A 57,671-nucleotide genomic window follows, 5' to 3' on the forward strand; every position below is an offset into this window, starting at 1 on the left:
CTAATATGCTTTTGAAGAATCAAGAACATACTATATATTTATATTTCAAAAAACTTCAGAAGCAAGGCGAGTATGTTCCAGTACCAACTGCTATCTCCCACTACCACTTTTTAGATGAATCTTTCCATACAACGACATCTTTATTCCTAGCTCGAGATTTACATAAGAACTTCCCAGCGCCAACTGCTTACGAAAAATTTCTGGTTAATTGGGCAGTTTATGTCATTCAAAAGACTAACCTTAGCCATATATCGGGAGTAATCAAGAATCGCTTTTTTGGAGATGATTTATCGGGTATGTTCTATATTTATAAGGTGTTTAGGAGCTCTTTATTTAATCTGTCTCACGAAGAAGCCGTTCAATGGGTTGAGAAATGTTTCTGTCAAGAACACGAAGGTTTTCATCAGTCAGTTAAATGCCACCAGCGTCTTCATTTAGAAATACGTAAACTTTGTGAGAATCTCGACTATCTATGGCCAATTAACCGCGAAATGCGTCTCATGGCTTCAGGAGGAACGGTTGGCAGAGCTATTAGAAATAATATCAAGACATTCAAACAGTTCTCTAAGTTAGTTGCTTCAGCTGAGTGATAGAATCACCAATCAGTGGGATAGCATCTTTGCAGTCCGTAGAAATATACTTAGCCTTTGAAGCAGTTGCAGGTACGTAAATTATCGTAGGTCTGAAATGGAAGCTATAGCGATTATAGGCATTGGCTGTCGTTTTCCGGGTGCTAACCACCCAGAAGCCTTCTGGCATCTACTAAGAAACGGTGTGGACGCCATTACTGAGGTGCCATCAGAGCGATGGGATATTGATACCTTATACGATCCAAAACCGGTTACACCGGGAAAAATGAATACCCGCTTTGGCAGTTTTCTAGAGCAGGTAGATCTGTTTGCTCCTAGATTCTTTAGGATTTCCCCCCGTGAGGCAGAGCGAATGGATCCGCAGCAAAGGCTAATTTTAGAGGTAGCCTGGGAAGCTTTAGAAAATGCTGGACTAGCACCAGACAAACTAGCTCAGAGCCAGACGGGGGTTTTCATGGGCATCAGCAGCTATGACTATGGCGTTTTGCAAGTCAAGGATTTAGAAAGTATAAATGCTTATAGTGGCACGGGAAACGCTTTTAGTATTGCTGCCAATCGTCTGTCGTACTTGCTGGATCTGCATGGACCAAGTGTGACAATAGATACTGCTTGCTCTTCTTCATTGGTTTCACTACATTACGCTTGTCAGAGTTTGCAGATTGGAGAGTCTGAGCTTTGCTTGGTTGGAGGTGTGAACCTGATTTTATCTCCAAGTCTAAATATTGTTTTCTCGCAGGCAGGTATGATGTCAGCAGATGGGCGTTGTAAAACTTTTGACGCTAATGCTGATGGTTATGTCAGAGGCGAAGGCTGTGGTGTACTTGTCCTCAAACGTCTTTGGGAAGCTCAAAGAGATCAAGACAATATTCTGGCAATTATCAAAGGTTCAGCAGTTAACCAAGATGGTCTTACCAATGGACTTACAGCTCCTAATGGTCTTTCTCAACAAAGAGTTATCCGTCAAGCCTTAAAAAATGCTGGAGTAACACCAGCGCAGATTAGTTATGTTGAAACCCACGGCACTGGTACCCCTTTGGGAGATCCCATTGAGATTAGAGCTCTAAAAGCTGTGCTAATGGAGGGTCGTTCTTTAGAGCAGCCTTGTTATATTGGTTCAGTTAAAACTAATATTGGTCATTTAGAAGCTGCTGCGGGAATTGCTGGACTGATCAAGGCGGTACTTTCACTACAACATAAAGAGATTACACCGCACTTGCACTTGCAGCAACTGAATCCATATATTTCTTTTGAAGGAACTCCGTTTTCGATTCCAACTAAACGCCAACCTTGGATTGCTGGTACAGAAAAACGTTTAGCAGGGGTAAGCTCCTTTGGCTTTGGTGGTACCAATTGCCATGTGATTCTTGAAGAAGCGCCTGCTGTGACTTTCTCCCCTAACGATCTTGAACGCAAAATGCACCTGTTGACACTTTCGACAAAAAGTGAGGACGCGCTACAGGAATTGGCACAGAGTTATGTAGATTTTGTCAGGTTTCATCCTAAAGCATCACTGGCAGACATTTGCTTCACTGCTAATGTCGGGCGATCGCACTTCAACCACCGCTTGGCAATTGTCACTGAATCTACTACACAGTTGATCGAGCAACTAACTGCTTTTACTACTGGCAAACAAGCATCTGGAGTTATTAATAGAACTGTAGAGATTGCGAATCGCCCTAAGATAGTATTTCTCTTCACAGGGCAAGGCTCTCAGTATCATGCGATGGGACGCAAGCTCTATGAAACTCAACCCACTTTCAGGAAAATATTGCAGCAATGCGATCAACTCCTGAAACCCTATTTAGACCAGTCATTGCTTGAAATACTGTACGGTACGACTGAGACAGCTCATTTGTTAAATGAAACTGCCTATACCCAACCAGCTCTGTTTGCTCTAGAATATGCTCTTGCTGAATTGTGGCGTTCTTGGGGAATTGTACCAGATGCTGTCATAGGTCACAGTGTAGGTGAGTATGTTGCTGCATGTGTAGCTGGGGTATTCAGTCTGGAAGATGGACTTATGCTCGTTGCAGAACGCGGTCGGTTAATGCAGTCTTTGCCACATAATGGTGAAATGGCTGTGGTCTTTGCCGAACAAGAGAAAGTAGTTAACATTCTTACTCAGTATGAAAAAGAGCCGTCAGGAGTATCAAGGGAAATTAGTATATCCATTTCTGCTGTTAACGGACCAAACAACATCGTTATTTCGGGTTTAAAAGAATACGTGCAGTCGGCTGTTGAGCAGTTTCAGTCCCAAGGGATTACCGTAAAGCCTTTGCAAGTTTCTCATGCTTTCCACTCACCACTGATGGAGCCGATTCTTGATAAATTTGAGTCTAAAGCAGCAACAGTAAACTTTCAAGCCCCACAAATTGCTTTAATTTCTAACCTGACAGGTGAAATTTTTAAGTCAGGAGAAATCCCAGATGCAAGTTATTGGCGTCGCCACCTGAGAGAACCAGTGCAATTTGCGGCGGGAATGAACGCCCTAGCAGAACAAGGTAATAAAGTATTTCTCGAAATTGGTCCTCGCCCTACTTTATCAGGTATGGGTAAACGATGCTTACCGAAGGTAAAAAGTATTTGGCTACCTTCATTACAGTATGGGCAAGATGATTGGCAGGTTTTATTGAACAGCTTGGGGATATTAGACACTCAAGGAGTAGAAGTCAATTGGGTGGGATATGACCGCGACTACCAACAACATAAAATTTCTTTGCCCACTTATCCTTTTCAGCGTAAACGTTATTGGTTTGAGTCGGACGAAGAGAGAAACATCAATTTTATGGATTTGAAAAACTCAGATACACAACTAGTGAAACCACAGCTTAATACTGTGCAAAAAAGCATATATAAAGATAAAATAATATCAAAATTATGTACTCTTGTAGCTGGTTTACTCCAAACAGACTCGTCAGAAATTAATGTCTATATGCCTTTTTTAGAAATGGGTGCAGATTCAATAGTTCTGATTGAAGCTGTTAGAACTATTGAAAATACCTTTGGAATCAAGGTGACTATTCGCCAGATGTTTGAAGAGTTAAAAAATATTGACAGTCTTGCAAGTTATATAGATAAAAATCAGCCCAAAGTTGCGATCAAGGAAAAATCAACAGAGCCTGAAATTATCGCTCAAAATCAGCCCAACCAAACTATTCAGGAAAATGCCCTAGAACCTGAAATTGCAATTGGCACATTACCTCAACTCTCACAACCAGCTCCTCCGACTGTAGCTGAGAAGTCTACATCTGTGCTTGAGAGCAGGTTAGTAAATAAAACATCAGTAGTTGAAACAGGACTTGAGCGAATTATGGCTCAACAACTACAACTTACGTCTCAAGTCATATCTCAACAATTGCAGTTATTACAAAACAATCGTGTTGTATCATCAACAAATGAGTCACAAGTAAGATTCATCACAACCCCAAAGCCAGCAAGTCCAGCAAACAATGCGGTTAAAGGAACAGGAACTCAAGAACCTTTAAATTTGGAAAGAATCACAGCGAAAGGAGCGGAAGGGCTAAATTCTAAACAACAGCAACATCTAAAAGCATTGGTTGCACGTTATACCAAGCGCACACAAGGGTCAAAACGAGCAAAGCAATCTTATCACCATGTTCTAGCTGACAGCAGAGCTTCGGCTGGATTTCGTCCTTCCATCAAGGAAATGGTTTACCCTATTGTTTGCGATCGCTCTCAAGGCTCTAAGTTTTGGGACGTGGATGGTAACGAGTATGTAGACATCACAATGGGGTTTGGTGTGCATCTGTTTGGTCACAATCCGCCCTTTGTCATAGAAGCTTTACAGGAGCAGATAAAACTTGGTACACAATTAGGTCCCCAATCCAGTCTAGCGGGCGAAGTGGCAAAGTTGTTGTGCGAACTGACTGGTCTAGAACGCGTCACCTTTTGTCAGTCAGGTACAGAAGCCGTAATGACATCACTGCGTTTAGCACGAACGGCAACAGGACGCACGAAGATTGTCCTATTTTCAGGTTCTTATCATGGGCATTTTGATGGGGTTTTAGCTAGAGCACAAGCATCAGATGACAAGCAGGTTTCTGTCCCGATGGCTCCTGGTATATCGCCACACATAGTTGAAGATGTTGTGGTACTCGATTATGGCGATCCTAGTGCATTAGAGTATATTGAAGCTCATGCTCATGAATTAGCTGCGGTTTTAGTTGAACCCGTACAGAGTCGGCGACCCGATTTACAACCCAAAGAGTTCTTGCAGCACTTGAGGCAAGTCACCGCAAAAGCAGGTACAGCCTTGATTTTCGATGAAATCATCACTGGCTTTCGCATTCATCCAGGCGGCGCACAGGCACACTTTGGTGTGAAAGCAGACTTGGCAACTTACGGTAAAATTTCTGGTGGAGGTCTGCCGTTTGCAGCAGTAGCTGGTAAGGCTACTTTGATGAATGGCATTGATGGTGGGCAATGGAACTATGGTGATGATTCGTATCCTGATGCAGAAAGGACATTTTTTGCAGGTACTTTTAACAAATATTCTCTGGCTTTGGCGACCGCAAGAGCGGTACTTAAGCATCTTAAAAACCAGGGAGCAAGTCTTCAAGAGCAATTAAATCAACGCACAGCACAGTTAACAAAGACACTCAATGCCTTCTTTGAACAAGAGCGTGTGCCTATTCAAGTGGTTTATTTTGGCTCGCTGTTCCGCTTTAGCTTTAAGAAGAACTTAGATTTGTTTTTCTACCACTTAATTGAGAAAGGTATCTACGTTTGGGAAGGGCGCACCTGTTTTCTGTCCACAGCGCATACAGATGCTGATATTCAGTATGTGATTCAGGCTGTGAAAGAGAGCATAGTCGAGATGCAAGCAGGAGGTTTTTTACCTAAACGCTCACCCAACTTGAATGGATCTGCAAGCAATTCGCCGAATTCATTCTTAACTAAGAGTTCTACTCCTGAAGCTGCTATTTTTCCACAAACGACTACAATGGCTGCTGGGGGTATCGTAGAACCTGTAAATGTTCCTCAAACATTCACATCATTAACAACAGTCCCTGATTCTGATGAAGTAGTATCTGATGCTGCAATTACAGTCTCCTTAACAGAAGCACAAAAACAACTCTGGGTTTTAGCGCAAATTTCAGAAGAAGCATCGAGTGCTCATAACGTCTCTATAAATCTGCAATTACGTGGTTCGTTGAATTTAACAGTACTACATCAAGCAGTACAGAAAGTTGTAGAGCGTCACGAGGGTTTGCGAACGACTATCGATAGCCAAGGGGATTTTCAGCAGATATTGCCATTCTTGAAAGTTGATATTCCTTGCATTAACTTCTCAAATGTTGATAGTTGTGAGCGTGAGTCTAAAGTCGCTGATTGGTTTAAACAAGAAAGCCTAAAACCTTTTGACCTAACTCAAGCACCTCTGTTCCGTTGTTATGTTCTTAAATTAGAAGAACAGCTACATCTACTAGTTATGACAGCTCATCACATTGTCGTCGATGGCTGGTCAATAAACGTTATTCTGCAAGAATTAGGTGCATTGTATTCACAACAGTGTCAAGGTGAAGTTGATCAACTCAAGCCACCGATGCAATTTAGAGAATACATTAATTGGCAGGAGCAGCAAAGTCAAACTGAGGGAATGGCAGCCCATGAATCCTACTGGTTGGAAAAATTTACTAGTTCGACTCCTGTTTTAAACCTGCCAACAGATCGTCCTCGTCCTCCAATAAAAACCTATAGAGGTAGTAGGCAAACGCTGCGGCTGAATGCAAGTCTTTATCGTGAAGTGAAACAGTTCAGCACCAAAAAGGGTTGCACCCCGTTTATGACTCTCCTTTCTGTATATACAGCTTTTCTTCACCGATTGACAAACCAAGAGGATATTGTAGTAAGTACCGCTTCTTCTGGGCGCTCTTCCGCGGGTAGTGAAAAGCTTGTTGGGTACTGTTCTCACCTACTGCCCATCAGAAGTTGTGTTGCTGAAAATGTGACATTTACCGAATATCTTGGCAAAATGAAAGGAGTCTTGTTAGAAGCTTACGAACATCAAGATTATCCTTTCGCTTGGTTGCTTAAACAGCTAAAATTAGGTCGGGAAGCAAGCCACTCCCCTTTAATTGCAACCATATTTAACTTGGAGCGACCTGTAGCTGTGCCAAAAATGTTTGGAATGGAAACAGAGATTTTCGCTCCACCTATCAGTTTTACTGGATTCGATATCAGCTTTAATGTTATTGAGATTGGCGATGAGCTGATATTGAATTGTGAGTACAACACAGACTTATTTGACGCTGTGACAATTAGCCGGATACTAGGGCATTTCCAGACCTTGATAGAAGGGATTATCTCTCATCCCGAACAACGCCTTTTTGAATTGCCTCTGCTGAGTGAATCTGAGCAACATCAGTTACTTGTGGAGTGGAACAACACTCAAACAGATTATCCCCAGGATAAGTGTATTCATCAGTTGTTTGAAGTCCAAACGGAACGAACTCCAGAGGCAGTAGCCGTGATTTTTGAAGACCAGCAATTGAACTACCGGGAGTTGAACGCGCGGGCCAATCAGCTAGCGCACCACCTACAAGCGCTGAAGGTAGGACCAGAAGTGCTCGTGGGGATTTGTGTAGAACGTTCGATTGAGATGGTGGTGGGATTATTAGGCATTCTCAAGGCGGGTGGTGCTTATGTACCCCTTGATCCCAGCTATCCCCTTGAACGGTTGAGTTATATGTTAGCGGATTCGGGTGTGGAGGTGTTGCTTACTCACTCTAAGTTGTTGTCATCTTTGCCATCACATACTGCACGGGTGGTTTGTTTAGATAGTGATCGTTCCGCAATTGAGCAACACCAGAAGAAAAATCTTGATGTTGGTGTAGGTGCGGATAATTTGGCTTATGTCATCTACACTTCTGGTTCTACAGGACTACCGAAGGGAGTTCAAATATGCCACCACAGTGTGGTCAACTTCTTAAATTCTATGAGTCATTTTCCGGGATTAACTCAGGAAGATACTTTCAATGCAGTTACCACCATTTCCTTTGATATTGCAGCCCTTGAACTTTATCTGCCATTAATGGTAGGAGCAAAAGTTATTGTGGTTCCCCGTGAAATAGCTACTGATGCGGATTTACTGTTGTCTAAATTATTCGAGTCGAAGACAACCGCTATGCAAGCCACACCAGCTACTTGGCAAATGCTATTAGCTGGTGGTTGGTCTTCTAATTATCCCTTGAAAGTATTTTGCGGTGGTGAAGCATTATCTGCTCAACTAGCCCATCAAATTCTAGAAACTGGTAGCGAATTATGGAATTTGTATGGTCCAACAGAAGCCACTATCTGGTCTGCAATTTACCAAGTAGGAGCAAACAAAACAGTAGCAAGAAACGAAAATGCCCCTTATGCCATTGGTCGTCCTATAAGTAACACCCAAATATACATTTTAGACTCACACCTCCAACCAGTATCCATAGGCGTACCCGGAGAACTCTACATTGGTGGTGATGGTTTAGCGAGAGGCTACCTCAACCGTCCAGAACTCACCCAAGAAAAATTCATCGCCAACCCCTTTAGCCAGAAAGAAGGGGCACGACTTTACAAAACTGGAGATTTAGCTCGCTATTTAGATGATGGTAACATCGAGTATCTTGGTCGAATTGATAACCAAGTGAAGATTCGCGGCTTCCGTATAGAGTTGGGAGAAATTGAAGCAGTGTTGACCAAACATCCTCAAGTGCAGGAGGCGGTGGTTATTGCCCGCGAAGACACTCCCGGTGACAAACGTCTAGTGGCATATGTCGTCTCCAACCCGGAGCAAGTCCCTATCACTAGTGAACTGCGCGGCTTCCTCAAGGGAAAACTGCCCGACTACATGGTGCCGTCAGTTTTTGTCATGCAGTCGGTTTTACCTCTAACACCTAATGGTAAATTAGACCGTAAGGTTTTACCTACACCAGATTTATCTACAAGTAATTTGGAAGAAGACTTTGTTGCACCTAGTACTCCTACAGAGCAGATATTAGCAAAGATTTGGATGGAAATTTTGGGTCGACAACAAGTAGGCATCTATGACAACTTTTTTGATATTGGTGGTCAATCACTCCTTCTCATTCAAGTTGGAAATAAAGTGCGAGAAATATTCAGCAGTCATATCTTAGTCACTGACTTGTTTAAGTATCCAACTATAAGTTCTTTGGCTAAATATTTAAGCCAAGAAAATAATGTAGAACAAACTGCGCTTGCCCCAATTAATGAGTTAGCCAAAAAGCAAAAAGAGGCTATCAAAAGACAAAAGCAACTCATAAAGCAGAAGAGGAAAGCAAATGTATAATTTGGAAACTCAGGACTCTTTAGAACCTATAGCCATAATTGGCATGACTGGTCGTTTTCCAGGAGCTAACAACGTTGATAAATTTTGGCAAAATTTAGTCAACGGTGTAGAGTCAATTACATTCTTCACGGATGAAGAACTCATCGCTTCAGGTGTAGACCCGGCTTTACTAAATTCTCCTAACTATGTCAAAGCCAAAGGAGTGTTGGAAGACATCGAAATGTTTGACGCTCTATTCTTTGGCTTTACAGCCAAGGAAGCTGAATTGATGGATCCCCAGCACCGCCTTTTCCTAGAGTGTGCTTGGGAAGCTCTTGAAAATGCTGGTTATGACTCTGAAGTATACGACGGTCGAATTGGTGTTTACGCTGGTGCTGGTTTGAATATTTACCTGGCAAGAAACTTAATTTCAAACCACGACCTCATCGAATCAGCAGGCAATTTACAAGTTTCAATTGGCAATGATAAAGATTATGTGCCTACACGGGTTTCTTATAAATTGAACCTGACAGGACCCAGTATTAACGTTAACACTGCCTGTTCTACTTCGTTGGTTACTGTTCATTTGGCGTGCCAAAGCTTGCTAAATTATCAATGCGATATGGCACTGGCAGGTGGTGTTTCCATCTACACTCCACAAAAAGAAGGTTATGTTTACCAAAACGGCGGTATTGCCTCTCCTGACGGACACTGCCGAGCTTTTGATGCTCGTGCTCAGGGAACTGTCGATGGCAATGGTGTAGGCATTGTGGTGCTGAAGAGGTTAGAGGATGCTTTGGCAAATGGTGACTACATTTATGCAGTTATCAAAGGCTCTGCTATTAATAACGACGGTTCGTTAAAAGTTGGCTACACGGCTCCAAGCGAGTCCGGTCAGGCGGCAGTAATTTCAGAGGCTCTAGCAGTAGCAGGGATTGAGGCTGAGGACATTTCGTATATAGAAACGCACGGAACTGGAACAACTCTTGGAGATCCGATTGAAATTGCAGCACTGACCCAAGCTTTTCAAACTAGTACTCAGAAAAAGGGCTTCTGTGCTATCGGTTCAGTAAAAACCAATATCGGACATCTTGATGCAGCCGCTGGAGTGGCGGGTCTAATCAAAACTACCTTAGCGCTGAAGCATAAGTTGCTGCTTCCTAGCCTGAACTTTGAAAAACCATCACCCAATATTGATTTTGCCAATAGTCGATTTTACGTCAATACAACGCTGTCCAAATGGACAACAGACGGGACACCCTGCCGTGCTGGGGTCAGTTCTTTTGGCATCGGGGGTACTAATGCCCATATTGTCTTAGAAGAAGCACCTGTTGACCAGACGCAAGATGTGGCGTTTCAACATTCTAGACCTTGGCAAGTACTATCGCTGTCTGCTAAAACCAGTTCTGCACTGGATGAAATGACTGCAAACTTAGCTGCGTACTTAAAACAGCATCCCGATCTTAACTTTGCTGATGTAGCTTATACGCTTGCTGTTGGCCGTAGAGCTTTCGAGCACCGACGGATTGTAGTTTGCCAAAAGCTTAATGAAGCTGGAAACGCATTGGAGTTAGTCGATCCGCAACGAGTTTTTACAAGCTTTCAGGAACTCAAAGAGCGGTCTGTGGTATTTATGTTTTCAGGGCAGGGTTCTCAGTATGTGAATATGGGGCGCGAACTCTACCAGACTGAACCGACATTTCGCAAGCACATCGATCTGTGTTTAGAAATCCTCAAGCCTCATTTAGGATTTGACCTGCAATCTGTATTGTATCCTCAAGAGGAATTAGCACAAGAAGCAGCACAACAACTTAAACAGACAGCTATTGCACAGCCAGCTTTGTTTGCGATCGCGTACTCTCTAGCTCAACTCTGGATGTCTTGGGGCGTGCATCCAAAAGCAATGATTGGTCACAGTATCGGTGAATATGTAGCAGCAACTCTAGCTGGTGTTCTATCTTTAAAAGATGCCTTAGCCTTAGTAGCTTCACGAGGGCAGCTGATGCAACAACTGCCAACAGGGGGAATGCTTGCTATCCATCTTCCAGAAAAAGAGGTGCAAGCGCTTCTAAATGTAGAGATATTGCATACAACGTCTCTACAAATTGCTGCCATTAACGGACAATGCCTTTGTGTGGTTTCAGGCTGCACGGATGATGTGGAGACATTGCAGAACCAGCTTGCAGAAAAAAGCGTAAACTACCGACGTCTGCATACCTCCCATGCTTTCCATTCTGAGATGATGGATACTATTTTGGAACCTTTCACTTTTGCAGTCAAAAAAGTAACTCTCAATCCCCCACAAATTCCCTACTTGTCCAATGTCACTGGCACCTGGATTGCAGCTTCCCAGGCAACAGATCCAAATTATTGGGCAAAGCATTTGCGCTCTTGTGTGCGCTTTTCAGAAGGACTGCAACAGTTGTTGAAAGAACCTGAGCAAATCCTGCTAGAGGTTGGTCCTGGAAGAACGTTAAGTACATTAGCCACACAGCATTCAGATAAGACAGCGAAGCAAGTTGTGCTAAATTCGTTACGTCATCCGCAAGACCGTCAATCTGATGTAGGGTTTTTACTCACTATATTAGGCAAGCTATGGCTTTTTGGCGTAAAGGTAAATTGGTCTGGATTTTATAGCCACCAAAAACGTCTTCGCGTTCCCTTACCTACATATCCTTTTGAACGTCAGCGTTATTGGATTGAACCTCAAAAACAGTTAGATCATAACCGTGAATCTCAGGTATCACTGGGCAAAAAACCAGATGTCGCTGACTGGTTTTACTTACCTTATTGGAAAGCATCTATACCACCAGTGTCTCTTGCAGATGAAGAGTTAGTGGAAAGGAAATCATCCTGGTTAGTGTTTATTGATGATTGCGGTTTGGGTTCTCAAATTGTAGAACGATTAGAACGCGATGATTGTGATGTTATTAGTGTTAAAGTTGCAGCAGAGTTTACTCAGCAGAGCGATCGCACATATACTCTGAACCCTCAACAAGCTGATGACTACAATACTTTAGTCAGACAAATTTCAGCGCAAAGAGAATTCCCAAACACAATTGTTCATTTGTGGAGTGTCACAAAGAACAGCCAAACAATATCAATACTTGAAGGAGTTGACAAAGCTCAAGATTTAGGGCTGCACAGTCTTATCTTTTTAGCGCAGGCACTTGGGAAACACAATGTTATACATGAGATTCAACTGACTGCTATTTCAAATAATGTACAGCCAGTAACTACAGAAGAGGAACTGTGTCCGGAGAAAGCGACCATTTTGGGAGCAATTAAGATCATTCCGCAAGAATACTCCTCAATTAGCTGTCGTAGCATTGATATTGTCCTTCCCAAATCAGGAACTAGAAATGAATGCAAGCTCATAGACCAGCTACTCAATGAACTACAAGCAAAATCCTCCGACCTGTTTATTGCCTACCGTGGTCTTCACCGTTGGGTACAAACTTTTGAACCAGTTCGATTGAATAAGCCAAGTGAAACAAAGCTCAGGTTAAGGGAACAAGGAGTCTACTTAATTACAGGTGGTCTTGGAGGTGTTGGATTTACACTGGGGGAACATCTGGCGAAGAGTTTACAAGCCAAATTAATTCTGTTAGGTCGTTCAGCTTTTCCGGCACCAGAGAAATGGGCTGAATGGCTTGCTACTCAAGGTGAAGATAATGATATCAGCCGCAAGATTCGGAAAATTCAAGAACTCGAACAATTAGGGGCAGAGATTTTAGTTGTCAGCGCCGATGTAGCTAATGAAGAACAAATGCAAGCAGTGATCGCCAAGGCTCAACAGCGGTTTGGTTCAATAAATGGTGTTATACATACTGCTGCGGTTGTTGATTATGCAGGTGTTATTCAAAGAAGAGTAAAAGAAATGACAGAAAGTGTTCTAGCACCCAAAGTGAGGGGTACATTGGTACTCAGTAAGCTATTAGAACATGTTGAAATAGATTTTTTGATTCTTTGTTCATCTGTGGGTGTTGTATTATATAAAACAAAATTTGGTGAGGTTAGCTATGTTGCTGCCAACGAATTTCTTGATGTTTTTTCTTATTACAACACTTGTAAAAATGGAACTTTCACAGTTAGTATTAACTGGGATGATTGGCAAGAGGTTGGAATGTCAGTAGAGGCAGTTAAAAACGCTGTCAAAAGAAATTTCAATATTATTGAAGAAAAATACCTCCAGAATGCACTACTTCCTTCAGAGGGAGCCGATGTTTTTATGCGTATTTTGAATAGTTCATTCCCCCAGGTTACAGTATCAACTGAAGATTTAACGACTAGAATTAAGCTAAATGATTCCTTTTCAAAAATCTCTTTTGAAAGCTTAGAAAAAGTTACTATATCCAAAACCGCACACCCACGACCTGAACTTAGTAATGTTTATGTTGCTCCCCACAATGAACTTGAGCAAACTATTAGCGAAATCTGGCAACAACAACTTGGTATTGAAAAAGTGGGTATCTACGATAACTTTTTCGAACTAGGAGGACATTCATTACTAGCTACTCAAGTTATTTCTCGGATTCGTGAAGCCGTTCAAATAGAACTTTCCTTAAATAACCTGTTTGAAGAACCTACAGTAGCTGGCATATCTGCTATAGTAGAGAAAAAACTTTTAACAACCCAAAAACAACAGATAACAAATAGTGATATTGTGGGTGAGCGAGAGGAGATAAAGCTATGAAAAGTACAAAAAGTTTTTGTTATATTTTAACAACGTAGACATCATTATCCTGGCAAGATATTTTTCAGAGCACTGCGGATTCTGGGGAAAAAAGGGATTGTAGTGGGCATAGCATCTCGCTATTATTTAAATAGTTTTTGAACAAGTAATTTTTAGAAACTAAAATTATGAAACCCATAGAAGAATTTCTGTCGTATTTAGATGACTTAGATATTAGACTTTGGATTGATGAAGTTAACGGCTCTCCTGCACAAGATGTTCACCTGCACTGTAATGCCCCTAAAGGAGCACTAATACCAGACATACGTGCTGAGTTAGCTGAACGTAAAGATGAAATTATCGCGTTTCTGCAAAAGACCAGTCTCGTCTCAACTTTCACTCTTGAACTTATTCAACCCATTTCAAGGAACGGAACTATCCCTTTGTCGTTGAATCAGCAAAGATTGTGGTTTCTACACCAAATTGAGGGAGGAAGTACTACCTATAACGAGTTTTTTGCCGTAAGCATTAAGGGTTTGCTTCAGATTAGTCATTTAGAGCAGAGCTTGCAAGAAATTATACAGCGCCATGAAGTTCTACGCACCACTTTTCCCAATCAGGATGGCTATCCTATTCAGGCGATCGCTCCTAGTTTGGCAATAACCTTACCAATTGTAAACTTGCAAGCATTGCCAAAAGTTGAGCAGTCTGCTCTCATACAACAGTTATCTAAACAAGTTCAACGACCCTTTGACCTAGCCAATGGTCCGTTGTTGCGATTTACTTTGGTGCAACTAGAGAGAGAGTTTTATGTATTCCTACTTTGTATACACCACATTGTTTATGATGCTTGGTCAATAGGGGTATTCATTCAAGAACTATCTAGTTTATATAAAGCGAGTTGTGCTGGAGTTCCATCCTCTTTACCAAAATTACTTATCCAGTATGCCGACTTTGCAGTTTGGCAGAGACAATGGTTGAGTGGAGAAGTCCTAAAAACTCAACTAAGTTACTGGCTTTCTCAATTGCATGATGCTCCATCCCAATTACAATTACCTACTGACCGTCCTCGTCCAAGTGTGCAAACTTACCAGGGTACTACCCAAAATTTTAGTTTAAATACTGAACTAACACAGAAGTTGCAAAGCCTGTCTCGGGAATCGGGTACAACCTTATTTATGACCCTGCTGGCAGCGTTTGCCACTTTACTATATCGTTACAGTGGTGAATCAGATATTTTAATTGGTTCACCAATTGCTAATCGTAACCGCAGTGAAATAGAGTCACTGATTGGCTTTTTGTGAATACCTTGGTGTTGAGAACCAGTTTTGAAGATAATCCCAGTTTTCAGAACTTACTAGCACAAGTCAGGGAACTACACTCAAAGCTTATGAACATCAAGATGTACCTTTTGAACAGGTAGGTTGAGGCATTGCATCCACAACGCTCCTTAAGTCATTCTCCCCTGTTCCAGGGGATGTTTGTATTGCAAGAATGCACCAATGAGCGAATTAGAATTACCTGGTTTTGGGTATTAATGGTTCCTTCCATCTCCCAGTAATGCAAGTTTACATCCAATAATGTCTTTCATGGATAAATAGTATGGAGTATCTGGCATCTTGATGTAATATCCTGAATGGTGTGTGTAGGATTATGCTCGTCCTGATGGGGTCACAGTGGCAGGAGATTCTGTTTGCAATTGTGGAAAATCCACAAGCAACTGTGGATGAATTACCCTTCTTGAATGCAGCCGAACGTAATCAGTTGTTAACCGAGTGGAATAATACTGCAACGGAATATCCCACTGATAAATGTATTCATCAGTTATTCGAGCAGCAGGTAGAGAGAACACCCTCAGCGGTGGCAGTGGTGTTTGAGAATCAGCAGTTGACCTACGAGCAATTAAATCAAACAGCCAACCAACTAGCACATCACCTGCAAACCCTTGGTGTGGGATCAGAAGTGCTCGTGGGGATTTGTGTAGAACGTTCGATTGAGATGGTGGTTGGACTGTTGGGGATACTTAAGGCCGGTGGTGCTTATGTACCCCTTGACCCTAGCTATCCTCAAGAACGGTTGAGTTATATGTTGGCGGATTCGGGTGTGGAGGTGTTGCTTACTCACTCTGAGTTGTTGTCATCTTTGCCATCACATACTGCACGGGTGGTTTGTTTGGATAGTGATTGTTCTGCAATTGAGCAACACAGTCAGGAGAATCTTGATGTTAGGGTAGGTGCGGATAATTTGGCTTATGTCATCTACACTTCTGGTTCTACTGGACTACCGAAGGGAGCAATGAATACCCACCAGGGAATTCGCAATCGTTTACTATGGATGCAAGACGCTTATCAATTAACGAGTAGCGATCGCGTTTTGCAAAAAACTCCTTTCAGCTTTGATGTTTCAGTGTGGGAGTTTTTCTGGCCCTTACTAACTGGAGCAAGGATTGTAATCGCTAAACCAGAAGGACATAAAGATAGTACTTATTTAGTCAACCTAATTTCTACTCAGCAAATTACGACGATACATTTTGTACCATCCATGCTTCAAGTTTTTCTGCAAGAACCCAACTGTGGAAATTGCAGTTGCTTGAAGCGAGTCATTTGTAGTGGAGAAGCACTACCGTTTGAACTTACTGAACGCTTCTTTGAGCACTTTGAATGTGAACTTCACAATCTTTATGGACCAACAGAAGCAGCGATTGATGTAACTTTTTGGCAATGTCAGATCCAAGAAAATCGTCAGCTAGTCCCCATCGGTCGCCCCATTGCCAACACCCAAGTTTATATCCTAGACAAACACCTCCAAGCAGTACCCATAGGCGTACCCGGAGAATTGTACATTGGAGGCGATGGTTTAGCCAGAGGCTACCTCAACCGCCCAGAACTAACTAGCGAAAAATTCATCCCAAATCCTTTCTGCGATCGCAAATCCGAACGCCTTTACAAAACAGGGGATTTGGCTCGTTACGATAATGACGCTAACATTGAATTTCTTGGTCGCATTGACCATCAGGTAAAGATTCGCGGCTTCCGTATCGAACTTGGGGAAATCGAATCCGTCCTCAATACCCATCCCCAAATTCAACAAACGGTAGTCATTGCCACAACAGATATCTCGGATAACAAACGTTTAGTAGCATATATAGTCAGTGAAGATGAATTACTCACCACCAAGCAACTAAGTGAATTCCTCTTTTCAAAGCTACCAGAATATATGGTGCCTTCTGCCTTTGTCATTTTAGACACCCTACCTTTAACACCCAACGGCAAAGTAGACCGTAAAGCACTACCAGCACCTGATAAAGAAATTAACCGAGAAGATAAATACGTAGCACCACGTACACCATCTGAAGAAATAATAGCCAACATCTTCGCTTCTGTTCTAAATATCCAAACAGTAGGCATCAACGACAACTTCTTTACCTTAGGGGGACATTCCTTACTAGCAACCCAATTAATTTCCCGACTCAGAGTAGCCTTTGATGTAAAAATAGAACTAAGGGCAGTTTTTTCTTCTCCTACCGTAGCTCAACTAGAGCAAACATTAACTCAGTTACGCACTAGCGATCGGGGATTAAGTCTTCCCCCTATTCAACCAAGAACACAGAGCGAAGAATTACCCCTATCTTTTGCCCAAGATCGGCTGTGGTTTCTCAATCAACTAGAAGAAGCTTCTGCTATTTACAACATCTCAGGGGCAGTCCGTATAAGTGGAAACTTGGATATTAATGCCTTGCAACAAGCATTATCAGAAATAGTACGCCGCCACGAGATACTACGCACCAGCTTCCTAACTGTGAATGGCAAATTAATACAGGTAATTCACCCACAAGCCACCATGAACATCAAGGTGGTGGACTTACAGCAATTAGAAGTTACAGAACGGGAAACTGTCCTACAGCAACAAGCACAACTGGATGCAACTACCCCCTTTGACTTAGAGATAGTACCACTAATTAAGTGTACTTTAGTACAGTTACATACTGAAAAATATGTATTATTACTGAATATGCACCACATTGTCTCTGATGGTTGGTCAATGGGGGTATTCATTCAAGAACTATCTAGTTTATATCAAGCTTTTTATGCAGGAGAATCATCCCCCTTAACAGAATTACCTATCCAGTATGCCGACTTTGCAGTTTGGCAGAGACAATGGTTGAGTGGAGAAGTCCTAAAAACTCAACTAAGTTACTGGCTTTCTCAATTGCATGATGCTCCATCCCAATTACAATTACCTACTGACCGTCCTCGTCCAAGTGTGCAAACTTACCAGGGTACTACCCAAAATTTTAGTTTAAATACTGAACTGACACAGAAGTTACAAAGCCTGTCTCGGGAATCGGGTACAACCTTATTTATGACCCTGCTGGCAGCGTTTGCCACTTTACTATATCGTTACAGTGGTGAATCAGATATTTTAATTGGTTCACCAATTGCTAATCGTAACCGCAGTGAAATAGAGTCACTGATTGGCTTTTTTGTGAATACCTTGGTGTTGAGAACCAGTTTTGAAGATAATCCCAGTTTTCAGAACTTACTAGCACAAGTCAGGGAAACTACACTCAAAGCTTATGAACATCAAGATGTACCTTTTGAACAGGTAGTTGAGGCATTGCAACCACAACGCTCCTTAAGTCATTCTCCCCTGTTCCAGGTGATGTTTGTATTGCAGAATGCACCAATGAGCGAATTAGAATTACCTGGTTGTACCTGGTGTGAGTTAAATCTAGAAAGCACGATTGCTAGGTTTGATTTAACACTGACAATCACCGAAACCTCTCAGGGATTGGTAGGGTCATGGGAGTACAATACTGACTTATTTGATGGCAGCACCATCGAACGCATGGCAGCTCATTTCCAGAACTTGCTGTCAGCAATTGTGGAAAATCCACAAGCAACTGTGGATGAATTACCCTTCTTGAATGCAGCCGAACGTAATCAGTTGTTAACCGAGTGGAATAATACTGCAACGGAATATCCCACTGATAAATGTATTCATCAGTTATTCGAGCAGCAGGTAGAGAGAACACCCTCAGCGGTGGCAGTGGTGTTTGAGAATCAGCAGTTGACCTACGAGCAATTAAATCAAACAGCCAACCAACTAGCACATCACCTGCAAACCCTTGGTGTGGGACCAGAAGTGCTCGTGGGGATTTGTGTAGAACGTTCGATTGAGATGGTAGTGGGAGTATTAGGCATCCTCAAAGCGGGTGGGACTTATGTGCCACTAGACCCGACCTATACTGTTGAACGTCTATCCTTTATATTAGAGGACGTTCAATCACCAGTGCTGTTGACCCAAGAGTCTTTGCTAGACTCACTACCATCCTCCTGGGCACAAGTGATTTGTCTAGACTCAGATTGGAAAACTATCACTCATTGTAGTAAAGAGAATCTTATCAGTGGTGTGGTTCCAAGTAACTTAGCTTATGTGATGTATACCTCAGGTTCTACAGGTCAGCCTAAGGGAGTGACGGTGAGACATAGCGGGGTTGTACGCTTAGTCAAACAAACCAACTATGTCAATTTGACCGAAGAGGAAATTTTTCTACAACTGGCTCCTTTCTCATTCGACGCAGCAACTTTTGAGATTTGGGGTTGCTTACTCAATGGTGCACGGTTAGTAGTGATGCCGCCAAATATACCATCTTTGATGGAGTTGGGACGAAGCATTAGGCAATACCAAGTCACTACCTTGTGGCTGACAGCTGGTCTATTTCAGCAGATGGTAGATCAGCAAATCCAGGATTTAAAGCTTGTACGTCAGCTTTTAGCTGGAGGTGATGCTTTATCGGTGGCTCACGTTCAAAAAGTTTCGTGTCAGCTAGAAAATTGTCAGTTGATCAACTGTTATGGTCCGACGGAGAATACAACTTTCACCTGTTGCTACTCGGTGACACAAGCAGCCAAGTTAGGTAACACAGTTCCCATCGGTCGCGCGATCGCTAACACCCAAGTTTATATTTTAGATCGGAATTTACAACCAGTGCCTGTTGGGGTTGCAGGCGAGTTGTACATTGGCGGCGACGGCTTGGCTTGTGGCTACCTCAATCGGCCAGAGTTGACAGCAGAAAAATTCCTACCCAATCCGTTTGATTGCCAACCAGGAACAAGGTTGTATACAACGGGGGATCTAGGACGTTATCTTGCTTCGGGGAATATCGAGTTCTTGGGGCGCATGGACTCGCAGGTGAAAATTCGTGGCTTCCGCATTGAACTAGGTGAGATAGAGGCAGTGCTCGATCAACACCCAGAAGTGCGCTCAACTGTAGTTATGGTGCGGGAAGATGTACCACAGGATAAACGCTTAGTTGCCTACCTAGTTTTGCACCAAGAACAGACGCTAACAGTGAGTGACCTGCGTCACTTCCTCAAGCAAAAACTGCCAGAGTACATGATGCCAACTGCATTTGTGTTCTTGACAGCCTTACCACTGACTCCTAACGGCAAAGTAGACCGTCGTGCATTACCAGTACCTGAATCTCGTCGGGAATTAGAAGTTGGGTTTGTGGCCCCACGCAATCCCACTGAAGAAATGTTAGCAGGCATCTGGGCTGATGTGCTGGGAGTAGAGCAAGTGGGGATTCACGATAACTTCTTTGAACTTGGGGGGCATTCTTTACTCGCTACTCAAGTTATTACTCGGTTGAGCGAAGCATTTTCCCTTGAATTGCCTTTGCGTAGCTTGTTTGAAAACTCTACCATCGCCCAGCTAGCTGAAGTAGCCGTTGTCCAAAAAATTGAGCAAGCAGAAAGTAACATACTAGAGCAAATGTTAGACGAGTTCGACGAGTTATCAGATGACGAAGTAAAGCAACTGCTCACACAAGACCATTAACCGCTAATTTGCTAATTAGTTGGTATGAATTTGACTTTTGGATAGCGATTTAGCCCTGTTCATAATCTGCCAGTTTCAAATCCAATTAATTTCAAAAAAACAATCATGAAAAATCAGCAATTATACCTTAAACACAACGTAGTAGTAGAACCTCTGATTAATCAATGGTATGCCTGGCCATATTTGATTTCACCTGCTACGGCTGCCATGTTCATAGCACATTCGCATTTAAAAATAATGCAGTCGTTTGTATCAACACCGCAAGTACATATTTCTGCGCTTAAAAATCCAGCAATGCTAGGAGGTCCATTTATTAACTATGACACAAGTAGAGTTGATGAAATTAAGGCTTTGATGGACAAAATGATCAAAGAACAAGCTCATATGTTAGAACTTGCAGAAGCTATTAAAACTCTTGATAAGATGTTAACAAATGAAGCTACAGGTTATTCTCTTGAACCTGTCTATCAAAAAATCCCTGAAGTTTTAAAAGGCTATGTCGAATTGATTTATGATTTAAATAATCATCCTTCAATTCGATTTATAGAAGGGCTACTCTATCAAAGTTTATATTACAACCAATCTGCACAGAGTATAGCACTCTATTTGATCAATCCAGATAAACGTAATTTCGTATTTAGCACTCCCAGGTTAGAGGATGATAGCTGCTTACATTTAAGTATACCTTTTAGCTGCAAGGTAATAGATGAGTTATTTAAGATGAAAGATGTTCCCTGTTTATTAAGTAGCATTGAAGAAAAGCTAAATATTAAAACTAAAGATTATGAGTTATTTACATCATTATTTACGCAAGAAGAGCCGCACAAATCCACTGAATATATTGGTGACGATGTAAGAATCCGTTACTTCGGCCATGCTTGCCTTTTAATTGAGTCGAAAGGTATTAGTATTTTGTGCGATCCGATAATTAGCTATAAGTGTGATACTGGAATTAATCGTTATACGTATGCCGATCTACCAGATTGTATCGACTATATATTAGTTACTCACAATCATCAAGACCATTGTATGTTTGAAACCTTATTACAGTTGCGCCATAAAACTAAGAATGTGATTGTGCCAAAGAATAATGGCGGCGGATTGGCAGATCCATCTTTAAAATTAGTTTTGCAGAATATAGGTTTTGACAAAGAAAAAGTTAGAGAAATTGATGAAATGGAAACTATGGAAATTGCAGGAGGAATGATTATTGGTTTACCTTTTTTTGGCGAGCATGGAGATCTCAATATTAGAACAAAAATTGCCTATGTGATTAGGTTACAAGGAAGGATTATATGTATAGCAGCCGATTCAAATAATCTTCAACCTAAAGTTTATGAATATATACATAACTTTTTAGGAAATGATGTTGATGTACTATTTTTAGGAATGGAATGTGATGGAGGACCATTGACTTGGTTATATGGTTCATTGTTAACTCAACCATTACCAAGAAAAATGGATCAATCAAGAAGAGCTAATGGCTCGAATTATGAAAAAGCTATTGATTTAGTCAAGCAATTAAATCCTAAAGAAGTTTACGTGTATGCTATGGGACAAGAGCCTTGGTTAACTTTTCTTACATCTATTCAGTATACTGAAGACTCTCGTCCGATTATTGACTCTAACAAATTAGTCGAAACGTGTACTGCTCAAGGAATTATAGCAGAAAGATTATTTGGGCAAAAAGAACTTTTTTTGAAATAAACTCTATTACAGCAACCTCATAAATACAGGCTCAATTAGCTAATAATAAATAAATATTTTATGAATAAGATTCAAAAACGCCTTAACAATCTCTCTACAGAAAAGCGGGAACTTCTGGTAAAAAAGCTACAAGCCCACAAAGGAACTTCTTTAACAGAGAAAGCAAATAAAATTCCATCGATTCAACCAGCCTCTAGAAATCAGCCAATTCCTCTATCATTTGCTCAACAGCGGTTGTGGCTATTGGAGCAGCTAGAACCAGATAGTGCTGCTTACAATATCCTAGGGGGAGTGTGCTTTACTGGTCAGATGAATGTGAGTGCCTTACAACAAAGTTTCAGCGAAATCATCCGCCGCCACGAAGTTTTACGCACGAATTTCATTACACTTGATGGACAACCAATTCAAATCATTCACCCAACTTGTTCCTTTTCACTGACAATAGTAGACTGGCAAAATCTGTCAGTAACTGAACGAGAAATCTCCATTCATCAATTGGCAACAGCAGAAGCAAAACGCCCGTTTGACCTAGCAAAGGAACCTTTAGTGCGGGTGAATTTGATTAAATTAGAACAGACAGAATACATATTAATGTATTGTATGCACCACATTGTCTCTGATGGATGGTCAATGGGTGTGTTTGTCCAAGAGTTAGTCACTTTTTACTCTGCGTTTTGTAATCAGCAGCCTTCTCTACGAAACGCTACGCCAACACCGCTTGCGGAACTAACTGTTCAGTACGCCGATTTTGCCGTGTGGCAGCGCCATTGGTTGCAAGGTGAAATACTTGAGTCCCATCTCGCTTATTGGCGACAACAACTTGCTGGTGCACCAGCTTTATTAGAACTGCCTACGGATCGACCAAGACCTGCTGTACAAACCTTCCGAGGAGCACGTCAATCTTTTACTCTGGCCAGTGAACTAACTCAAGCGCTCAACTCACTCAGTTTGCGAGAAGGAGCCACTTTATTCATGACGCTGTTAGCAGCATTTGATATCTTGCTTTACCGCTATACAGGGCAGGTGGATATATTGGTCGGCTCGCCCATTGCTAACCGCAATCACAGTGGAATTGAAGGATTAATTGGCTTCTTCGTCAATACTTTAGTGATACGTACTGATGTCTCGGGCAACCCCACCTTTAGCGAATTACTCGGGCGAGTTCGGGAAGTAACAATGGATGCTTATGTTCATCAAGACTTGCCTTTTGAACTATTGGTAGATACATTGCAACCCCAACGTGATTTAAGCCATACACCATTGTTCCAGGTGATGTTTGTCCTCCAAAATGCTCCGATGGCAGAGATGGAGATTCCAGGTTTAAGCTTGAGTGCGTTGGCTATAGACAACAAAACGGCAAAGTATGACCTGATTTTAACATTCGAGAACACTGCCCAAGGACTGGTGGGGTCATGGGATTACAACACTGACTTGTTTGATCGATCAACCATTGAACGCATGACTGCTCATTTCCAGAACTTGTGTAGTGCGATCGCCTCTAAACCCCAGCAAAAAATTTCTGAATTACCTGTACTGAGTGCCGCTGAACGCCAGCAGTTGTTATTTGAGTGGAATGATACCCAGAGGGAATATCCAAAAGATAAGTGTATCCATCAATTATTTGAGGAACAGGTAGAGAAAACACCTCATGCAGTAGCAGTGGTATTTGAAGAGCAGGAATTTACCTATCGACAGTTGAATGAGCGAGCAAACTGTCTGGCCCATTATCTCCAAACCCTCGGTGTAGGATCAGAAGTATTGGTTGGTATCTGTGTTGAACGTTCCTTGGAGATGGTGGTGGGATTGTTGGGGATTCTCAAAGCAGGTGGAGTTTATGTGCCTCTTGACCCCAATTATCCGATAGAAAGGCTGAGTTATATGTTGGACGATGCCCAGGTGGCAATATTGTTGACGCAAGACAGTTTGTCGTCATCAGTTCCATCTCAAACTGCCTGGACGGTTTGTTTAGATACTGATTGGGAAGTAATCGAGCAGCATAGTCAAGAAAATTTGGCTAATAGTGTCAGTGCAGATAATTTGGCTTATGTCATCTATACTTCTGGTTCTACTGGAACTGCCAAGGGGGTTTATACGGCTCATCGTAGTGTAGTTAGACTATTACACAATACTAATTACGCCGACTTTAACTCTGAACAAGTTTTCCTCCAATTGGCTCCCATTACCTTTGATGCTTCCACCTTAGAACTGTGGGGAAGCTTGCTTCATGGCAGTAAATTAGTTATCTTTCCCAGCCAAGCTCTCGACCTAGCCCTGCTAGTGCAAATCTTGCATCAACACCAAATCACATTTTTGTGGCTGACAGCAGGGCTTTTTCATCTGATAGTAGAAGAATATTTGGATGCCTTGTCCTCAGTGCAACAACTATTAGCCGGAGGAGATATCTTATCCGTTGCCCATGTATTGCAGTTTCGGCAACGGCATCCCTGCTGTCGCTTGATTAACGGCTATGGTCCAACGGAAAATACCACCTTTACCTGTTGCTACACGCTTGTTGAAGACCAAGACATCCAGCAGACTATTCCTATTGGCAAGCCGATTGCTAACACCCAAGTCTATATCCTAAACCAACATATGCAACCAGTACCGATTGGGGTGGCTGGAGAACTATACGTCGGGGGCGATGGCTTGGCCAGAGGCTACCTCAACCGTCCCGAACTTACTTTAGAAAAATTCATCCCCAATCCCTTTTCGTCTGAGAAATCAGCACGGTTATATAAAACTGGCGACCTCGCGCGTTACTTACCCAATGGCAACATTGAATTCCTCGGACGGCTCGACGAGCAAGTCAAGATTCGCGGCTTCCGCATCGAACTGGGCGAAATCGAAGCAGTTCTAAGTACTCATCCCCAGATTCAACAAGCCGTGGTCATTGCTATTGCTGATAATTCTGAAAATAAACGTCTGGTCGCCTATGTAGTCAGTAATCAGAAAACCCTCAGCACTAACCAAATACGGGACTTCCTGCAACAGCAATTGCCTGCTTACATGCTACCCTCTGTGTTCGTCATTCTTGACACTCTACCCCTAACTCCCAATAGCAAAGTAGATAGAAAAGCACTGAAGGAAATAGATTCACAAAACTCTGAATCAAATGCTAACTTTGTTGCTCCTCATACTCTAGAAGAAGAGCTGCTTGTACAGATTTGGTCTGAGGTACTTGGAGTTGAACAAGTGGGTATCTATGACAATTTCTTTGCGCTTGGTGGAGATTCTTTGCGTGCTGTGCAAGTGTTAGCTAAAGCTGACAAAAGTGGATTAAAACTGTCCCTAAAACAGATATTTAACCATCAGACGATCTACGACCTCGTTGGGGTAACCCAACAGTCAGACCTATCCCCAAGTATATTAAAAACTGCCCCTTTCAGTCTCATTAGCTCAGAAGAACGCCAGTCTTTACCAAATGAGATTGAAGATGCTTACCCATTGACAAGGCTACAGTTGGGAATGCTTTTCCATAGTGAATATGCTCCTGAGACTGCCGTCTACCACGATGTTTTCAGCTATTATCTACAAGCTCCCCTCAACATCCAAATTCTGCATTCAGCCATAAAAGAGATTGTCACCCGTCATCCAGTGCTACGTACTAGCATTGCCATGAATCAATTTTCACAACCACTACAATTGGTTCATTCTCAAGTAAGCATTGAACTACCTGTTGACGACCTCAGTTGTTTACCATTAGATGAACAAGAGAGCAACATTACTACTTGGATTGGACAAGAAAAACAGCGATCATTTTCTTGGGATACTCCCCCATTGGCACGCTTTTATATCCATCAACGCAGTTGTGACACCTTTAACTTAAGCTTCAGCTTTCACCATGCCATTTTAGACGGATGGAGTTTGGCAACTTTAATGACAGAATTAGTTCAACACTATTTCTTCCTACTCGGTGAGACAATACCGCCTCTGCGAACAGTTCCAAGTCTAACATTTCGAGATTATGTGGCTTTGGAACAAGAAACATTACAGTCTAAGGAGTGCCAACGGTACTGGCATGAAAAGCTAGCAGACTTTACCGCGACTAAACTACCTCGTTTGCTAGATAGTCAACAGCATAGCTCAGTAGAACAGGTCGGTAAGCAAGCAGTTGAAATATCGCCAGCTTTATCAGCACAACTCAAACACTTTGCCATAAAGGTTGGAGTACCCCTCAAAAGTGTTCTGCTAGCTGCTCATTTGAGAGTAATGAGCTTTTTGAGCAATGAAGCAGATATTACCACTGGGGTGGTGACTCATGGAAGACCAGCTGCGGAAGATAGCGAGCGTGTTCTGGGTTTATTTCTTAATACCATACCTTTCCGAATGCAACTAAATGGGGGAACTTGGGTTGAATTGGTAGAGCAAACTTTTGAAAATGAGCGAGAGGCATTGCCTTTCCAAAAATATCCCTTGGCACAATTACAACAGAAAGTGGGATTAGGACAGCCATTATTCAAAACAATGTTCAATTATGTTAATTTTCATGTTTACCAAGGTTTATCTGGCATTGATAACTTGGAGGTGTTAGGGGGGCAATCTTTTGAGCAAAACAATTTTACATTTGCATCTCAATTTCCTGTTAATCCGATAACGGGTGAAATCTCCTTAAACCTCACTTACGACCCAAGCAAGTTTAGCTTTGAACAGGTGAAAAGTATCAGTGGTTATTACCTCAAAATTTTCGAGGCAATGGTTACTCAACCCGAAGAGCAATATGAGCAGGTTTGCTTGTTAAGTGCCACTGAACGTCAGCAGTTGTTAATGAAGTGGAATGATACCCAGAGGGAATATCCAAAACATAAGTGTATTCATCAACTATTTGAGGAACAGGTAAAGAGAACACCGGATGCGATCGCAGTAATATTTGAACAGCAAGAATTGACTTATCGACAGTTGAATGATCAAGCGAACTGTCTCGCGCATTACCTTCAGACTTTGGGAGTAGAGCCAGAAGTGTTGGTGGGTATTTGTGTCGAACGTTCAATTGAGATGGTGGTGGGATTGTTAGGCATTCTCAAGGCGGGTGGTGCTTATGTACCTCTTGATCCCAGCTATCCCCTTGAACGGTTGAGTTATATGTTAGCGGATTCGGGTGTCGAGGTGTTGCTTACTCACAGACCGTTGTTGTCATCTTTGCCGTCACCTACTGCACAGGTGGTTTGTTTGGATAGTGATTGGGGGACAATTGAGCAACACCAGAAGAAAAATCTTGATGTTGGTGTAGGTGCGGATAATTTGGCTTATGTCATCTACACTTCTGGTTCTACAGGACTACCGAAGGGAGTTCAAATATGCCACCACAGTGTGGTCAACTTCTTAAATTCTATGAGTTATTTTCCGGGATTAACTCAGGAAGATACTTTCAATGCAGTTACCACCATTTCCTTTGATATTGCAGCCCTTGAACTTTATCTGCCATTAATGGTAGGAGCAAAAGTTATTGTGGTTCCCCGTGAAATAGCTACTGATGCGGATTTACTGTTGTCTAAATTATTCGAGTCGAAGACAACCGCTATGCAAGCCACACCAGCTACTTGGCAAATGCTATTAGCTGGTGGTTGGTCTTCTAATTATCCCTTGAAAGTATTTTGCGGTGGTGAAGCATTATCTGCTCAACTAGCCCATCAAATTCTAGAAACTGGTAGCGAATTATGGAATTTGTATGGTCCAACAGAAGCCACTATCTGGTCTGCAATTTACCAAGTAGGAGCAAACAAAACAGTAGCAAGAAACGAAAATGCCCCTTATGCCATTGGTCGTCCTATAAGTAACACCCAAATATACATTTTAGACTCACACCTCCAACCAGTATCCATAGGCGTACCCGGAGAACTCTACATTGGTGGTGATGGTTTAGCGAGAGGCTACCTCAACCGTCCAGAACTCACCCAAGAAAAATTCATCGCCAACCCTTTTAGCCAGAAAGAAGGGGCACGACTTTATAAAACTGGAGATTTAGCTCGCTATTTAGATGATGGTAACATCGAATATCTTGGTCGAATTGATAACCAAGTCAAGATTCGCGGCTTCCGTATAGAGTTGGGAGAAATTGAAGCAGTGTTGACCAAACATCCTCAAGTGCAGGAGGCGGTGGTCATTGCCCGCGAAGACCAACCAAGTGACAAACGTTTAGTTGCTTATTTTGTCCCTAAAAAGCAACAAGTCCCCACCAATAGCGAACTGCGCTGCTTCCTCCGAGAAAAGCTGCCCAATTATATGTTACCGAGTCACTTTGTACTCTTAGAATCACTGCCGATCACACCCAACGGTAAGGTTAACCGCCACGCATTACCCGCGCCAGAAGGTCTTCGCCCAGACCTTAATATTGCATATGCAATGCCACAAAATAAGTTAGAACAAACAATCGCGACTGTTTGGCAAAAAGCTCTTAATCTAGAAAAAGTAGGTATATACGATAACTTTTTTGAATTGGGCGGTCATTCATTACTCATCATTCAAATTTATAGTCAATTGCGTGAAATATTACAAACAGATTTTCCAATGATCGAGTTTTTGAGATATCCAACTATCAGTTCTCTAGCAGAGTATTTTAATCAAACCAATAATCAAAAAACATTTTCTAACCAAACTGAGATACAAGCTGAGAAACTCAAAACTGGTAAAGCTCGATTAAAGCAACGCCGAGAACAAATACAGTAAAAATAAAGCTGTCTTAAATTAATTAATCTCAGCAGTTAGAACAACCAATTATGGATAATCCTATGCCCTTTACTCAAAACACTGGTTTAGAAATAGCAGTCATCGGTATGGCTGGTCGTTTTCCTGGAGCTAAAAATCTTAATGATTTTTGGGACAATCTCCAGAAAGGAGTAGAATCGATTTCTTTTTTTACTGATGAAGAGTTACTGGCTTCAGGAATAGATCCAGATGTATTGAGTCAACCTAACTATGTGAAAGCATCTGGAGTATTAAAAGATATAGAACTTTTTGATGCTTCGTTTTTTGATTTTGATTCAAAAGAAGCAGAAATTACCGATCCGCAGCATCGTTTTTTTCTAGAATGCGCTTGGGAAGCCTTGGAAAATGCTGGCTATGACTCTCTATCTTACAAGGGTTCGATTGGTACTTACGCTGGTACTGGGTCTAACCGATATTTAGTCAACCTTTATTCAAATCAAAACATTACAAGCTCACTTAGTAATTTAGAGATTTCAATTGGAAATGACAGGGATTTTCTGACCACACGCGTTTCCTATAAACTTAACTTGGAAGGGCCCAGTTACACAGTTCAAACTGCCTGTTCAACATCATTGGTCGCTGTTCACTTAGCCTGCCAAAGTTTGCTAGGTGGTGAATGCGATATGGCCTTGGCTGGCGGCGTTTCTATAAATTTATATCAAAAAGAAGGCTATTTTTACCAAGATGGAGGTATTACTTCTCCAGATGGGCACTGCCGTACTTTTGATGCTAAAGCAAAGGGAACTATCGGTGGTGATGGTGTAGGTATTGTAGTGTTAAAGCGATTAGAAGATGCTCTCACAGATGGAGACAATATTTATGCTGTCATCAAAGGTTCCGCTGTTAATAACGATGGTTCTTTTAAACTTAGTTATACGGCACCTCGTATAGATGGCCAAGCAAAGGTTATAAGAGCAGCTCAACTAACGGCTGAGGTTGAACCTGAGACAATCACTTATGTCGAGGCTCATGGGACAGCGACTCCCTTAGGTGACCCAATAGAAGTAGCAGCGTTAACACAAGTGTTCTCACTTCATACTGATAAAAAACACTTTTGTGCTCTTGGTTCAGTAAAAACTAATGTTGGTCATTTAAATACGGCAGCTGGTGTTGCAGGCTTAATCAAAACTGTTCTTGCATTGAAACATGGTTTGTTACCACCAAGCTTGCACTTTGAAGAACCTAATCCCCAAATTGACTTCGATAACAGTCCCTTTTATGTAAATACTGAGCTATCACAATGGAAGGTTAATAATGGTCCTCGCCGTGCCGGGGTTAGTTCTTTTGGTATTGGCGGTACCAATGCACATGTAATTTTGGAAGAAGCACCAGTTGACATTAGGCAAAACATAGAATTATGTCAATCTCGTCCTTGGCAGTTATTAGTACTTTCTGCTAAGACAAGTTCAGCACTGGAGAATGTCACAGTAAATTTAACAACTCACCTCAAGCACAACCCGACATTAAATCTTGCCGATGTGGCTCACGTACTGCAAGTAGGTCGTCGCCCTTTCAACCATCGCCGGATAGTAGTTTGCCAAAACCTAAATGATGCAGTACAGGCACTAGACCCTCCAAATCCTCAAAGAGTTTTGACCAACTTTCAAGAGCCTGGCGATCGCCCTGTTGTATTTATCTTTCCTCAGGAGGATGTACTGTGTGTAAATAAAACTTTGGAGTTATATCACTATGAACCAACATTTCGTCAGTCGGTTGATTCTTGTTTTGAAATTATAAAATCTTATCAAGAACTAGATTTACGCACAGTATTGTATCCAAACCCAGAACAGGCTGAAAAAGCTACTTATTTGCTAGAACAAACTCAAATTTCCCAGCTAGCATTGTTTGTGATTGAGTACGCTTTAGCACAGCTATGGCTGTCTTGGGGTATACGTCCTCAATCTATGATTGGTTATAGTACTGGAGAGTATGTAGCTGCAACTCTTGCTGGTGTATTTTCCCTAGAAAATGCTTTAGCACAAATAGCTGCTCGCGGGCAACTGTTGCAACAGATGCCCTTTCTAAAGCACGACATTAGGCAAATCGAAAAAATCGAATTGAACCCACCTCAGATTCCTTTAATCTCGTATGTGTCAGGAACTTGGCTTACTACAACGGAAGCAACAGACCCGAGCTATTGGTCAAAGCGTCTAAAGCAAACAGCAAACTTTGCAGATGGTATTGCTGAGTTAATAAAAGAGCCAAATGCTATTTTATTAGAGGTTGGTTCCAAAGGAACATTGAGTGCTTTAGCTTATACGCATCAAAAAGATAAACCTACGGCTTTGAGTTCACTTCCTCATCCAAAAGACCAACAGTCGGATATAGCATTCTTGCTCACTACCTTAGGGCAACTCTGGCTTTTGGGAGTTCAAGTAGACTGGTCTGGTTTTTATGCCCACGAGCAGCGTTCCCGGATTCCGTTGCCAACTTATCCTTTCGAGCGTCAACGTTACTGGATTGACCAACAACCAGATATTGTACCTGTTACTACACAGGTAATACACAAAAAGTCAAATATTGCAGACTGGTTTTATATTCCTTCATGGAAACAATCTAAACTCATTGAACCTTTTGAAGAAGAAAAGACACAAGCTCAAAAGATTTGTTGGCTTGTTTTTGTTGATGCATGTGGCTTAGGAAAAGAACTTGTAACAAGACTGGAACAACAAAAGCACGATCTGATCACAGTGTTTGTGGGAAAACAGTTTGCTAAACTTAGTGATAATGCATATATAATCAATCCCCAGCGACAAGATGACTATGAAGCCTTGATCCAACAACTACGCCAATTAGATCGGATACCACAAGCGATCGCCCACTTCTGGAACGTCACATCATATGACCAATCGTACTTAGCAGATCGGGACTTTGAAAATAGTCAGTATTTAGGCTTTTACAGCCTGCTCTTCCTAACTCAAGCCTTAGATAAACAAAACATAACTTATCCTCTGCAAATTATTACAGTAACAAACAATTTGCATGAGGTGACAGGTGAAGAAAGTTTAAACCCTGAAAAAGCAACCTTGTTAGGACCGTGCAAAGTTATTGGACAAGAATATCCGAACATATTTTGCCGTAGTGTTGATGTTGTGATTCCCAAATCTACAACTGAAAACGAGAAGCTAATAGACTATTTGATAGAGGAATTTACAACTAAAACAGATGACCTAATAGTTGCGTATCGTGGACATCATCGCTGGGTTCAAACATGGGAACCCGTCCAACTAGGTGCAGTGATTGAAGAAAAAACTAGGTTTAGGAACAGAGGTGTTTATCTCATCACTGGTGGTTTGGGAAACATTGGCTTTACTTTTGCCAAATACTTAGCTAAGGCATTCAAAGCCAAGCTGATCTTGTTAGGGCGCTCCGATCTTCCTATCAAAGAGAATTTCTCCGAATGGATAGCAACGCATGGTGAACAGGACACAGTAAGCCGCCAGATTCAAAAAGTAAAGGCTCTGGAAGAGTTGGGTGCTGAGGTTTTAGTCATCAGTGCGGATGTGGCTAACTTTGAACAAATGCAAGTAGCAATAGCTCAGGCAGATGAATACTTTGGCAAAATTAATGGTGTGATTCATGCGGCAGGGATAGTCGGAGATAATTCATTTAAACTTATTCAAGAGATTGGTAAGGCTGAATGTGAAATGCATTTTCAGTCTAAAGTGCATGGGCTATTTGTACTGCAAAAACTTTTGCATAGCAGAGAGCTTGATTTTTGCCTTTTATTATCCTCTATATCCTCTATTTTAGGAGGATTAGGGTTTGTCGCTTATTCGGCAGCAAACCTTTATATGGATGCTTTTACTTATCAGCAAAATCGGACAAAAACTGTACCTTGGATTAGCTTGAACTGGGAAGGTTCGCCAGTTGATAAAGAAGAACAGCAAAATACAAATAATCAATCAACTTTGGCTGAATTATTTATTACAACTACAGAAAGTGTAGAGGTCTTTAAACGTGTTTTTTCCATCAAGAAGCTATCTCAAATTGCTATCTCCTTAGGAGAGCTACAAGCTAGAATTAATCAGTGGCTTAAACTGGAATCAATACGTGATGTAGAACCTTCTAAACAAGATACAGAGCGTTCAGTACAGAAAGATTCACCCCAACTCCGCCCAAGAGCAAATTTGCAAACTGCTTATGTTCCTCCCCGTACTCCTGTTGAGTTCGTCGTTGCTAATTTATGGCAACAACTCCTAAATATTGAGCGTGTAGGTATTTATGACAATTACTTTGAATTGGGAGGTCATTCCCTTGTAGCTGTGCGCTTAATGGCTCAAATTCAACGAAAATTTGGTCAGAATATACCATTGGCTGCTCTGTTTCAAGCTCCTACAGTGGAAAAGCTAGCTAGTGTTCTCCAAGAGACAACAGATTCCCGACCTTGGTCTCCTTTAGTAGAAATTCAGCCTCGTGGTTCAAAGCGACCTTTCTTTTGCTTACCAGGAGGTGGTGGAAATGTCCTTTACTTTTATCAATTAGCGAATTACCTGGGGCTAGACCAACCATTTTACGCTTTACAAGCATCAGGTCTTGATGGAAAGACTCCTGCACACACAAGTATTGAAGATATGGCTGCTGATTACATCAAAGCAATACAAGTTGTGCAGCCAGAAGGTCCATATCTTCTGGGAGGTCATTCCTTCGGAGGCCGTGTAGCTTTTGAAATCGCCCTACAGTTGCAACAGCTAGGTCAAGAGGTTGCTGTGCTTGCCATTTTTGACACTTGGGCACCAATTCCTGACCAGAAACCTGTGGAAGTTCACAAGGATGATACGCAATACTTAATTGAGATGGTAAACATGATAGAAGGATTTTTTAGCAAGAATTTATTTATAACAGAGGATACTCTGAGAAAGCTGATGCCAGATGAGCAGTTAAACTACTTTCTCGCTCAGTTAAAAACTGCTGAAATATTACCTCCACAGGCTACTTTAGAGCAAGTTGACGGTTTCCTAAAAGTTTATAAAGCTAACACTAAAGCTAATTGTGCTTATATGCCAAAAGAAGCTTATCATAATCAAGTTACTGTCTTCCATGCACAAGAAGAACTCTTTGATAATCCGTCAATGGGTTGGGATAAGTACTCTTTAAAATCAGTAGAGACTTATGAAGTACCAGGTGAACATATCACAATGATGGCAGAACCTCATGTTCAGGTTTTGGCAAAACATTTAAAAGTTTGTCTTGAACAAGCACAGGCAAATGGTTGAAGAAAATTATGCCAAACAACGCTCTACCATAAATGGAATTTGGGTTTTTATCCCGATCTGGTTTGGACAATTGGTATCAGTAATTGGCTCTGGTGTGACTGCCTTTGCACTAGGTATATGGGTGTACCAGCAGACAGGATCGGTGACAAATTTAGCCCTCACTTCTTTGTCAGCAACTCTACCGTCTGTGATCATTTCTCCAATAGCGGGTGTGTTTGTAGATCGCTGGAACCGAAAGTGGATAATGCTTATAAGCGATTTGATTGCAGGTTTAATGACAGGCTTACTCGCACTGATGCTCTTTGTAGGTAACCTTGAAATCTGGCATATTTATTTAGTGACAGCTGTTCATTCCATCTGCACTACCTTCCAAGAACCAGCTTATATGACAGCTATGACATTGTTGGTTCCCAAGCAGCATCTGGCTCGAGTCAATGGTCAACTTTATCTTGGAGAATCTATGACTCGGATGATATGCCCTATGCTAGCAGGTGTATTGATAGCAACCATTAAAATTCAGGGTATTATTCTGTTCGACTTAGCTACCTTTGTCTTCGCCTTAGTCACGCTGCTATACATTCGGTTTCCCAAACCTAAGATCGCAGATCGTGCAAATGTTACGGGAAAAAGCTCGCTGTTAATTGAAGTGGTGGATGGTTGGAGATACATCAAGGCAAAACCAGGAATTTTAGGGTTAATGGTATTAACAGCTGTTACCAACTTTATGTTTGGTACAGTTGGAGTACTAAGTATTCCTTTGGTAATCTCTTTTGCTTCAGTTACGGTGGTAGGAATCTTAACATCTATTAGTGGTAGTGGTATGTTGTTCGGTAGCTTAACTGTGAGCATTTGGGGAGGATCGCAGCGCAACATGAAAAATGTGTTTTTCTTTATGTCGTTGAACGGGCTGTGTCTTGCATTTATAGGGCTAAAATCTAATGTTTGGCTTGTTGGTGTCGCCGCCTTTATCTTCTTTTTCGGCTTGCCAATTATCAACAGCTCAATTAATGTCATCCTTCAAAGAAAAGTCATGGCCAACGTTCAGGGAAGGGTCTTCGGCTTGACGGCAATGATTTCTAAGTCCTGCCTACCCCTTGCTTATCTCGTTGCTGGATCTCTAGCCGACAATGTCTTCAAGCCCCTAATGCCTCCAAGTGGTTCATTGGCTGGAAGCTTGGGACAAATTATCGGTGTCGGACCAGGACGCGGTATTGGTCTAATGTTCATAGTTATGGGAATGTTGACCATGATAGCAGCAATTTTTGCCTACCAATATCGTCCTCTTAGATTGGTAGAGAAAGATTTACCAGATATATAGACTCTCGCTTTCAAGTAAATAAACCATATCATTCACACAAATCTTACGGTAAAGAAGCAAAAATATAAACTAATAGGAGACAACCATGAATACACATGAACAAGAAGACAAGACGATTTACAAAGTGGTTGTAAATCACGAACAGCAGTATTCTATCTGGCCTGCCGAACGAGAAAATGCTCTTGGCTGGCAAGATGCAGGTAGACGTAGTTCTAGGGAAGAATGTTTAGCATACATTAAAGAAGTGTGGACCGACATGAGACCGCTTAGCTTGCGGAAAACAATGGAGGAGTCAGCACGTAAAACATACTCGTAGCTTCACGTGTTGAGGAGGATAGTTTAGAAGCGCTTCTTCTTGGTAGAGAAGTACATAAGAAACAAGGATCATAACGCGAATATTGCTATGACTGCCCCTGCGTTGGTAAGTCAGCCGAGGTTAGTTTTAGCATCAATATCTAACACATCAAAGGTACTACTTTACCTTTTTATAAAGTAAAAATGTAATTGGTAAAGCTATTCAATCTAATTATTTTCTATCTGGAAATTTACCCTTACAACAAATTATGGAAATTCAAGTCGTAGGCGTTGTAGGTGCAGGTATTATGGGGATAGGACTATCACAAAGCCTAGCCCAAACTGGTCATAATGTAATTCTTTTAGATATTTCCGACAAAATTTTAGAAAAGGCAAAACAAGAAATAAAAAATAATCTCCGTTTCCAACAGCTTTTCACAAAAAATAAGAAAGTCAAACAACTAGATGATATTCTGAGTAATATTACGTTTTCTACAGATTATCAATTCCTTCAAAATGTGGATTTTGTTATAGAAAACGCTACAGAAAAGTGGCATATAAAAAAAGATATATACGAAAAAATAGATCCAATTTGCCAGCCAGAAATAGTCTTTGCTGCTAATACATCTGCTATACCTATTACTCGCATTGCTTCAGTCACAAAGCGTGCCTCTAAAGTGATTGGGATGCATTTTATGAATCCCGTACCAATGAAGCCTACGGTTGAAACAATTCGTGGTTATCACACTAGTAATGAAACTATTGAGACAGCCAAAAAATTATTGGTTCAGATGAAAAAAGAATGTATTTTGGTCAATGACTCACCGGGCTTTGTATCGAATCGCATCTTGATGTTAACCATTAATGAAGCTATTTTTATTTTACAAGAACAAATAGCATCAGTGGAAGAAGTAGATAGAATTTTTAAAACATGTTTTGGACATATAATGGGACCCTTAGAAACCGCTGACTTGATAGGATTGGATACGATTCTATTCTCTATCGAAGTTCTGTATGAAAGTTTCAATGAAAGTAAGTACCGACCATGTTCTTTACTAAAAAAAATGGTCGATGCTGGATTACATGGACGGAAAAGTGGACAAGGTTTTTATACCTACAATTAAGTAATTAAGAAATTAAAATTTGAGAAGTTTCAGTATTATTCACAGCAGGTAGACAATGAAAGAAGCTAAAATTAAAATCCAAAAATTCCTAGCCCAGTCTTTTGGTCATCATGAATTCCAAGAAGACGAAGACATATTCTCTCTTGGTTTTGTGAATTCGATGTTTGCTATGCAGTTGGTACTATTTTTAGAGAAAGAGTTTCAAATAACGATTGAAAATGAAGACCTTGAATTTGAAAACTTCAGAAGTATAAATGCCATGAGCAGCTTTCTAGAAAAAAAGATGCATATACTTGCACAGAATTGAAGCAAAGAATATAGGCATTAAGATTTGTTAACACTTAAGTGAAAGGGATGCAAATAGAATTAACTCCTCAGCAAAAAGAGGCTAAAGCTAAATTCCGAGCCTTCACAGATGAAGAGATTGTCCCTGATGCAGATAGGGCTGACCAAGAAGAACGGACTTCGAGGGAACTGATTCAAAGAATAGCTCAACAAGGTTATCTAGGCGCCATTGTGCCTAAAGAAAGAGGCGGCAGTGGTATGGATATGATAATTTACGGTCTTTTAAATGAAGAAATGGGACGGGGATGTTCTTCACTACGAAGCTTGCTTACAGTCCACTCTATGGTTACTCATGCCATCCTCAAGTGGGGCAGCAAGTTTCAAAAAGAGCATTGGATTCCCAAATTCGCTTCTGGTGAAGCGATCGCTGCTTTTGGCTTAAGTGAACCTAATGTGGGCAGTAATGCTAAAAAAGTGGAGACGACAGCAACACTTTCTGAAGAGTTTTATGTCTTAAATGGGCAAAAGAAGTGGATTACCTATGGACAAATTGCTGATATTTTCTTGATATTTGCTCACTGTGAAGGTAAGCCCACTGCTTTTCTAGTTGAAAAAAACACACCAGGACTCTTGGTTAAACCAATTTTTGGAATGTTGGGTACTAGAGCTTCGATGTTAGCAGAATTGCATCTAAATAATTGTCGGATTCCACGAGAAAACCTTGTATGTAAAGAAGGTTTTGGTTTTTCCCATGTAGCATCTTGTGCCTTAGATTATGGCAGGTACAGTGTAGCTTGGGGCTGTATAGGTATTGCTCAAGCCTGTCTTGAAGCCTGCATTCGGTATACAAGTCAAAGAAAGCAGTTTGATGTTTATTTGAAAGACCACCAATTAATTCGACAAATGGTGACTGAGGCGATCGCTAATGTGAAAGCAGCGAGACTATTGTGTTACCAAGCAGGCTACTTAAAAGATATTGGCGATTCTAAATCGATTATGGAAACCTCAATCGCTAAGTATTTTGCTTCTACAACGGCGACTAAAATAGCAAGCGATGCTGTACAAATTCATGGTGGCCATGGTTGTAGTAGTGAATGCTCTGTTCAGAGGTATTTTCGAGATGCCAAAATCATGGAGATTATCGAAGGAAGTACTCAGATTCAACAGATTACCATTGCTGAGTATGGTTATCAACAATATATGTTTTCACCTACTCAAACTTAGTGTTTAAACAATTAGTAGCAGGAATTTAAAAAGATGATTAATTTAAGTGCTGAACAAGCAAAAGATGAACAAGAATTTAAAAAAGCTATCAAGTGTGTCGTTTGGGATCTTGATAATACCATATGGCATGGGGTCTTACTAGAAGACGATCAAGTTTTCTTGCATAATAATGTCATTGACATAATCAAAAAATTGGACAGTCAAGGAATATTACAATCTGTAGCAAGCAGAAATGAACATAATCAAGCAATGTTGAAACTAGAAGAATTTGGATTGCATGAGTATTTTATATATCCACAAATAAATTGGAATTCTAAGGCTTCTTCTATTCAACAAATCGCTCAATCAATCAATATTGGAATGGATGCAATAGCTTTCATTGATGACCAACCATTTGAGTTGGAAGAGGTAAATTTTTCATTACCTGAGGTTCTCTGTATCAATACAGCTAACTTTGAACAGTTGCTAAATATGCCAGAAATGAATCCTCGTTTTATTACAAATGATTCCAAGGATAGAAGACTTATGTATCTCAGCGATATAAAACGCAATCAGGTCGAGGAAAAGTTTGTTGGTTCTAAAGAAGAGTTTTTAACTACTCTCAAGATGCGCTTTACCATCTCTTCTGCTAAAGAGGAGGATTTACAACGAGCCGAAGAATTAACAGTACGCACAAACCAATTAAATACAACAGGTTATACATACTCTTACGAAGAACTTAACCATTTTCGTCAATCAGATAAGCATAAGCTACTAATTGCTAGCTTGGATGATAAGTATGGAAGTTACGGAAAAATTGGATTAGCTCTTATTGAATGTAAAGATACTATATGGACAATAAAACTATTGCTAATGTCCTGCCGTGTTATGTCTAGAGGCGTAGGAATGATTATGCTCAATCATATTATATGTATGGCAAAAAATCAAAATGTTAGATTGTGTGCTGAGTTTGTCTCAAATGGGAGAAATCGGATGATGTATATCACTTATAAATTTGCCGGATTTAAAAAACTTAATACCCAAAATAATCTTTTTATTTTTGATAATAACTTCAATCATACACCTTCTTTTCCTGATTATGTAGATATAGCAGTTCTATCTGTATGAGCAGTATCTTTAACGAACCACAAAGGCACAAAAGAGGCGATCGCGCAGTGTCTTTGCCAGGAAAAGAAAGTTCATAACTCATTTAAGATTACTTGCAAATATTAAATGGATTCAAACATTACAAAGAGATAATAATGAAAAGTAATTTAATTTCTAATAGCAATAAACAATCAAACTCTCCTACGCCGTGGCATTTGCTGGTGCTATCGAGTAAAACAGAATCAGGCTTGGAGACAGCAACTGATAATCTAGCTGAGTTTTTAAACCAGAATTCTGAAATTAACCTTACTGATTTAGCTTATACTCTCCAAGTTGATTGTCAGGCATTTAATCACCGTCGGATACTAGTGTGTTGTGATCGCCAAGATGCAGCATATGCGTTGACAACCAGAAACCCCAAACGTATTTTTACCAGCAGCATCCAAGAAACTAACAATCGGTCTGTAGTTTTCATGTTTCCTGGCTTAGGAGAGCAATACGTCAATATGGCTTTACAGCTTTATCAGCTTGAGCCAACTTTTCGCAAACATATAGCTTGTTGCTCAGAACTCCTCAAACCTCACCTGGATTTTGACTTGCAAGATGTACTTTATCCTCATCAGGAACAAGCTGAGCAAATTCGGCAAACAAACAACCCAGTCGCAGTAATGTCTTCCCAGAAGCTAGATTTACGACGGATGTTACAACGTGACCAAACTCCAATAGATGTCAATACTCAAAAACTAAATCAAACTTATATTGCTCAACCAGCACTGTTTATCATTGAGTATGCGTTAGCCCAGATGTGGATGGCATGGGGGATAAAGCCTCAGGCGCTTATTGGTTATAGCATCAGCGAGTATGTAGCGGCAACTTTAGCTGGTGTCTTATCTCTGGAGGAGACTTTAGCTCTGGTTGCTAAAAGAGGTCAACTCATTCAACAATTACCCGGCGGGGCAATGTTAGCAGTCTCCCTTTCAGAGATGGAACTACAGCCACTGCTCACAGAGCATCTGTGCTTATCTGCTGTCAATGGACTTCAGCTCTGTATAGTTGCCGGACTTACAGAGCCGATAGCTAAATTAGAGCAGCATCTTTTGACAAATGGAATAGCTTGTCGCCAATTGCAAACTACTCATGCTTTTCATTCTCCAATTATGGAGGCAATTTTGGAGCCGTTCATCCAGTTGGTTAAAAGCTTTGACCTCAAGCCTCCTCAAATTCCGTATATATCTAATGTCACAGGAACTTGGATTACAGCAATGGAAGCCACCGATCCAAGTTATTGGGGCAGGCATTTATGCCAAACTGTACGTTTTGCTGATGGAATTGAAACATTATGGCAAGTGCCGGCTCAAATCCTTTTAGAAGTTGGACCAGGCCAAACTTTGGGTAGTATGACGCTGCAACACCCAGCTAGCGCCAATGTATCAGAACGGCAAGTACTAGCCTCATTACCAAACTCCTATAACCAGCAATCGGATCTGGCGTTCTTGCTTAATACACTGGGTCAAATCTGGCTAGCTGGAGTGTCAGTGGATTGGTCGAAACTCTATGGGAATGGCCATTCTAGTACACTTCCTTTACCTATTTATTTCTTCGAGCGCCAACACCGTGGGAGAGAATCTCAAAAAGAGCAATGGGAGAAGACTCAGAAAGAGTCAGGCATCAATTTTTTACCATCACAAGAACAAGAATCAATTCAAATAGCACAACAACAACGTCAGCGACTGAATTTACAAAATAGCTATGTTGCTCCCAGATTTAATATTGAGCAAAAGATTGCTGATATTTGGCAAAAGGTTTTCCGTATTGAACAAATAGGTGTTTATGATGATTTTTTCAGTTTGGGAGGTAACTCCTTAGTCGCTATTAAAATTATTTCTCAGTTACAAAAAATATATCTAACAGACATTCCTCCGATTGTTATATTTAAAAATCCAACTGTAGCCGAATTAGCATCAGTTATTAAAGAGCAAATTATAGCAGAAACAAAAACTTTAAACTAAGAACAGGTGGGGTCTTTAATATCAACAACTATCTCTGATTTGAATGGTACGAAGAAAAAGTAAAATTTCGTCAGGGCAGGGTGGTGGAGGTAGGGTATGGGGTGTAGTGTTTAAGAAAATTTAATTTAGTACAACATCTTCTTAATTCCTCACAGCCGAACCTGCAACCCCGCACCCAAAAGCTGGGAATACCAGGTATTTACGCTTTTATTAGTGCCATTCGTTTGTGATTCAAAACAGGCATGTCAAGTAGGTAAGTAGTAATACAGAGAGAGAGTTTGGTGTAGTGAATTTATTTTTTTAGGAGGATAAAATCAAATGAATAAAACTTTAGAAAAACCTCGTCCTTGGCACTTGTTAGTGCTTTCTGCAGAAACAAGCTCTGCTTTAGAGATAAAAACTGCAAATCTGATTGAACACTTAAAGCGATCAACCAATCAAGATTTTGTTAAAATTGCTGGCTTATATCAAGTTCGTAAAAAAGATTTTAAGCATCGTCGAATGCTTGTTTGCAATAACCTTAATAATGCTGTGACTGCCCTAGAAACACTTGATTCTAAAAAAGTTTATACACGCTTTCAAGAGTTCGAAGAGCGACCTGTTGTGTTTATGTTTCCAGGGCAGGGAGCACAATATGTAAATATGGGATTGGAACTTTATCAAATTGAGAACACATTTCGGGAACAAGTTAATATCTGCTCAGAATTTTTAAAGCCTCACTTAAACCTGGACATTCACAACATAATATATCCTGATGAAAAACAGACATACGCTGCCACGCAGCAACTTCAACAAACATTGATTGCACAGTCAGCACTCTTTGTGATTGAGTATGCTTTAGCTAAGTTGTGGCAAGAGTGGGGTGTGTTTCCTCAAGCAATGATAGGTCATAGCCTTGGTGAATATGTTGCAGCTTGTCTGGCTGGCGTTTTCTCCCTAAAAGATGCATTAAAACTAGTAGTTGTCCGTGGACGACTTATACAGGAACTGCCTAGTGGAGCTATGCTTGCCATTGAGCTTTCAGAGAAGGAAGTGCGCCCATTTTTAGGTAAGATATCCCTAGCTGCAATTAACGGTCCAAACCTTTGCATTGTTTCAGGTCCCGCAAAAGCTCTGGAGGAATTAAAGGATCGGCTCAGCCAGAAGGATGTCATGTGTCTTCCTTTAGATGCCTCCCATGCTCCTCACTCACAGGAAATGGACTCTATCATAGAGCCATTTAAATCTTATGTAGAAAAAATGACTCTTAGACCACCTCAAATACCGTATATTTCTAGCGTCACTGGGACTTGGATTACAACGGATCAAGCAACAGATCCGAACTATTGGGCTAGACATATGCGCCAAACTGTGCGCTTCTCAGAAGGTTTGCAAGAACTTTGTAAAAAAACAGAGCGAATATTGCTACAAGTTGGTCCTGGGCGGACGTTAAGTGCTCTGGCGGTGCAGCATCCAGAGCGTGCTGCTGGACAAATCGTGCTTTCTTCGTTAAGCCACCCGTATGAAGAAGAATCGGATGTTGCATTCATACTTAACATCTTAGGTCAGCTCTGGCTTGAAGGAGTAAAGGTTGATGTTTTCTGACTGGACTTGGGACTGGAGTTTAGAGGATGTTTTAAAAGTGGGGTGCTGTTGTAAGAAAGCTCACAAAGCTTACAGCGTTTCCGGCTATTATGAGGTACAGTAGCAGCAACTAGCAAACCAGTTTCTTAATTGTTGAGGATTTATTAAGTCGAGTGCAACTGAGATTAGTTTATCAACCATTTCCGTTGTAGTTGGAGCGAAACGGCGTAGAAAAGATTTAAGTTGTGACCACCATAATTCAATTGGATTAAAATCGGGAGAGTATGAGGATAAACAAATAACTTTCGCGCCTACAGCTTCAATCATTAGCACAATTGAATCTAGTTTATGTGCGGATAAATTATCCATGACTACTACTGCTCCTGACCATAAATTTGGCACTAAAAACTTCTCAACAAATAATTCAAATGCCCTGCCATCCATTGAATTATTCATTGTCATTAATGCAACTACTTTGTTAATACTAATTGCTCCAATTACTGTAACTTTTGAACCTCTATAGAAGGGGTTAAGAGAGTAAGCTCTTGTTCCCATTTGTGAACGGGCATGAGTCCTCGTTAACCCAAGTAGAACGCCAGTTTCGTCCAAAAATACTAAATTTTCTGGCTCTATATGTGTTGCGGCTCGCAAACATAAACGCTCCGGCTTGCAAACAAGAAAATTGTTGGCTCAAATTAAGGGTCTTGCTCACTTTTGGTGATGCGGGGCGGATAGAGACGACTCAGAAGAGCGATCGCCAATAAGAATGAAGCTCTAGGACGTTTTCGTTTTATGGTTAAAGTAGAGGTTCTATATGGCTTGGGAGAAGGCTATGGAAGTTCTACGAAATCTGTTACTTCTTCCCCCTTACCTTCAACTCGAAGGTTGGCAAATTAGCCCTCCGACAACCCAGGTTCGACTAACTATTGTGTCAATGGGAGCGAGCGCTAACTGCCCAATTTGTCATTCGCCGACCGTTCGAGTTCACAGTCACTACGAACGCACCCTGACCGATCTGCCCTGGGGTCAATACAGGGTGATCTGGCAGCTTCAGGTGCGGAAATTCTTCTGTACAAACACGGCTTGTCCACGACGCATTTTTACCGAGCGGCTACCTGGGATGGTATTGCCTTGGGCAAGAAAGACCTCAAGGCTGAGAGAACAATTGAGTGCTATCGGCTTGTTTTTAGGAGGAGCGACGGGAGCGCGGCTTGGGAGTCGTCTCGGCTTGACAATCAGCCGACACACTTTGTTGCGGTTAGTACGCCAGGTTACTTTGCCAGAGTTAGCCACGCCAACTATCCTCGGCGTAGATGATTGGGCTTACTGCAAGCGGAAGACATATGGCACAATTTTGGTAGATTTAGAAACCCATCAACCAGTCGCCTTGCTGCCTGACCGAGAAGCCGAAACTCTTGCCAAGTGGTTAAAAAACCATCCAGGTGTTGAGGTTATTTCACGGGACAGAGCGAGAGCTTACGAGAAGGGGGCAAAAGCTGGGGCACCGCAAGGGATTCAGGTGGCTGACCGATTCCACTTGCTGCAAAACTTAGCTGAGGCTCTCGAAGCTGTTTTGAGCGACCACAGCTCTGCTCTCAAAGCAGTGGCCGAAGCGATCGCTCAGGCTTCCGTGTCTCGCCCTGACGGCTCAGTAGCAGTGCCAGTGCCGCCGCCTCCCTCGCCCAATGAGGCTGTTGTGTTAGCAAAACAGCGCCGTGCCCGGCGGCTGAATATCTACCAACAAGTTCAAACCTTGCGAGAGCGAGGTTGGTCAGCACCAGCCATCGCCCGTTTGCTCGGCATTGGTAAAAGTACAGTCTTTCGCTACCTCCGAACCGCTCAGTTTCCTGAACGCAAGGGGCGCAGTGATCGAGGGCGCAGTCTCCTCGACCCTTACAAACACTATCTTCTCAAGCGCTGGAACTCTGGCTGCCGCGAGGTGAAGCAACTGTTTTGTGAAATCAAGAAAAAGGGCTATCGTGGCAGCTACTGTACCGTGACGCGCTATGCTCAAAGGTTACGCTCCTCTCAAGGACTTGCCCCGCGACAGCGCCTGAGCAGTTGTCCGTTGCCTGAAGTGATTGAGCCAAAGAAAAAGCCCCTGACGGTGCGTCGCGCGACGCCGGTTAGTGCTGCGCCGACCGTCCAATCGAGATGAGCAAGACGAACAGCTACTGGCTCGACTCATCGCCCAGCATCCTGATTTAGCTCAAGCTATTGAACTGAGCCAGGACTTTGCCCAAATCCTGCGCGAGCGCTCTCCCGAACGACTAGAACCTTGGCTGACACGGGCAGTTCGGAGTCAACTGGGAGCTTTGGTTGGCTTTGCCCTGCGCCTCGGCGAAGACTATGAGGCGGTCAAGGCGGGCGTGACTTTAGAGTGGAGTAACGGACAGGTTGAAGGACAGATCAACCGTCTAAAGATGTTGAAACGCCAGATGTATGGCCGTGCCAAGTTTGACCTGTTGAGCCAACGGGTTCTGCTGGCAGTGTAAGAACTCTCCTGAGCAGGTTACTTCTATAAATCTGCTGAACTTTTGAAATAGCGATCGCTGGAGAGCGGGCGCTCTGCGCCATCGCTCTTCTGAGTCGTCTCTATCCACCCCGCATCACCAAAAGTGAGCAAGACCCTTAATTTGAGCCAACAATTTTCTTGTTTGCAAGCCGGAGCGTTTATGGGGTATTGCAACGATTCGTAAAAAATTCCGCCATATTGAGTGAAATGGTTACACACAAAGGATTGTAGATATATTCAGTCCGTCCAAAAAGATTCAAATCTCTGGGGAGACATTTGCGTGTAACGCACGGTGTGGTGAATATTCTTGTGTCCCAAGTAATCTTGAATTGCTCTGGTATCATGACCCTGGGCTGCTAAATAGTAGCCACAAGCATGGCGCAATTGATGGGGATGAACTGGTTCAGTGATTCCAGCGCGCTCGCCAGCGCGTGCGATAATGTGACGAACGGCTCTAGTTGATAGTGGAGCTTTACGCTCAGACACAAAAACATAGGGAGTATCAAGTAGATTTGTCAGAGGGTTATATCGACATTCGTCGTCTCAAACATGGGCATGATACTGTTCATCCGTTACGCGCTCCAGAATTAAGAGCCTTGCGTCAATTGCAACGCGATTATCCTGATACTCCCTATGTTTTTGTGTCTGAGCGTAAAGCTCCACTATCAACTAGAGCCGTTCGTCACATTATCGCACGCGCTGGCGAGCGCGCTGGAATCACTGAACCAGTTCATCCCCATCAATTGCGCCATGCTTGTGGCTACTATTTAGCAGCCCAGGGTCATGATACCAGAGCAATTCAAGATTACTTGGGACACAAGAATATTCACCACACCGTGCGTTACACGCAAATGTCTCCCCAGAGATTTGAATCTTTTTGGACGGACTGAATATATCTACAATCCTTTGTGTGTAACCATTTCACTCAATATGGCGGAATTTTTTACGAATCGTTGCAATACCCCAAAAAGCTACAGATAGCATTAAAACAAAAGTTAAAGAAATGATGAAAGATAGTCGTTTCACTCTAGAGCATCGCATCAACAAATGTGGTTCGATGATAAGAGGGTGGAGAAATTACCACAGATTCTGCGATATGAGTCAACATGACCTATGGGCACTGCGCTACTGGTTATGGAAATTCATTCGGAAACAAGGAAGATACAACCGTTATGAAACCAATAAGGTTATAAAAAGAGCAATTCCTTCGGTCAGTTGGTCAGCTTGCAAGTTTGTCATTGTCAAAGGAGATAAATCACCCTATGATGGCGACTTTGTTTATTGGTCTAAACGCGAGAATGCTAACTACGATGGTATAACGGCACGACTTCTCAAGAAACAGAATCACAAATGTACAGACTGTAATCTATCGTTCATTTCAGGTGATATTGCAGAATTACACCACATTGACGGCAACCATGATAATTGGAAACCGTTAAATTTGGAAGTCCTGCACCGAGAATGTCACCAGCATCAGACCATTCATGGTCGGGTGAGAGTCCGAACAGCGGGATAGACCCGACTTATTAGGTGTCAGACTAGGAGCCGGATGCAGTGAAAGCTGCACGTCCGCGTTCTGAAGGAGAGGTGTCTCCTGGTAACAGGAGCATCGACTCTAATTAATTGGGAGGGGCGGGAGATAATACTCCCCCTCGACCTAACTGAACCCCACTATGAGGCGGTCAAGGCGGGCGTGACTTTAGAGTGGAGTAACGGACAGGTGGAAGGACAGATCAACCGTCTGAAGATGTTGAAACGCCAGATGTATGGTCGTGCCAAGTTTGACCTGTTGAGCCAACGGGTTCTGCTGGCAGTGTAAGAACTCTCCTGAGTAGGTTACTTCTAGAAATCTGCTGAGCTTTTGAAATAGCGATCGCTCTTCTGAGTCGTCTCTATCCACCCCGCATCACCAAAAGTGAGCAAGACCCCATAAAGTGAGTTAAAAGCTTATTTTATGATTCAAGTCACAATTATCATTATTTATGCTGGAATGTTTTATTTTCTGGAAGTCCCTAAACTTATATTCTTTAGCAAAATTAAGAAGCACATCTACCAAGACTGTAAACAGTTCAAAAGTTTCATTAACTAATTTACAGGCTTGCTTGCGAGTATCTTCTATTAAATGTATATTTGCAATAAATTCATTTGTTTCACAAGAATGAACACTGTGGTTATTTTCAGCGAGTAAATGAGGGTTTCCAAAATACGGGTACTCTCTATTGGTGATAAGTTTCAACTCTTGAGTGACTGGTGCAGTTCTTGAGAAAAAAATATTCGATATGGATTCTATCGATTCAATAACCACCAGCTTACAAATGGGGCTTACTTGATAAGTATGCCGATATAGTTCATAAATTATTTGTCTACAAATCCGTGTTTCATCACTCCAATTAAACTTTGAAGAGTCAGTGAAACTTAAGAAATGGTTGAAGTCCAAATCTTCCAAGTCCTTCAAAAACCATATCCAATGATTCTCTTCTTCACGGATTTGTTTGTTAACAATAGCTTGAATTGGGTTAGTAGTTGGTTCTTCTAACCAAACAAACTTATTTAAATCTCCATATCCCATTACAAAAGGTGTAAAACAAGGGGCAAAAGATAATCTTTCTATAGGCTCAATGCTTTGATTACCTAAAAACTCAAAGAATGGTAATTGAGCAAATTCTATTGATTGTTTTTCAATTAATGCAAACACTTCTCTCATTGTTATATCTCACCAGCAATTGTCATTTTTTTATTATGGAAACTTGTTTTTTACAATAAAATAAAATAGGCAACTCCGTTGATGCTGGTTGATCTGTTCCATGCAAACTCGGATATTTATGTCAACTAACCTCCGCCTGAATCCTTAGCACAGAAGCAGAGTTTGAAACTCAAATTTTAGATAAAACAGTACATCCCCAGGCACTTGTTCCTGTTCCAATCAACATGATAAGATCATTGGGCAGAAGAGGGGTTTCAAGTAAAAAATCGTACAGATTTATTATGTTATCTGAAGCCCATGCATGAGCAAACCTCGGAATATTCTTACTATACACTTGCTCATGGTCAAATTCTAATATATCACAAATAGTTTTAGTCACTGATGTATTATAATTATTAATTATTAATTTGCGAAAGTCTTTCGGCTCTTTACCGATCTCTATTAATGTCATATGTGAAGTTTTTTTGATTCCCTCCATAATAGCTTCCAAATACTGTAAACCATCTCTCATAGGATCAATGTAACTAACGCCTGGATTCATGTGTTGTTTGTTACAAACCATCTCAAACTCTGCATCTGTTTCCGAGTTGGTTAAAATGAAACTCGCTGCCGCGTCACTTGTTACAGATATGTTTGGCGAGATAATCCTCGAACCACCCACTGCTCCCTTATCAGTAGTAACTATCAAAACATTATTACAATCTTCTGATTTGATTAGACTTGTCCCTACTCGTATAGCTGCTTGCAAGTTTCCACACTCAGATAGATTTATTCCTATGGGGTAAGCTCTTTCCAAACTTAACTCATCAATAAGATGGCAAATTTCTGCTAGTCCAGTACTTTTGAAATTACGAAAACTGTTTGTAGCATATAGTAATACATCAATATCTTGGTCAATAATTGGCGCTTTTTCCATAGTCTTTAAGGCGCTAATTTTAGCAATACCTGATAATGTTAAACTGCTTTTACTGTATTTATCTAAACCAAGCGTTAACAAGGTGTTTAAAACTTGAGGGTCTTCCTTCAGTTCACTTACTTCATCTATACTATGTAGCTCTCCCAATTCATAAGCTAATGCTTTTAAATATACTTTCTTTGTATTCATAGGAATCTTTTCCACTTTTAAGACTGAATTAAATGACAGGCTGACTTCTTTCGTAAATTATACAGTAATTTTTCTATCTGTATAGGATTTATATAATACTAATATATTTAATTAAAATCCACTTCACGGAATTTGTCAATGTAGTCTCTTAAGTAAGTATGTCTTAGTATTACAGAAAATAGAAGTGGTTCTTTCTTCTATCATTAATCAAATAATGACCACAAGTTAAGAACGTCTCTATTTACGTACTTTCAATACTTAATTTATTGCTTGTAATGCAGGGTAAGAGCATTGAGATATGCAAAATGCCCAACTAAACTCTGTTGAATACTGCCGATGTCTGCCACTTGTGTTGGCTTTGTCTGATCACTAAAATTTTTCAGAGCATCAGCAGATTCAGTTTCAAAGCCAAGTTAGAATTGGGACTTCCTACTAATTAGACAGACTCTTTCAGGGCAATACTCAATTCTGCTATGGTTGGCTTTTCAGTAAAGCCTTGCAGAGATAATTCAACTCCGAATATTTTATGTAGACGAGCAATGACTCTAGTAGCTAATAAGGAATATCCTCCAAGTTCGAAGAAGTCATCATGAATAGAAATCTGATCCACCTTAAGAACACTAGCCCATATGTCGGCTATCTGTCTTTCAACAGAATTAGTAGGAGCTACAAAGGTCTTATCTGCTTTTGAGCGTTTCCGACTAGGCACCGGAAGGGCCAGGCGAGCCACTTTGCCATTAGGGGTCATAGGTAGTGCATCTAGATATACGAAGACAGCAGGAATCATATAATCTGGCAACTTCTGTTTCAAGTGATGGCGTAGTTCATTAACTGAAGCATGATGATCTTTGTTCAAAACTACGTATCCCACTAAGCTCTTGTCACCTGGAGTATCTTCTCGCTGTATAACTACAGCTTCCCGTACAGCAGAGTGATGTTTTAGCACAAACTCAATCTCTCCTAGCTCAACTCGCAGACCACGAATATTTACTTGATAATCAATGCGGCCGAGGTATTCGATAACACCATCTGACCGATAACGAGCAAGGTCACCAGTTTTGAAAAGGCGCGAGCTTGTGTTAGTACTTAGGAAGTTGGGAATAAACCTCTCAGCATTTAAGTTAGGTCGGTTAAAGTACCCTTGAGCTAAACCGAAACCACTAATATGTATCTCTCCAGGTACACCAATAGGTACTAGCTGCAAATGAGGATCTAACAAATATATCTGCATATCCGTTGGATAGCCAATGGGAACTTTACCCTGTTGTTGATTTTCACGCTTATAAGTCCAATGTGTGCTGTAGTTTGCCTCATTAAGACCATAAACATTGTGCAGTTGTGCAGGTAGGCGATTAAGAAATTCTTCTTGGAGATCATTAGGAAGAGCTTCCCCAGTTGATATAACATGACGCAGGCTAGTACAAGTCTCAATCTTTGGCTCTTCTAAAAGAAGTTTTAGTACTGAGGGCACGAGGCTAATCACAGTAACTCCCTGTTCAGAGATTAGTTTTGCAAGATATTTACTATCCTGGTAACCTCCTGAACGTGCCATAATCACTTGTGCTCCTACTATTAGGGGCCAAAAAAATTCTCTGGAACTCCAAGACGATTTCATTAAAACCCGGTCTGATTCAGTTAGCTTAAAAGTTTTCTGCTCCCACAGTTCACGACTGCAACATACAGAGTGAGAAAGCTGAACACCTTTAGGCTTACCCGTAGAACCTGAGGTATAGAGAATATAAGCAATATTTTCTCCTGTTACTCCACTGACTGGATTTTCTATACTTTTTTGAGCAAGTGCTTCCCAGATGGTATCTAGACAGACCACTTGCATCTCAAGTTTAGGAAGCCTTTCCAAAAACTTCTCTTGAGTCAGTAATATTGGTAATTGGGTATCTTCTAAGACGAAGGCTATACGATCCACCGGATATGTAGGCTCAAGTGGCACATAAACTCCGCCCGCCTTGAATAATCCAAGAATAGCAACTGCCAGATATAGAGACATCTCCATGCAGAGTCCGACAGGTGTCTCTGAAGTTACGCCTAAAGTTTGCAGGTGATGTGCTAGTTGGTTGGCACGTTGGTTAAGTTCTAAGTAGGTAAGTTGTTCTCCCTCAAATCTAATTGCAACTGCTGTGGGAGATTTTTCAACCTGAGCTTCAATCAGTTCATGAAGACAGATATTTTTAGAATATTCTGGCTGCTCTGGGTTCCAACTTACCAATAACTGATTCTGCTCTTCTGATGTCAACAAGGGTAGAGTTGAAATTGACTGCTCAGGATTTGCCACAATTCCACTTAATAAAGTCTGAAAATGCCCTATCATTCTCCCGACTGTATCGGCATCAAATAGACTAGTACTATATTCCCAAGATGCAAGTAGTTCTTGCTCGACTTCCTCTATCAATAAAGCCAAAGCAAACCCTTCATTAACATCTTTAATTTCCAGTGTGCTTAGAATTAACTCCTGAGATCCAATAGCTAATTTTGGCTCACCTCGTAATGTGAATTTTACCTGTAACAGTGAAGATTGGTCATTATTATGCTGTAGTTGTAGCACGTCCAGCACATAGTCAAAAGGTATGTCCTGATTATTAGATGCATCTAATACTACCTGATCAACATGGGTTAGTAATTCTCTGAAGCTTAAACCATCTTTGAGTTGGGTGCGTATGAATAAAGTATTAGCCAGTGGACCAACTAGTTCCTTAGTCTGAGCCTGATTGCGATTAGCAATGTAAGAGCCAACGATGATATCTGTCGATTGTGTATAGCGATATAATAATATTTTTAGCACTGTTAACAGGATTGTGAACAAAGTTACCTTTTCCTGTTCAGCTAATAACTTTAAGCTGCTTATTAATTCCTTTGAGAGCTTTGAATGTTGCTTTTTACTACAGGCTTGAGGTAGTGATTTTGGTTGCTCTGTCGGAAGGTCTAACGCAGTTAAATTGCTATGTAGTTGATGCTTCCAATATTTTAACTGTTCTTCCAAAACATCACCTTGCAAATACTGTCGTTGTTGCCGAGAAAAATCTGTATATTGATGAGTCACTTCCGGTAATAGAAGTGTAGTCCCAGCCATCAGTGCTTCATACAATAACACCATTTCTTGCACAAATAGGTTAAGGGACCATTCGTCTGCAATAAGACGATGCATCGTCAGCAATAATATGTGCTCCTCTTCATCTACAAGTAAAAGCTTCATACACAGCAATGGATCTCGTTCTATATTAAAAGATTGCCGAACCTGCTCAGTCAGAACATCATCGATATGAGATACCCTGTCTACTTCAGGAACATCCTGGAGATCCATAACTGATAGTGTGAAAGTAGGGTCTAAGGAAACAATCTGAACTGGTTTTCCATTTACTGTAGGAAATGTAGTTCGTAAGATTGAATGGCGACGTATTACCTCTCTTAAACTTTGATCAAGTACAGATAAATCAAGGCATCCTACAATTTTATAGGACGCAGCCACGTTGTAAACAGAATTGTCAGGTTCTGACTGGGTCTTATACCAGAGGTACTGCTGGGCAAGAGATAAAGGTAGCTCATCAAGATTTCCCTCTAGTGAGAATACTTCTGCTAGTAGTGATTCTTTGGTTTGACTCAAAGTTGTAGAAATTGCTTGCTTACGTGAGAAGGACCACCTGCCGTCAGGTATACATTGACTATTTAAAGTCATTGCCTGACTGCCTTTATACACTATGGCCCTACGCTCACTTTTTAAATAGCACCAACAACGTTGATAGTAGTGAGGGTGTCCTTCTACTTTGTCTAGTAGCTGTAATGTTTTTAGAGATATACGGTAGCATTCACCAAAAACCGTATTATTACCATGTAGCACCAGCATAGGATACGCACCCAAATCAAACAAATCAGCATTCTCGATGGCATCCTCCCCAAGAAACTCGGTAGATTCAATCAAATAATGCCTACTTTCGTTTGACATTAAAGTGCCATAAACAAATACTTCTACCAAATGTCTGTTAAATATTTTCTCAACTTCTGCAAGAGCGCTTAATAATAATCCTTGTAAATCTTTAGTATCCACCTCTTGGACTAATCCAATCTCAATTCTTGAGTAATGATGTTTATACCTTCTGAACGCTACAGCTAATATCTCACAAAGGTCAGATTTATCAACAAATTCCATCAAAATCGTATGATATCTAATCTGCAATAAGAGCCATTTTACTGCTTGTTGGTAATGACTTTTAACGCTAGCGTCAGAACTTAAGATAGATCCGAAACTAGATTCTAAAATAGTGTCAACGCTAGCATCTACCTCTTTCGTCTCTCTCTGATTAGGTGATAGAGAAGTTGTTGTGAAATTAGAATCTTGTATTTGTCTCTTAATTTCAGCAGTAGATTTTGTCTTGGTTACTTCCATCACTCACCTATAAATTTGAATAGTACTAATCGACAGCAAAACAGCAAAAGCCTATCTATATACGATTGTCAATCAAGAACGAGCCATTAGTCTTAATTCACTATTAGACCACTTTGTTTGAATACATCTACCATGCAAGGAATATCTAATATCCCATTTCTTCTCTCCGTCCTAACAACTAACTTTTTAACCATGTCTATAGGTTCTAGGACTTACGCATTGACAGAAACAATAAAGTCTATAGTCAAAATTTTACGACATTTAAGAGAACAAAATTAACTAAAGTTGTATAATATCATTACCAATCAAACAATATTATTTTTTACAGATGCTTCACTGCTATTGCATCTTGCATAAATATATATATCCCAGGAATCACTATTCTGAGTGTCATGAACATAGACATAGCCAACCATAAAATATGGTTACTCTGATAGTGCCATGCTAAAATAGCCGAGGGCACAAATCCCAATAATGTACTGATTAATAAGGCATTCCGTAGTATATACCCTTTTGTTGTTCCTGTAAGGTATCCCTCCAGTATCAAGGCAATTGAACCACATCCTAAAACGATTAGTAACCAAGGAACATAGATTTTAATTTGTCCTATGATCTCGGTGTGGTTGGTTAACAGTCCAAATATAGTTTGAGGGAAAAGAACAGACACACCCGCGCAAGTAAGTCCTATTAAGAGACTAGTTCCTACTGCAATCTGTAATAGAGGAAAAGACTTAGAGTTTGCTTCCCCTCCTTCAAAGATTCCGCTTAAGGTTGTTGTGGTAAGTCCTATGCCATGAAAAATGTCTACGGTTAACAATACTACCTGCAAGAGTAGGGAATTTACAGCTATGTTCGTCGTCCCCATTGTAGTACTCACACTGGAGAAAATGGCATAAGTAAATGCAATAGCCAAAGACCTGACAAACAGGTTCCCATTCATGCTAAGAGTAGATTGAAAAGCTGGTAAGTCCCTAAGTTGTACCCCTAATGTTCGCAGCCTTTTAAAGGAAACCTCTCGGCTCACTAAAATTATCCCTATCAATAGCATCAAATACTGACTAACAGATGAGGATAGTCCAGCCCCTGTACTTGCCCAATCCCAGCGTATGACATAAAAGTAGTCCTGCACGATATTAGCAATATTAAAAACAATAGTCATGATCAATGCCTTCCCACTTTGTCGTTGTCCAAGAAGCCAACCAACCAGTACATAGTTGAGCAAAACGGCAGGTGCGCCCCAAATGCGGGCGTTAAAATAGGCAAGACCAGAATTTTTAACCTCAACAGTAACATTAAATAGATCAAACGCAAGATATCCTAAAGGATAATGCAAAATAAGAATGAGAATACCAATCACCAGGGCGATCAAGGCATTTCGCACTCCCACCAGTAGTATTGCCTCCTCGTCATTTTGTCCAACAGCTATTGCAGTCATTCCTGTGGTTACCCACCGTAAAAAGTTCAAACAAAAGTAGATGCAGTCAAATAGAATGATAGCTAGAGAAGCCCCCGCTAGATGATGGATTTCTGTCAGATGACCCAAAAAAACAATACCTATAAAACCAGCTAGTGGCACAATAATACTAGAGAGAATATTGACTAAGGTAAGTTGATAGAAGCTCCTCAAGAAGCTATATTTTTCCGGGTGGGTGATGTTCATCAGTTAACCTATACTTCTATACATATAAATACTCTGTCTAAAGGGTGAACATATACAAGCTGTTAACAGTTCCAAAGTATATGGGAAGACAATTATATAGCAAAGACTTTGGCAATTAAATTTGTAAGTAACTATTAGGAAGCTAAAAATAAGCATCAAGAATTTACATAACATAGCTTTTTTGAATTAAGTCAAGCTGCTCCCTATTCAGACAGTCGAAGGACTCTATTCTTCTTTTCGATCTTGACACACTACTACTTTAACTAAATAAACCACTTTTTTCAAATGCTTCAGCAGTATATGGATCTTCAAAAATGCCATTTATATCAAAGTGTTTCAACGTCACGTTTGCTGCCTTTTTCACACCAAGTATTACATCTCTTCTAGAATAGGATTCTTTTACCACCATGTCTATTTCCTGACTTTCTAAACCCACTGCCCCTAAACAATATTTAATCACGGTAATATCTGGTTCTAAAAAGGCAAAAATCATCTCTGGTAACAGGGGACCAATTACAGACCGATATTTGGGTTGAAGTTGAAACCAGAGTGTTTCTAATAAACTGGCAAAGTATACATGATGATGGCTTTCATCTTGAGCATGATCCTTGATCATCTCACGGACTGGAGTTACTACATCTTTGTTTTTTGGCATCTCTGCGAGGATACCTGTAATTAGTGTTTCTGATACAATTGTCCAGAATACCTTAATTATTTCTTGTAAATTACTATCAACGGACTCTTGAATATGGCTAAGACGCTGTAAGAAGTTTGGGGTTCCTAGATCAAGAGAAGCTATTCCAGTTACTTTTTCTACCTGGGTCTTAATATCTACAGAAAATAATGCATGATATGCTTCATCAACGTAAATTTTATAGGCATCCAGCCTCTTTTCCCTAGACATATCGATATTCAGTTGATTATGAGCTATCTTATAGGCTATGGGATTTACTATTTGAAGTTCTAGATTTTCTGTAAAATCTAAGTAACTGTATAGACGATAAATAAGCAGTTTTTTGATGATATGTTCACCCCGTTCCTTAATAAGAGGGTGTGAAATTACAGGGAACGACTCCGGTGGAAAAAATACCTTTCCTTCGAGTTCATCTTCTGATATGACTCTACGAGACTTGACTCTTATGGATGCCTGTTCGTGCCAACTTTGAAATACACTATTATAACCATCAGATCCATTGTGGACTTTTTTTAAAGAAAGCATATTTTTCCTCTTCTAGTCAATAATTACTCAGTCTCAATCTGTACCAAAGAACTCAGTTCATCCAAGATATCTTCAATCTTTTCCCCGGCTTCGCACTGTGCTATGACATAGCCGACTGCATATTCATTGGTTTTATCGATGGGCAGGAACACTTCATCACTGATTTCTTTGAGTTGTATTAACGCCCTGGTATTGGGATGATTCCTTACCCTTTCAAAACCTTCTATGCGGACTATCCGGCCAGGTCGGGGAGGTAAAAATGCCCTCATCCCTGACTGTTTAGTCGCATCATTAATAAAATTTACCTTTGTAAAGGGGTTGTTTCCTTGAACAACTTGTAGAAGCAAGTCATAGGGAAGCAGTTGAAAGGATGAAGATAATGGAATTAGGTGTGAGTTAATACACTCTCCTCCTAAACGTCCCCCAATTTCTAATATCTTGGGACCATCATCAGTTACCATTATGTCAATATGAAAACCGCACCAGTTTATACCCATTAGTTGTACTGCTAAACGGGCTATTTCCACAATTCGGTTTTGTATTTCTGGTACAAGTTTACTTGGAACTATGTTCTCGTACTGGAATGGAATTTCCCGATTAATTTTTTTATCAGTAATCGCCAATATGTATACTTGGCTATCTGCTACCATACCTGCTACAGAATGCTCAGTTCCATTCAAATATTCTTCTAAGAGAAATTCCTCTGAGAAATAAGAGTAAATTTCATCTCTACTTGGAGTACAATACTCAACAAACTGCTGAAAACGTTGTTCCGCTAGCTCATAAGTATCAACTTTAAATATTCCTCTCCCGAAAGATGCCCCAGAGGGTTTTAGTAGACAGGGAATACCAACTGTTTCTAAATTATTGCTGAAGCTGTTATAGTCGTGAACAATTGCATATTTCGGGTTAACAGAGGCTAATTGAGTTAGAAGTCGTCTTGTATTTGCCTTATTGCGTACATTCAGAACCGCTTCAGGCTTAGTTGATGCTAAATTGAGAGCCGTCCCTACTCTAGAAGCTAGTTCCACTGATATGTCTCCCCAGGCGACTACTCCTTTTACTTGAAGATTGTTAGAACGCACATCATTAACTATGATTTCTTCTGCAATATCATATTGTCCAAGATTTACTTGAATAAAATGGTCA

At 41.0% G+C, this 57,671-nt stretch carries 25 protein-coding genes and 3 pseudogenes (2 of these 28 cut by a window edge); 20 read left to right on the top strand and 8 right to left on the bottom strand.

Annotated elements, in window-relative coordinates; all coding sequences use genetic code 11:
- The 16 genes from CYLST_RS29950 to CYLST_RS30030 form a co-directional block, all read left to right on the top strand.
- Positions 1–590: the final stretch of a hypothetical protein gene (locus CYLST_RS29950; protein WP_015328291.1), read on the top strand. Its footprint begins 781 nt before the window's first position; the window shows 590 of its 1,371 coding nt (coding positions 782–1,371); its start codon lies off the left edge, out of view; it ends in the stop codon at positions 588–590.
- Between the two features lie 97 nt (positions 591–687).
- A complete protein-coding gene (locus CYLST_RS36215; protein ID WP_015328292.1) occupies positions 688–8,898 on the top strand; it encodes a hybrid non-ribosomal peptide synthetase/type I polyketide synthase in 8,211 nt (2,736 codons plus the stop codon).
- Complete coding sequence (locus tag CYLST_RS29965; protein ID WP_015328293.1) at positions 8,891–13,573, top strand: type I polyketide synthase; 4,683 nt, start codon at positions 8,891–8,893, stop codon at positions 13,571–13,573. Before CYLST_RS36215 ends, CYLST_RS29965 begins: the two co-directional genes overlap by 8 nt.
- A 167-nt stretch (positions 13,574–13,740) precedes the next feature.
- Entirely contained in the window at positions 13,741–14,856 is a 1,116-nt protein-coding gene (locus CYLST_RS29970; protein WP_041234093.1) for a condensation domain-containing protein, read from the top strand.
- 397 nt (positions 14,857–15,253) lie between these two features.
- A complete protein-coding gene (locus tag CYLST_RS29975; protein ID WP_425389095.1) occupies positions 15,254–20,395 on the top strand; it encodes an amino acid adenylation domain-containing protein in 5,142 nt (1,713 codons plus the stop codon).
- Between the two features lie 105 nt (positions 20,396–20,500).
- On the top strand, positions 20,501–22,102 hold the full coding sequence (locus CYLST_RS29980; RefSeq protein ID WP_015328295.1) for an MBL fold metallo-hydrolase: 1,602 nt from the start codon (positions 20,501–20,503) through the stop codon (positions 22,100–22,102).
- 60 nt (positions 22,103–22,162) lie between these two features.
- Complete coding sequence (locus tag CYLST_RS29985; protein ID WP_015328296.1) at positions 22,163–28,765, top strand: non-ribosomal peptide synthetase; 6,603 nt, start codon at positions 22,163–22,165, stop codon at positions 28,763–28,765.
- A gap of 50 nt (positions 28,766–28,815) precedes the next feature.
- Positions 28,816–34,020 (top strand): type I polyketide synthase, encoded by a 5,205-nt coding sequence (locus tag CYLST_RS29990; protein ID WP_041234094.1) that lies wholly within the window; start codon positions 28,816–28,818, stop codon positions 34,018–34,020.
- Positions 34,013–35,338 (top strand): MFS transporter, encoded by a 1,326-nt coding sequence (locus CYLST_RS29995; protein ID WP_015328298.1) that lies wholly within the window; start codon positions 34,013–34,015, stop codon positions 35,336–35,338. The genes CYLST_RS29990 and CYLST_RS29995 overlap by 8 nt, the downstream gene beginning before the upstream one ends.
- A gap of 85 nt (positions 35,339–35,423) precedes the next feature.
- Entirely contained in the window at positions 35,424–35,654 is a 231-nt protein-coding gene (locus tag CYLST_RS30000; RefSeq protein WP_015328299.1) for an MbtH family protein, read from the top strand.
- Between the two features lie 247 nt (positions 35,655–35,901).
- Positions 35,902–36,756: a 3-hydroxyacyl-CoA dehydrogenase family protein gene (locus tag CYLST_RS30005; protein WP_015328300.1), complete on the top strand. Its 855-nt coding sequence runs from the start codon at positions 35,902–35,904 to the stop codon at positions 36,754–36,756.
- A 55-nt stretch (positions 36,757–36,811) separates the two neighbouring features.
- Complete coding sequence (locus CYLST_RS30010; protein WP_015328301.1) at positions 36,812–37,063, top strand: acyl carrier protein; 252 nt, start codon at positions 36,812–36,814, stop codon at positions 37,061–37,063.
- Between the two features lie 47 nt (positions 37,064–37,110).
- Complete coding sequence (locus CYLST_RS30015) at positions 37,111–38,265, top strand: acyl-CoA dehydrogenase family protein (RefSeq protein WP_015328302.1); 1,155 nt, start codon at positions 37,111–37,113, stop codon at positions 38,263–38,265.
- 33 nt (positions 38,266–38,298) lie between these two features.
- Positions 38,299–39,372 (top strand): HAD-IIIC family phosphatase, encoded by a 1,074-nt coding sequence (locus CYLST_RS30020; RefSeq protein WP_015328303.1) that lies wholly within the window; start codon positions 38,299–38,301, stop codon positions 39,370–39,372.
- 134 nt (positions 39,373–39,506) lie between these two features.
- On the top strand, positions 39,507–41,360 hold the full coding sequence (locus CYLST_RS30025; RefSeq protein ID WP_015328304.1) for an acyltransferase domain-containing protein: 1,854 nt from the start codon (positions 39,507–39,509) through the stop codon (positions 41,358–41,360).
- 318 nt (positions 41,361–41,678) lie between these two features.
- Positions 41,679–42,944 (top strand): acyltransferase domain-containing protein, encoded by a 1,266-nt coding sequence (locus CYLST_RS30030; protein ID WP_015328305.1) that lies wholly within the window; start codon positions 41,679–41,681, stop codon positions 42,942–42,944.
- Positions 42,945–43,031: 87 nt separating this feature from the next.
- Here the strand turns inward: CYLST_RS30030 and CYLST_RS30035 are convergent, their stop codons facing one another.
- Positions 43,032–43,574 (bottom strand): transposase, encoded by a 543-nt coding sequence (locus CYLST_RS30035; protein WP_015328306.1) that lies wholly within the window; start codon positions 43,572–43,574, stop codon positions 43,032–43,034.
- 181 nt (positions 43,575–43,755) lie between these two features.
- Between CYLST_RS30035 and CYLST_RS30040 the strand changes: the two are divergent.
- Positions 43,756–45,418 (top strand): annotated as a pseudogene (locus CYLST_RS30040) (ISL3 family transposase).
- Between the two features lie 257 nt (positions 45,419–45,675).
- On the opposite strand, the pseudogene CYLST_RS36225 reads toward CYLST_RS30040, so the two are convergent.
- A pseudogene (locus tag CYLST_RS36225) lies at positions 45,676–45,942 on the bottom strand (tyrosine-type recombinase/integrase); the annotation flags it as partial.
- On the opposite strand from CYLST_RS36225, the pseudogene CYLST_RS30050 reads away from it, so the two are divergent.
- From CYLST_RS30050 to CYLST_RS36465, 3 genes and pseudogenes are all read left to right on the top strand, one after another.
- Positions 45,942–46,328: pseudogene (locus CYLST_RS30050) on the top strand (tyrosine-type recombinase/integrase); the annotation flags it as partial. The pseudogenes CYLST_RS36225 and CYLST_RS30050 overlap by 1 nt on opposite strands.
- A gap of 92 nt (positions 46,329–46,420) precedes the next feature.
- Positions 46,421–46,954 (top strand): HNH endonuclease signature motif containing protein, encoded by a 534-nt coding sequence (locus CYLST_RS30055; RefSeq protein ID WP_281172847.1) that lies wholly within the window; start codon positions 46,421–46,423, stop codon positions 46,952–46,954.
- Between the two features lie 177 nt (positions 46,955–47,131).
- Positions 47,132–47,257: a hypothetical protein gene (locus tag CYLST_RS36465; protein WP_281172843.1), complete on the top strand. Its 126-nt coding sequence runs from the start codon at positions 47,132–47,134 to the stop codon at positions 47,255–47,257.
- Between the two features lie 120 nt (positions 47,258–47,377).
- On the opposite strand, the gene CYLST_RS30060 is transcribed toward CYLST_RS36465, so the two are convergent.
- The 6 genes from CYLST_RS30060 to CYLST_RS30085 all read right to left on the bottom strand — a co-directional run.
- Positions 47,378–48,142 (bottom strand): hypothetical protein, encoded by a 765-nt coding sequence (locus tag CYLST_RS30060; protein ID WP_015328308.1) that lies wholly within the window; start codon positions 48,140–48,142, stop codon positions 47,378–47,380.
- 169 nt (positions 48,143–48,311) lie between these two features.
- The gene (locus CYLST_RS30065) at positions 48,312–49,247 is read right to left on the bottom strand and encodes a 3-oxoacyl-[acyl-carrier-protein] synthase III C-terminal domain-containing protein (RefSeq protein WP_015328309.1); all 936 of its coding nucleotides are present in this window, start codon (positions 49,245–49,247) and stop codon (positions 48,312–48,314) included.
- A 436-nt stretch (positions 49,248–49,683) separates the two neighbouring features.
- On the bottom strand, positions 49,684–53,643 hold the full coding sequence (locus CYLST_RS30070) for a non-ribosomal peptide synthetase (RefSeq protein ID WP_015328310.1): 3,960 nt from the start codon (positions 53,641–53,643) through the stop codon (positions 49,684–49,686).
- A gap of 322 nt (positions 53,644–53,965) precedes the next feature.
- Positions 53,966–55,303 (bottom strand): guanitoxin biosynthesis MATE family efflux transporter GntT, encoded by a 1,338-nt coding sequence (gene gntT, locus CYLST_RS30075; protein WP_015328311.1) that lies wholly within the window; start codon positions 55,301–55,303, stop codon positions 53,966–53,968.
- Between the two features lie 259 nt (positions 55,304–55,562).
- Entirely contained in the window at positions 55,563–56,522 is a 960-nt protein-coding gene (locus CYLST_RS30080; RefSeq protein WP_015328312.1) for a diiron oxygenase, read from the bottom strand.
- Between the two features lie 23 nt (positions 56,523–56,545).
- A protein-coding gene (locus CYLST_RS30085; protein WP_015328313.1) for an ATP-grasp domain-containing protein crosses the window boundary here: on the bottom strand, positions 56,546–57,671 show its 3' portion. The gene runs 149 nt beyond the window's last position; 1,126 of the gene's 1,275 nt are visible here — the last part of the coding sequence; the start codon falls outside the window, past its right edge; its stop codon occupies positions 56,546–56,548.

The sequence above is a fragment of the Cylindrospermum stagnale PCC 7417 genome (assembly GCF_000317535.1).
Taxonomy (GTDB): Bacteria; Cyanobacteriota; Cyanobacteriia; order Cyanobacteriales; family Nostocaceae; genus Cylindrospermum; species Cylindrospermum stagnale.

Bases quoted from the DNA above. Each gene is read 5' to 3' on its own strand.
- CYLST_RS30015 (WP_015328302.1), top strand. From the start codon at position 37,111: ATGCAAATAGAATTAACTCCTCAGCAAAAAGAGGCTAAAGCTAAATTC.
- CYLST_RS30080 (WP_015328312.1), bottom strand. From the start codon at position 56,522: ATGCTTTCTTTAAAAAAAGTCCACAATGGATCTGATGGTTATAATAGT.
- CYLST_RS30000 (WP_015328299.1), top strand. From the start codon at position 35,424: ATGAATACACATGAACAAGAAGACAAGACGATTTACAAAGTGGTTGTA.
- CYLST_RS30030 (WP_015328305.1), top strand. From the start codon at position 41,679: ATGAATAAAACTTTAGAAAAACCTCGTCCTTGGCACTTGTTAGTGCTT.
- CYLST_RS29980 (WP_015328295.1), top strand. From the start codon at position 20,501: ATGAAAAATCAGCAATTATACCTTAAACACAACGTAGTAGTAGAACCT.
- CYLST_RS30005 (WP_015328300.1), top strand. From the start codon at position 35,902: ATGGAAATTCAAGTCGTAGGCGTTGTAGGTGCAGGTATTATGGGGATA.
- gntT (WP_015328311.1), bottom strand. From the start codon at position 55,303: ATGAACATCACCCACCCGGAAAAATATAGCTTCTTGAGGAGCTTCTAT.
- CYLST_RS30020 (WP_015328303.1), top strand. From the start codon at position 38,299: ATGATTAATTTAAGTGCTGAACAAGCAAAAGATGAACAAGAATTTAAA.
- CYLST_RS29970 (WP_041234093.1), top strand. From the start codon at position 13,741: ATGAAACCCATAGAAGAATTTCTGTCGTATTTAGATGACTTAGATATT.
- CYLST_RS29990 (WP_041234094.1), top strand. From the start codon at position 28,816: ATGGATAATCCTATGCCCTTTACTCAAAACACTGGTTTAGAAATAGCA.
- CYLST_RS29965 (WP_015328293.1), top strand. From the start codon at position 8,891: ATGTATAATTTGGAAACTCAGGACTCTTTAGAACCTATAGCCATAATT.
- CYLST_RS29995 (WP_015328298.1), top strand. From the start codon at position 34,013: ATGGTTGAAGAAAATTATGCCAAACAACGCTCTACCATAAATGGAATT.
- CYLST_RS30065 (WP_015328309.1), bottom strand. From the start codon at position 49,247: ATGAATACAAAGAAAGTATATTTAAAAGCATTAGCTTATGAATTGGGA.
- CYLST_RS30025 (WP_015328304.1), top strand. From the start codon at position 39,507: ATGAAAAGTAATTTAATTTCTAATAGCAATAAACAATCAAACTCTCCT.
- CYLST_RS30070 (WP_015328310.1), bottom strand. From the start codon at position 53,643: ATGGAAGTAACCAAGACAAAATCTACTGCTGAAATTAAGAGACAAATA.
- CYLST_RS30060 (WP_015328308.1), bottom strand. From the start codon at position 48,142: ATGAGAGAAGTGTTTGCATTAATTGAAAAACAATCAATAGAATTTGCT.
- CYLST_RS30010 (WP_015328301.1), top strand. From the start codon at position 36,812: ATGAAAGAAGCTAAAATTAAAATCCAAAAATTCCTAGCCCAGTCTTTT.
- CYLST_RS29985 (WP_015328296.1), top strand. From the start codon at position 22,163: ATGAATAAGATTCAAAAACGCCTTAACAATCTCTCTACAGAAAAGCGG.
- CYLST_RS36215 (WP_015328292.1), top strand. From the start codon at position 688: ATGGAAGCTATAGCGATTATAGGCATTGGCTGTCGTTTTCCGGGTGCT.